Origin of the sequence: Marinomonas ushuaiensis DSM 15871 (assembly GCF_000521805.1) — a bacterium.
In the GTDB taxonomy this organism is placed as follows: Bacteria; Pseudomonadota; Gammaproteobacteria; order Pseudomonadales; family Marinomonadaceae; genus Marinomonas; species Marinomonas ushuaiensis.
Map to the genome: position 1 here is coordinate 1 of NZ_JAMB01000016.1, position 57,671 is coordinate 57,671.

General features: G+C 39.9%; 38 protein-coding genes, 3 tRNA genes and 3 pseudogenes (1 of these 44 running past the window's edge). 19 read left to right on the forward strand and 25 right to left on the reverse strand.

The genetic code is table 11. The features are described 5' to 3' along the window. Nucleotides 1–334 precede the first annotated feature (334 nt). The 4 genes from MUS1_RS13875 to MUS1_RS13890 form a co-directional block, all read right to left on the reverse strand. A tRNA-Met gene (locus MUS1_RS13875) sits at nucleotides 335–411 on the reverse strand. A gap of 81 nt (nucleotides 412–492) precedes the next feature. Then, a tRNA-Met gene (locus tag MUS1_RS13880) sits at nucleotides 493–569 on the reverse strand. A gap of 75 nt (nucleotides 570–644) precedes the next feature. Next, nucleotides 645–721, reverse strand: a tRNA-Met gene (locus MUS1_RS13885). A gap of 623 nt (nucleotides 722–1,344) precedes the next feature. Continuing rightward, nucleotides 1,345–2,361: a LacI family DNA-binding transcriptional regulator gene (locus MUS1_RS13890; RefSeq protein ID WP_051436298.1), complete on the reverse strand. Its 1,017-nt coding sequence runs from the start codon at nucleotides 2,359–2,361 to the stop codon at nucleotides 1,345–1,347. 143 nt (nucleotides 2,362–2,504) lie between these two features. Between MUS1_RS13890 and MUS1_RS13895 the strand changes: the two genes are divergently transcribed. The 10 genes and pseudogenes from MUS1_RS13895 to MUS1_RS16085 all read left to right on the forward strand — a co-directional run. Beyond that, a complete protein-coding gene (locus tag MUS1_RS13895) occupies nucleotides 2,505–3,584 on the forward strand; it encodes a sugar ABC transporter substrate-binding protein (protein ID WP_036163528.1) in 1,080 nt (359 codons plus the stop codon). Between the two features lie 68 nt (nucleotides 3,585–3,652). Continuing rightward, nucleotides 3,653–5,215 (forward strand): sugar ABC transporter ATP-binding protein, encoded by a 1,563-nt coding sequence (locus tag MUS1_RS13900; RefSeq protein WP_211236474.1) that lies wholly within the window; start codon nucleotides 3,653–3,655, stop codon nucleotides 5,213–5,215. Then, nucleotides 5,208–6,173, forward strand: coding sequence for an ABC transporter permease (locus tag MUS1_RS13905; protein WP_036163530.1), 966 nt, complete (start codon nucleotides 5,208–5,210; stop codon nucleotides 6,171–6,173). The genes MUS1_RS13900 and MUS1_RS13905 overlap by 8 nt, the downstream gene beginning before the upstream one ends. Then, nucleotides 6,170–7,123 carry an ABC transporter permease gene (locus MUS1_RS13910; RefSeq protein WP_051436301.1) on the forward strand — a complete coding sequence of 318 codons (954 nt, stop codon included), beginning with the start codon at nucleotides 6,170–6,172 and terminating at the stop codon, nucleotides 7,121–7,123. The genes MUS1_RS13905 and MUS1_RS13910 overlap by 4 nt, the downstream gene beginning before the upstream one ends. Nucleotide 7,124: 1 nt before the next feature. Then, nucleotides 7,125–8,066 (forward strand): SMP-30/gluconolactonase/LRE family protein, encoded by a 942-nt coding sequence (locus MUS1_RS13915; protein ID WP_036163532.1) that lies wholly within the window; start codon nucleotides 7,125–7,127, stop codon nucleotides 8,064–8,066. Nucleotides 8,067–8,077: 11 nt separating this feature from the next. Further along, on the forward strand, nucleotides 8,078–8,989 hold the full coding sequence (gene ltnD, locus MUS1_RS13920; RefSeq protein ID WP_036163533.1) for an L-threonate dehydrogenase: 912 nt from the start codon (nucleotides 8,078–8,080) through the stop codon (nucleotides 8,987–8,989). After that, nucleotides 8,983–10,233 (forward strand): 3-oxo-tetronate kinase, encoded by a 1,251-nt coding sequence (otnK, locus tag MUS1_RS13925; RefSeq protein WP_036163534.1) that lies wholly within the window; start codon nucleotides 8,983–8,985, stop codon nucleotides 10,231–10,233. Before ltnD ends, otnK begins: the two co-directional genes overlap by 7 nt. Next, a complete protein-coding gene (gene otnC / locus MUS1_RS13930; RefSeq protein WP_036163536.1) occupies nucleotides 10,230–10,877 on the forward strand; it encodes a 3-oxo-tetronate 4-phosphate decarboxylase in 648 nt (215 codons plus the stop codon). Before otnK ends, otnC begins: the two co-directional genes overlap by 4 nt. After that, nucleotides 10,874–11,638 (forward strand): hydroxypyruvate isomerase family protein, encoded by a 765-nt coding sequence (locus MUS1_RS13935; protein ID WP_036163537.1) that lies wholly within the window; start codon nucleotides 10,874–10,876, stop codon nucleotides 11,636–11,638. The genes otnC and MUS1_RS13935 overlap by 4 nt, the downstream gene beginning before the upstream one ends. Before the next feature lie 158 nt (nucleotides 11,639–11,796). Then, nucleotides 11,797–11,929: pseudogene (locus MUS1_RS16085) on the forward strand (transposase); the annotation flags it as partial. Here MUS1_RS16085 and MUS1_RS15970 read toward each other — a convergent pair. Continuing rightward, a pseudogene (locus MUS1_RS15970) lies at nucleotides 11,912–12,132 on the reverse strand (transposase); the annotation flags it as partial. The pseudogenes MUS1_RS16085 and MUS1_RS15970 sit on opposite strands and share 18 nt — an antisense overlap. A 462-nt stretch (nucleotides 12,133–12,594) precedes the next feature. Here MUS1_RS15970 and MUS1_RS13940 point away from each other — a divergent pair. From MUS1_RS13940 to MUS1_RS13960, 5 genes are all read left to right on the forward strand, one after another. After that, nucleotides 12,595–13,950 carry a lyase family protein gene (locus tag MUS1_RS13940; protein ID WP_051436303.1) on the forward strand — a complete coding sequence of 452 codons (1,356 nt, stop codon included), beginning with the start codon at nucleotides 12,595–12,597 and terminating at the stop codon, nucleotides 13,948–13,950. A 156-nt stretch (nucleotides 13,951–14,106) separates the two neighbouring features. Then, nucleotides 14,107–15,609, forward strand: a complete 1,503-nt coding sequence (locus MUS1_RS13945) for an aldehyde dehydrogenase family protein (protein ID WP_036163538.1) — start codon at nucleotides 14,107–14,109, stop codon at nucleotides 15,607–15,609. 292 nt (nucleotides 15,610–15,901) lie between these two features. Beyond that, entirely contained in the window at nucleotides 15,902–16,918 is a 1,017-nt protein-coding gene (locus tag MUS1_RS13950) for an aldo/keto reductase (protein WP_036163540.1), read from the forward strand. A 362-nt stretch (nucleotides 16,919–17,280) separates the two neighbouring features. After that, nucleotides 17,281–18,621, forward strand: a complete 1,341-nt coding sequence (gene dddP, locus MUS1_RS13955) for a dimethylsulfonioproprionate lyase DddP (RefSeq protein WP_036163542.1) — start codon at nucleotides 17,281–17,283, stop codon at nucleotides 18,619–18,621. An 80-nt stretch (nucleotides 18,622–18,701) separates the two neighbouring features. Continuing rightward, entirely contained in the window at nucleotides 18,702–20,270 is a 1,569-nt protein-coding gene (locus tag MUS1_RS13960; protein ID WP_051436306.1) for a BCCT family transporter, read from the forward strand. Between the two features lie 173 nt (nucleotides 20,271–20,443). Here MUS1_RS13960 and MUS1_RS13965 read toward each other — a convergent pair whose 3' ends face one another. Further along, nucleotides 20,444–21,313: a LysR family transcriptional regulator gene (locus tag MUS1_RS13965; protein WP_036163543.1), complete on the reverse strand. Its 870-nt coding sequence runs from the start codon at nucleotides 21,311–21,313 to the stop codon at nucleotides 20,444–20,446. Nucleotides 21,314–21,526: 213 nt separating this feature from the next. Here MUS1_RS13965 and MUS1_RS13970 point away from each other — a divergent pair. After that, nucleotides 21,527–22,423: pseudogene (locus tag MUS1_RS13970) on the forward strand (IS5 family transposase). A gap of 149 nt (nucleotides 22,424–22,572) precedes the next feature. Here MUS1_RS13970 and MUS1_RS13975 read toward each other — a convergent pair. The 17 genes from MUS1_RS13975 to MUS1_RS14055 form a co-directional block, all read right to left on the reverse strand. Beyond that, nucleotides 22,573–23,250: an HNH endonuclease family protein gene (locus tag MUS1_RS13975; protein ID WP_051436308.1), complete on the reverse strand. Its 678-nt coding sequence runs from the start codon at nucleotides 23,248–23,250 to the stop codon at nucleotides 22,573–22,575. A gap of 106 nt (nucleotides 23,251–23,356) precedes the next feature. After that, nucleotides 23,357–23,584 (reverse strand): YdaS family helix-turn-helix protein, encoded by a 228-nt coding sequence (locus MUS1_RS13980; protein WP_036163544.1) that lies wholly within the window; start codon nucleotides 23,582–23,584, stop codon nucleotides 23,357–23,359. 155 nt (nucleotides 23,585–23,739) lie between these two features. Further along, entirely contained in the window at nucleotides 23,740–29,112 is a 5,373-nt protein-coding gene (locus MUS1_RS13985) for a site-specific integrase (protein WP_036163545.1), read from the reverse strand. Next, a complete protein-coding gene (locus MUS1_RS13990; protein WP_036163546.1) occupies nucleotides 29,105–30,115 on the reverse strand; it encodes a hypothetical protein in 1,011 nt (336 codons plus the stop codon). The genes MUS1_RS13985 and MUS1_RS13990 overlap by 8 nt, the downstream gene beginning before the upstream one ends. Nucleotides 30,116–30,718: 603 nt before the next feature. Beyond that, nucleotides 30,719–32,782, reverse strand: coding sequence for a protease Lon-related BREX system protein BrxL (gene brxL, locus MUS1_RS13995; protein ID WP_036163547.1), 2,064 nt, complete (start codon nucleotides 32,780–32,782; stop codon nucleotides 30,719–30,721). Between the two features lie 20 nt (nucleotides 32,783–32,802). Beyond that, on the reverse strand, nucleotides 32,803–35,424 hold the full coding sequence (gene pglZ, locus MUS1_RS14000) for a BREX-1 system phosphatase PglZ type A (RefSeq protein ID WP_036163549.1): 2,622 nt from the start codon (nucleotides 35,422–35,424) through the stop codon (nucleotides 32,803–32,805). Nucleotides 35,425–35,439: 15 nt separating this feature from the next. After that, a complete protein-coding gene (locus tag MUS1_RS14005; protein WP_051436343.1) occupies nucleotides 35,440–37,062 on the reverse strand; it encodes a hypothetical protein in 1,623 nt (540 codons plus the stop codon). A 109-nt stretch (nucleotides 37,063–37,171) separates the two neighbouring features. Next, the gene (locus MUS1_RS14010; protein WP_036163551.1) at nucleotides 37,172–38,485 is read right to left on the reverse strand and encodes a 5-methylcytosine restriction system specificity protein McrC; all 1,314 of its coding nucleotides are present in this window, start codon (nucleotides 38,483–38,485) and stop codon (nucleotides 37,172–37,174) included. Between the two features lie 2 nt (nucleotides 38,486–38,487). Beyond that, complete coding sequence (locus tag MUS1_RS14015) at nucleotides 38,488–40,329, reverse strand: McrB family protein (RefSeq protein WP_036163552.1); 1,842 nt, start codon at nucleotides 40,327–40,329, stop codon at nucleotides 38,488–38,490. After that, entirely contained in the window at nucleotides 40,329–43,862 is a 3,534-nt protein-coding gene (pglX, locus tag MUS1_RS14020; protein WP_036163553.1) for a BREX-1 system adenine-specific DNA-methyltransferase PglX, read from the reverse strand. The genes MUS1_RS14015 and pglX overlap by 1 nt, the downstream gene beginning before the upstream one ends. 13 nt (nucleotides 43,863–43,875) lie before the next feature. Continuing rightward, nucleotides 43,876–45,330 carry a DNA-processing protein DprA gene (locus MUS1_RS14025; RefSeq protein WP_051436345.1) on the reverse strand — a complete coding sequence of 485 codons (1,455 nt, stop codon included), beginning with the start codon at nucleotides 45,328–45,330 and terminating at the stop codon, nucleotides 43,876–43,878. A 2-nt stretch (nucleotides 45,331–45,332) separates the two neighbouring features. Next, on the reverse strand, nucleotides 45,333–47,441 hold the full coding sequence (locus MUS1_RS14030) for a RecQ family ATP-dependent DNA helicase (RefSeq protein WP_245595820.1): 2,109 nt from the start codon (nucleotides 47,439–47,441) through the stop codon (nucleotides 45,333–45,335). A 39-nt stretch (nucleotides 47,442–47,480) separates the two neighbouring features. Continuing rightward, a complete protein-coding gene (gene brxC / locus MUS1_RS14035) occupies nucleotides 47,481–51,221 on the reverse strand; it encodes a BREX system P-loop protein BrxC (RefSeq protein WP_036163554.1) in 3,741 nt (1,246 codons plus the stop codon). A 10-nt stretch (nucleotides 51,222–51,231) separates the two neighbouring features. Continuing rightward, complete coding sequence (locus MUS1_RS14040; protein WP_036163555.1) at nucleotides 51,232–51,810, reverse strand: DUF1788 domain-containing protein; 579 nt, start codon at nucleotides 51,808–51,810, stop codon at nucleotides 51,232–51,234. After that, a complete protein-coding gene (locus MUS1_RS14045; RefSeq protein ID WP_036163556.1) occupies nucleotides 51,807–52,406 on the reverse strand; it encodes a DUF1819 family protein in 600 nt (199 codons plus the stop codon). Before MUS1_RS14045 ends, MUS1_RS14040 begins: the two co-directional genes overlap by 4 nt. Before the next feature lie 313 nt (nucleotides 52,407–52,719). After that, nucleotides 52,720–53,250 carry a YqiA/YcfP family alpha/beta fold hydrolase gene (locus MUS1_RS14050; protein ID WP_169731116.1) on the reverse strand — a complete coding sequence of 177 codons (531 nt, stop codon included), beginning with the start codon at nucleotides 53,248–53,250 and terminating at the stop codon, nucleotides 52,720–52,722. Nucleotides 53,251–53,293: 43 nt separating this feature from the next. Further along, nucleotides 53,294–53,530: a helix-turn-helix domain-containing protein gene (locus tag MUS1_RS14055; RefSeq protein ID WP_342665498.1), complete on the reverse strand. Its 237-nt coding sequence runs from the start codon at nucleotides 53,528–53,530 to the stop codon at nucleotides 53,294–53,296. A gap of 119 nt (nucleotides 53,531–53,649) precedes the next feature. Between MUS1_RS14055 and MUS1_RS14060 the strand changes: the two genes are divergently transcribed. From MUS1_RS14060 to MUS1_RS14070, 3 genes are read left to right on the forward strand one after another with little or no spacing between them, the layout of a single operon-like run. Next, nucleotides 53,650–53,871: a hypothetical protein gene (locus MUS1_RS14060; protein ID WP_036163558.1), complete on the forward strand. Its 222-nt coding sequence runs from the start codon at nucleotides 53,650–53,652 to the stop codon at nucleotides 53,869–53,871. 2 nt (nucleotides 53,872–53,873) lie between these two features. Beyond that, on the forward strand, nucleotides 53,874–55,085 hold the full coding sequence (locus MUS1_RS14065; RefSeq protein WP_036163560.1) for a site-specific integrase: 1,212 nt from the start codon (nucleotides 53,874–53,876) through the stop codon (nucleotides 55,083–55,085). Beyond that, nucleotides 55,072–55,713, forward strand: coding sequence for a hypothetical protein (locus MUS1_RS14070; RefSeq protein WP_036163562.1), 642 nt, complete (start codon nucleotides 55,072–55,074; stop codon nucleotides 55,711–55,713). Before MUS1_RS14065 ends, MUS1_RS14070 begins: the two co-directional genes overlap by 14 nt. A 272-nt stretch (nucleotides 55,714–55,985) precedes the next feature. Here the strand turns inward: MUS1_RS14070 and umuC are convergent, their stop codons facing one another. Together umuC and umuD are read right to left on the reverse strand one after the other, a co-directional pair. After that, complete coding sequence (gene umuC, locus MUS1_RS14075) at nucleotides 55,986–57,257, reverse strand: translesion error-prone DNA polymerase V subunit UmuC (RefSeq protein WP_036163564.1); 1,272 nt, start codon at nucleotides 57,255–57,257, stop codon at nucleotides 55,986–55,988. After that, nucleotides 57,254–57,671 carry the 3' portion of a translesion error-prone DNA polymerase V autoproteolytic subunit gene (umuD, locus tag MUS1_RS14080; RefSeq protein WP_036163566.1) on the reverse strand. 32 nt of this gene lie beyond the right edge of the window, so only the last 418 of its 450 coding nucleotides appear in the window; its start codon lies off the right edge, out of view — the gene reads right to left on this strand; the stop codon is at nucleotides 57,254–57,256. The genes umuC and umuD overlap by 4 nt, the downstream gene beginning before the upstream one ends.

Here is a 57,671-nt window from a genome sequence, read left to right on the forward strand (position 1 = left end):
TTGGTCACAGATTCGCCACATTGAATTTTATGACCGTTCTGCCTTTTTTTGCTGCGGATTTAGAAAAGGTTTAAAAATGATGACATTTATTATCAGAAGGAAGAATTAAATCAACCAGATAGTTGAATCAAGTGCGTACAAGTAAATAAATGAATATATGATTCGAATAATTTACGGCCAAAACACGACTAAATTCAATTGTAATAATGAAAGTAAAGTACTGATATAAAAGGATATTTTTTAAGATTTAATCTGAAATGGTTGCGGGAGCACTTTTCTTAACTAAAGAGTGAACCTACGACTTGTGGAATTGGTTTTTGAATTTTACTAGAAATGGTTGCGGGAGCAGGATTCGAACCTACGACCTTCGGGTTATGAGCCCGACGAGCTACCAGACTGCTCCATCCCGCGACATGATAAGTTATTGATATATATAACTTATTTTTAGAAATGTAAGATAAGACATTGTGACCAAACTAGACTTATTATAGTTGGTTGCGGGAGCAGGATTCGAACCTACGACCTTCGGGTTATGAGCCCGACGAGCTACCAGACTGCTCCATCCCGCGACATACTAAGCTATTGATATAGTTTAGATTTTTATCTTTTTTAACATTGAATTGTTGTGACCAAATTAACATGTATGGTTGCGGGAGCCGGATTCGAACCAACGACCTTCGGGTTATGAGCCCGACGAGCTACCAGACTGCTCCATCCCGCGACAAATTAATTTTCTATATATCACTAACAATTTCATTCGATTAGTTGGTTGCGGGAGCCGGATTCGAACCTTCGGGTTATGAGGATCATGTTGATAGCCAACTTTATTTTACCTTAAATCACAATTGGAATTTTTATTTTGATAATGCTTTTAAAACAATAACTTAAATTTTCAATGATTTCACAAAATTTCATTTCAAGCAGAAATCAAAACAGAAAAATGAAATTTTTAATTTTTTTATGGAGAGCAACGGTCACAAATATAGCTATATATCACCTACCCTCATTAAGCTATTGAGAGTGCTTCGGGTAGTAAAAAGAGGTTAGGCACCCCAGAAAATGTAACTACATCCACTGCGGCGTTTAAGATGACTTATCAACCGGGAGTTTACGAAGGGTACCTATTATTGGAGCAAGAACAGGACTAAAGAGTAATCTGACATAAAAGATGCTGTGACCCAAACAATGACTGTTGAAGTTCTACAATATAGAGCAATAGTGAATAAATCAGGCACATAACACTCACTAAAGTTGGCGACTGTGTTTTTCGTTACTTATTGAACAGTACAGTATTGCGGTAAGCCAAAACGCAGGCTTATTATGTGAATATTTTGATAAAGGGCCCTAGCATGTATCCCCCTTTATCAATTCAAAGCCTACATCGATACAAGACTCACCTTCAGGATAACTAGCCAGGCTTGGATCTACTAAATAATTACCAGCTTTCCAGCCCATCTCATACCTAGGAGTGCGTACTGTAGTTAACTGAATAGGAAATGCATCTAAGAAAGGAAGACCGTTAAACCCAGCCAAAGCTATATCCTCCGGAGTTCTAATTCCATTAGAGATACAATACATTAACCCCCCTGCAGCTAAATCATCATTAGCATAATAAATAGCATCTGGTTTATCGCTCGATTGAAGTATTTTCTCAGTAACACTTAACCCACCAGCTAATGAAGATGGCAATGTGCTAATTTCGGTCGAAATTAAAGTTGCTTCAGCTTCATTTAAAGCCTCTATGAACCCCTCAAAACGCTTAAGAGCTCTTAAGTCTCTCCCTCCTTGACTCCCTACATATATAAAGCGTCTGTGCCCTTTTGATAACATATATTCTGCTGTTTTTTTGCCAGCATCTTTATGAGACAAGCCGAAAGCAATTGAAATAGGCGTACTTTCAACATCCATAATTTCTGCGACACGGATTCCAGAAGAAATAATTGCTTTACGCGTCGCCTCAGAATGCTCTATACCTGCTAACACAATGCCATAGGGTCTCCAAGACAGTAGGTCTTGAACGAGTTTTTCTTCAGACTCTTGTGAGTATTCAGTCACACCAAAGACAGGTCTAAAACCATGAATAGTAACTGCGTCAGTAATTCCTGTTAAGACATCAGTAAATACAGAGTTAGCAAGAGATGGGAGCACTACAGCAATTAAGTGAGTATTTTCAGACCGTAAACCATAGGCCAATCGATTTTGTACATATCCAATTTCTTGAGCTGCAGCTTCCACTTTCAGCTTAACGTCCTCTGATACATAGCCTTTACCACTTATAGCGCGTGATACAGTCATCTGACTTACTCCCGCACGATGCGCCACATCAACCATTGTAGGGCGTGCATTTTTTTTTATTTTCACTCGAGTCTAGTCCTTTTCATTTGAAAATTTGACTAAAAAATAGTCTCACCTCTTGACTTATATTAACGTAAACATTAAAAATGTCTCTGTGTTAACGTAAACATAAGCATAAAAATAAACCATACGCACAGTGAGAATTCAAAATGAAAAAACTATTACTTGGTTTGTCTATAGCGACAATTGCCACCTCAAGCGCTTTCGCAGAAACATATCATCCTGAATGTTTTGTACCTGCTCCTGGAACAAGCATCATCGAAAAATCAGCCAAAGAAGGTCCCTACAAAATTGCCTTCGTAAACGGTTTTGCTGGAAATGATTGGCGTATTGCAGCTATCCAAGCTTCAAAAGCATGGGCTGCACGTCCAGAAAATGCCGCAAACATTGAAAAGTTCACCGTAGTTTCCGTAGGGAATGATAGCTCAGCTCAAATTGCTGCCATCGATAATTTCATTGCTGCAGGTTATGACGCTATTACATTTATAGCAGTCAATCCAACAGCATTTGAGCCTGTAATTCGAAGAGCAGAAAGAGCTGGAACGGTTTTAGTGCCATTCGATAACGTATTAGATTCAGATAAAATAGTTCAGATTAATGAAAGTCAGTTTGCTCTAGGTAAACTAAAAGCTCAGACAGTGATGGATGAGTTGGGTGGCACTGCGAAAAAAATATTAATGGTAAATGGCTTGCCTGGTAATGCAACAGACAGGGATCGCCGGCTTGGAATGATGAGCGTGCTTGAAAAAGTCGATGGCTTAGATATAGTTGAAGTTGTTGGTAATTGGGATACTGGTACAAGTCAAAAAGTAGTTGCCGACGCATTAGCAACTCATGGTCAGTTTGACGCGGTTGTATCACAGCACGGCTCAGCTGGAACAATTAATGCTTTGCAAGCAGCAAATCATCCGATTGTACCGATGGGGGTTGATGGTGAGAATGGTGTTCGTATGCTAATGGCTGACCTCAAGATTCCAGGCGTATCTGCGGCACAAGCACCTGCAATGTCTGCAGTTGCATTAGAAGCTGCTGTTTCTTTACTACAAGGACATTCACTCCCACAAACTGTTTACTTACCTATCCCTCAAGTAAAATCTAAAAACCTTCAGGCTGGCGTAAATTATTTCCCTGATCTACCTAAATCCTTCAATACTGGAACTGGTTTCCCTAGTTGCTTTAAACCCTTCTCACCTCAAGAACTACTTGGTCAAAGTATCGATAACACTTGAGATAAGTTAATGCGTAGCAGCGATATTAAAAAAGCTGCTACGCATTAAATGTGCCTGATACGTAATCAATGATTACTCAAATTCTGCTCTCGCATTTAAAAGAAGTAGGTTTCAATATGGTTTTATCCTCTACTCCAGTAGTACGCCTTTCTGGTGTAAGCAAAACTTATGGTTCAACAAAAGCTCTTACTGAGGTGGACTTTTCCTGTTTTAGTGGTGAAGTACATGCAATTCTGGGGGAAAACGGCGCAGGCAAATCAACACTAATCAAGTTGATTGCAGGCGTTGTTCAACCTACGGAAGGCAAGATAACTGTTAACGGTAAAGAGTTAGTATTAAAGAATCCATCTATAGCTACGTCTCACGGCTTAGTTTGTATGTTTCAAGAATTATCATTAGTTCCAGACCTGTCCGTTCGAGAAAATATAATGCTTGGGGCTCCAGGAACAGGATTTGGTTGGTTAAACTCAAAGGTTGTTCCTCAAGCAGAATCAATTCTAGAACAGATTGATGGTGCGCATATACGAATGAGTATGCGAGTCGCCGATTTAACTTTGGCTGAGCGTCAGCAGGTTGAAATTGCTAAAGCTTTAACACGAAACCCAAAGCTCCTTATTCTAGATGAATCAACTTCTGCTCTTAATTCTTCTGTCGTAGAAAAAGTATTTAAACTCATTAGAAAGCAGCGTGAACTTGGCGTTGGCGTTCTATTCATTTCACACCGGTTCCATGAAATAGAAGCTCTTGCGGACCGAATTTCAATTTTTCGTAATGGTCAATATGTCGAAACCTTTGATAATGGAGCTTTCGACTATGGCTATATTATTAGCAGAATGGTAGGTCAACGCATTGACGATATTTTCCCACCAAAGAAAGTTTTTAATACTGAAGCTGAAGAAGTATTAAAGCTAGATTCCTATAGCTGGAAAGGTGGATTCAACAATGTATCAATCACTCTGCGTCAGGGTCAAATAACAGGCTTTGGGGGATTAGATGGTCAAGGACAAAATGAAGTTTTATTGGGGCTGTTTGGTTTACTGAAAAACACCGCAGGTGAGATACAAATTGCTGGTCATTCCGTAAAGATCACACATCCGAAACAGGCTAAGGCACCTGACTTAGGTATTGCCCTAGTACCAGAAGATAGAAAGACTGAGGGCCTGGTACTGGAACAGAGCATTGCTCGTAATCTAGAGTTATCAGCCCTTGGAACTAAAGGAGTTAATGCATTAGATCCAACCATTTATCAAACTTTCTTAGAAGCACTTGAGCTTAAATGTAATAGCTTAGACCAACCAGTTTCTCAACTATCTGGTGGTAATCAACAAAAGGTCGCATTAGCAAAATGGCTAGCTCTTAACCCCCGTTGCCTTTTATTGGCAGACCCTACTAGGGGGATTGACGTAAAAACTAAGACTCAGATATACGCCCTATTACGGCGGCTCGCAGACAGTGGAATAGCAGTATTGTTGTTATCTACTGATTTTGAGGAATTGATTCACCTTTGTGATGACGCCCATATTTTTTATGACGGAGAAATTGTATCTCATCTAAAAGGGTCTGAACTGACAGCCGAAAATATTATAGCGGCATCATTAAACATTCAAACAGGGGGTGAAGTTCATGGGTGATATTTGGCGTTCAAATCAACGTGAGGTAATCGCAGTTATTGTACTAGCAATACTGCTAACACTCTATTTCTCAACTCATCCAAGCGGGCCAACAACTTATGTCATGACTATCTGGGCGAATCAGTGTTTGATTCTAGGTTTAGCTGCAATCGCTCAATTTTTTGCAGTAATTGTTCGCGGTATTGACCTGTCCGTTGGGGCAGTGATGGCTTTAACTAACTGCATAGCATCATATCTGATAATTGGCACTGGCCTAGAAGTAGCAGGTGGCATCTTAGTTGTTTTAGCGGTCGGGATCACCTGCGGCTTAATCAACGGTATGCTCGTTGTGTTTGGCCGGATTCAGCCTATCGTTGCAACACTTGCTACAGGTAGTTTATTCCTCGGTATAGCCTTACTACTTAGACCAACTCCAGGTGGTTCAATTGATTACGATATATCTGATGTTATGACATTAGATATATTCGGTATTCCAACTACTCTCATTTTTGCACTTGGAATAATTACTTTCTTTTGGCTGCCGTTAAGAAAAACTGGATTAGGTACTGGGCTATACGCTGTTGGCTCTTCTGAACAAGCAGCGTATCAGTCTGGTATTTCTGTTGAAAAAGTACGATTGGCATCATTCGCTTTAGGAGGATTCTTTGCTGCTTTAGCTGGACTATTCTTTAGCTTTGTAACCACTACTGGTGATGCAGGAATAGGACCTAATTTCACCCTAAATTCCATTGCAGCAGTTGTATTAGGTGGAGTTTTACTACGAGGAGGAATAGGCACTTTAACAGGGGCTCTTGCTGGTGCTTTCATCTTAAAAACTATCAGTTCGTTAATGTTCTTTTCAGGTTTACCTCCACTAGCCCAACCTCTTCTTGAAGGGCTTATTCTTGCTGGCGCTATAGCGATTGGTGGAGCTGACGTATTACGAGTTAAGAATCGATTGGAGGTTTTTGGAAAATGAATAATTTTAAACGATTAATTCCTGATATCGATGTACTTGTTCCATATATAGGGACACTACTACTTATTATTACTGGTAGTGTTATTTACCCTCAAATTTTAGGTGTTGATTATCTAGCTCAACAGTTACAAATCGCTGCTTTTTTAGGGCTTCTAGCCCTTGGTGCAACTATTGTAATTTTGTTAGGACACATAGATCTTTCTATAGCTTGGGTTCTTACTGGCTCTGCAATTATTTCAACAGCATTGGTTGGTACCGGTGATCCAATTCTATCAATGCTATCTATTCCTATTGCGCTTATATTTGGTGCAGGTATTGGCATAATAAACGGTCTAGGTGTAGCTGTTTTACGAATACCATCAATGGTTTGGACTCTATCGGTCAATTCTATGTTGTTGGGAATATCAGTTGTCTTAACTGGTGGGTTCAACCCCAAAGGTGAAGCCAGCGACATTATGGTGGCCCTAGCAACAAGCCAAATTTCAGGCTTACCTTTGGCCTTTATAATTTGGATGCTGGTCACTGCAGCATTAGTGTTACTACTCAAGAAAACAAGCTTTGGCCGCTACCTTTCTTCCGTTGGTTACAATGAAAAAGCCACATTATTATCTGGGGTTTCAACACCTTCTGTAATTATCGCAGCTTTTTCTATTGCAGGAATTTGCTCTGCTATGGGTGGTGTTCTACTAGCTGGCTATGCTAATCAAGCATATCAATCCATGGGAGATCCGTTCTTGCTACCAACCATTGCTGCTGTTGTTATTGGAGGCACTTCAATTCTTGGTGGACGTGGCAGCATTGCAGGAACAGTAGGTGGCGTACTCTTTATTACTCTTCTTAATTCCATTCTCTCAGTAATGCAAATTTCAGATGCATGGCGAAGCATCATCTTTGGCCTAATCATTATTACCATGTTGCTCTTTCAATCATTAAGAAAGAAGAGGACTTAAAATGAATCCTTATTATGAAACATTTGACCCTATTTTTAATGAATTAATTAATACCAAAATACAACCAGAGTTAATTGCTAAAGGCTTTACATGGACAGAGGGACCGGTTTGGCTAAACGGACAACTTTACTTCAATGACATCCCCGCAAAGAGAATGATGAAATGGAGTGATAGTAAAGGACTTTCAGTCGCTCTTAATAATAATGAATTTGCAAATGGAAACACTCTAGATCTAGAGGGACATATGATCTCCTGTGAACATGGAGGCAGACGAGTAATACGTAGGCTTAACCCTGAAAATACTTCGACGATTGAAGTTATAGCAGACAATTATAAAGGCAAAAAATTAAACTCACCTAATGATGTAATTGTAAGATCTGATGGTTCCATTTGGTTTACTGACCCGCCTTATGGAATCAATTCTAATGTCGAAGGGTACCCAGCTGAAAGTGAGATTGGTACTAACAATGTCTACTGTCTATTACCTGACGGCTCATTAGTCGTCGTTGCAACTGATTTCGACAAACCTAATGGTCTAGCATTTTCACCAGATGAATCACGCCTATATATAGCAGATTCCGGAGCAATTCGCGGTGCTAGCTTTCCTGATATCGATTACGAACGGCCACATCATATTCGAGTCTTCGACGTTACAGGAACAACCTTAAGTAATGGACGTGTATTTTCTGTTATAGAGCCAGGAATACCAGATGGTTTTCGCATTGATCAAGAAGGCCGAGTGTGGACAAGCGCATTAGATGGCATTCGCTGTTTAGATTCAACAGGTCGATGCTTAGGGAAAATTCATTTACCAAAACAAACATCTAACCTTTGTTTTGGAGGGGCTCAAGGTACAGAAATGTATATAACCTCATCAGATAGTGTCTGGAGAGTTCGTACTACTGTCAAAGACGCAGCTCATTTTCATTTAAAAAATAATTAAGAGAACTTACTATGCAAAATAAGAAAACAGTCGCTGTAATAGGTTTAGGATCAATGGGCTATGGTATTGCTCAATCTCTACTTCGTGCGGGTCACAATACTTATGGATACGATATAAACCCTGAAACAGTTTCCCGCTTTCAATTAGAAGGTGGCTCAAAAGGAAACCTTAAAGATGTGGCCTCTACATTTGATTCTGTAGTAGTCGTTGTTTTAAATTCTGAACAAACTGAAACTGTTCTATTTGATAATAAAATTGGAGTTGTTGACCAGCTAAAAGCTGGCTGTGTTATTTTATCCTGCGCTACAGTCGCACCTGAGTTTGCACAGAAAATGGAGCTTGAATGCCAGAAAAGAGATGTACACTATCTGGACTCTCCTATTTCAGGAGGATCTAAGAAAGCTGCGAATGGACAGCTAAGTATTATGGCTTCTGGCACACCTAAAGCATTTTCTGCAGCTCGCCCAGTACTAGACGCAACAGCTTCCACAGTCTTTGAGCTAGGAGATAAAGCCGGAGCAGGGTCAGCAATGAAAGCTGTAAACCAGTTACTAGCAGGCGTCCATATTGCCGCAATGGCAGAAGCTATTACCTTTGGTATTACTCAAGGCGTTTCACCAAATAAGTTTGTAGAAGTCATTAGTAAATGTGCAGGAACATCATGGATGCTAGAAAATCGTGCACCGCATATTGCTTCAGGTGACTATACCCCCCACTCTTCTGTAAATATTTGGCCTAAAGACTTAGGAATCGTGTTGGAAATTGCAAAGTCTGCAAAATTCTCCGCTCCATTAACAGCTGCGGCTATGCAACAATTTTTAGCTGCCTCAGGTTCAGGCTTAGGTGATGAAGATGATGCTGCAGTAGCAAAAGTGTATGCGCGCAATTCAGGATTAACTCTTCCAGGAGAAAAAAAATGCTAATTGGTTGCATAGGTGATGATTTTACAGGCTCATCTGATCTAGCTAACACGCTATCTAAACAAGGTATGAAAACCGTTCAATACACAGGTGTTCCTACTGATTCATCTTCAAAAGATATTGAAGCTGGAGTAATAGCATTAAAATCTAGATCAATTGATTCAGCTGAAGCAGTACAACAATCTCTAGAGGCTCTTTCTTGGTTAAAAGAACAAGGATGTGAACAGTTCTTTTTCAAATATTGCTCAACGTTCGATTCAACTGAGGAAGGGAATATAGGTCCAGTCATTGATGCCTTGGCCAAGGAGCTTAATGCTTATAAGGTAATTATTTGCCCCGCATTTCCAGGTACTGGTCGATCGATTTACCAAGGACATTTATTTGTTCACGATGCTTTATTAAATGAAAGTGGAATGCAATCACATCCACTTACACCTATGACGGACCCAGATATTCGTAGGTGGTTAAAGAAGCAAACCCAAAATAATGTAGGCCATATTGCCGCCAACATTGTCCTATCAGGCTCAGAAAAAATTAAAACAGCATTACAAGATCAGCATGAAAAAGGGAATCGTCTTATTGTAGTCGATGCACTTACAGATTCTGACCTTTACGAAATAGGTGCTGCTGCAGACAAGTTACCACTTATAACTGGAGGTTCAGGAGTTGCTATAGGCTTACCTGCCAACTTCTCTAGACAAGGAAAAATTGGTAAAGAAAGAACTCCTTGGAAGGGGGAATCAGGAAAATGCATTGCTTTATCTGGTTCATGTTCAAAAGCAACTCGAGAACAAGTCACTATTCACTGTAAACATAATCCTTCATATGAAATTGATGCAAGTGATGTTATTCAAGGTAAGCTGCTAGCAAAAAATATTGTTGAATGGGCTCTAAATAGCTCTGGAATTCCTATAATTTTTAGCTCAGCAGACCCAATTAAGGTCAAACAGATCCAAGATAGTTTTGGTCAGGAAAGATCTGCTTTTGCATTGGAAGAATTCTTTGCTGAACTAGCTCGGCAGTTTGTTGAAGCAGGAATCACTAAAATATTAACGGCAGGTGGTGAAACTTCAGGTGCAGTAGTTGAAGGCTTAAAGCTAAACACTCTAGAAATAGGACCTGAAATTGATCCTGGGGTTCCAGCATTGAGAGCTGGAGAGTCTCTCGTTGTAGCACTTAAATCAGGCAACTTCGGGGCGCCAGATTACTTTGAAAAAGCAGCTGCTATTCTTGGAGGAAAAATATGAAAGAGTCAGAACTAAGAGAGTTAATTTGCACTTTAGCAAAATCAATGTTTGATAGAGGTTTAACTTCTGGCTCTTCTGGAAATATCTCAGCTAGGACAGAAGATGGAGGTTTATTGGTCTCACCAACTGGCACTAGTTTTGGTCGTTTAGACCCTGGTCGCCTATCACGATTTGATAACAAAGGTAACTTGATAAATGGGGACAAGCCAACTAAAGAAATCTCATTGCACTCTGCTTTTTACGATACAAGAAGTACTGCGGGAGCAGTAGTTCATCTACATTCTTGTCACTCAGTTGCTTTATCAATGATGCCAGATGCCAATGAGGATGACTTTCTTCCTCCTCTCACTCCTTATGGAATTATGAAATTAGGAAAAGTTAAGTTACTCCCATATTTTCGACCGGGTGATCCTGCAATGGGTGAAGCTGTTAGAGGACTTGCCGGCAAACGAAGTGCAATTATGTTAGCCAATCACGGCCCAGTTGTTGCAGCTAAAGATGTGGAAGCAGCCTGTTTTGCGATTGAAGAACTTGAAGACACAGCTAGATTAGCAATGCTAATGCAAAGCTTTAATCCTCGTATGTTATCAAATGATCAAGTAAAAGACTTAATTACAACCTTTGATGTGGAGTGGGATGTATGACAAAGTTTTCAGCTAACCTTGGATTCTTGTGGAGTGAACTCCCATTACCCTCAGCTATATATGCTGCAAAGAGTGCGGGGTTTGATGCTGTAGAGTGTCATTGGCCTTATGACTATTCTCCTTTAGAAGTAAAAAACGCTTTAAATGCTACAGGCCTAAAAATGTTAGGTATTAACACTCGACGTGGAGTCCTTCAAAAGGGAGAAAATGGATTATCAGCGCTTCCCGAAAGGGAAACTGAAGCACGTGCAGCTATAGATGAAGCAATAAACTATGCAAGAGAAATTGGAGCTAGTTCTGTTCATGTTATGGCTGGATTCGCTAAAGGGGAAAAAGCACACAATATTTTCATTAGTAACTTGAAATACGCTTGTAAGCACGCGAAAAAAAGTAACATTACAATACTAATAGAACCATTAAATGAATATGATGCCCCACACTATTTCTTATCTAGTACTGATCAAGCTAGATCAATCATTGAAGAGGTTAATTCTGAGAATCTTAAGTTAATGTTTGACTGCTATCATGTACAACTTCTGGAAGGAGATCTAACTAATAAATTAAAAGAACTAATGCCAATCATAGGGCATATTCAATTTGCATCGGTACCAGATAGAGCCGAACCATTTATGGGAGAAATAAATTATAGGTATATATTTAGCTTAATATCTGAATTAGGTTTTTCAAGCCCTCTTGGAGCTGAATATAAACCTAGTACGGAAATGGAAGAAAGTTTGAAGTGGCTACGACTTCACACATAAAAGATAACTTATAAGCTACGAGGCCTCTAGCCTTCTAGAGGCCTCGTTATGTGGGTGACTAGCATGTGACTTTCTAACACCCCAACAACCTAATTGGACTTCCCAGACTTTACTAGACACTCATTAACGTTAAAATCTAGTTAATCAAGAGGTGTTTTATGAAGTCCAAACGGTACCCCGAAAAATTTAAAAGAGAAGCCGTTAAACAATGGTTATTCTGTTGCTGAAGTCGCTCAACGACTCGATAAGACCACTCACAGTCTATATGCCTGGATTACTCATGTTGTACCAATGTTGCATGCAGTGAATACGGAACATGGTTGAGAGTGGGTAAGGTCTTCTGCCATTGCCTGCTTTAGGATAAAAAGGCTCAATAACCGCTTCTAGTTGATCCCAAGGCATCAACTCATTCATGCGAGAAAGGAAAATTTATTTACGTTTTTACGGCGTTTGTTGTTGAACTCGCTGTCGGCAAAAGTGAGTTGGTGTGACATGGTTGAGGCTCGAAGACTTAAAAAGAGATTGTCTCATGAGAGGGGCTTATTCGCATGTTCCTTAGCTGTTTATCTGCATCTAAAGGGGAGTTATTTTGAGTAAACTCACCACGCTGCTCATCTAAATACTACTTTTCCATCGAGCAGAGGCTGTTGTTCCAGCTCCCGATATGTCCATAATCTGCTGGTTAAAATAGTGCTCTTCCACCATCAATCTAGCGTATTCACATTTTTGTTTGGCGTGTAATTTAGTCATGTTTTTCGGGGTGTAATAGTCATGGTCTACTTCCTATATTTTAGTGAGTTATAGGCTATAGGACCTTCTAGAATCATTAGGTCATTACAAAAAGTGTTAATTTTAGCATGAGTTTATGTAATGCATCTATACTATAAACTCGATTGCCCCTCATTCCACTATGCTTTTTGATAGCAGCAACTAAATGCTTCAAAGAGATGGATGAAATGACTTCCTTGACAATTGAATATCGCGTTGAAAACGACCTTATTGGCTCCCTTAAAGTACCGGCCAATGCCCTATATGGTATTCAAACTCAAAGGGCCATTGAACTTTACCCCGTTAATGGTGAAAAGCGTTTAAGCGATTATCCACAATTAATAAAGGGTATGCTTAGGGTTAAAAAGATTGCAGCACAAGTAAACCTTAATATTGGTGAATTAGAACCACTGCTTGCCCAAGGGATTTTAAAAGTCATAAATGAGTTGTTACTCGGATTACCCCTAGATCAGTTTCCTATTCATGCATGTCATGGGGGGGGAGGGATCTCCACTAATATGAATATCAATGAAGTAATAGCAAACAAGGTTAATCGCGATTTTTTTTCTAGTGCCTTAGGTCATTACACGCCTCTACATCCTAATGATCATATTAACCTCAACAACTCCACCAGCGATGCACAAACAACCGCCTGCCATTTTGCTGTGATTGAGCAATGGCAAACCTTAGAAGCTAGTATCGATGCGCTCACTAATGAATTCAAAACTCAAGGTAAAAAATGGCAATATGAGCAAAAAATTGCCCGCACTTGTCTACAAGATGCAGTTGAAATGAGTTTTTCAGATCTATTTAGTGGTTATCAAAGCTTGATAGAAAGAAATAAAAATCGTTTAGAGCAAGATATTTCAGAGCTGTATCAGATCAACCTTGGGGGCAATATCATAGGCCGCAAAGGAGATTGCTCCGATGCCTTTTTCGAACAGATTATCGATCAGGTTAATGATGAAATGTGCTCTCAGCTGTTTCGTCATAATGACAATTTATTTGATGCCTCACAAAACCATGATGATCTTATTTCTATTGCCAATCGTTTAGATCTATTTGCCCGTGGTCTTATGAAAATAGCCAAAGACTTTCGGCTCATGTCATCTGGCCCAGAAACAGGCTTCGGTGAACTCAGTATCCCTGCCGTGCAGCCTGGTTCATCCGCTATGCCGGGCAAAGTTAATCCGACTATTCCGGAATATCTAGTGCAATGTTGCATGCAAGTCTGCGGCCGTTGTTACTCCATTCAAATGACCCAAGACCATGGAGAACTCGACCTTAATGTTTGGCAATCCATCGTAATTCATAACCTACTAGATGTCATGACCTGTTTAGAAAATGGTATCAAGGCTTTCACCCAACACTGTCTTGCCAATGTTCGACCTAACAGCGAACGAAATGAGTACAACATTAACACCCTGATTCCCACATTAATTCGACTCAAAAAAGAAAAAGGTTATACCTATGCGTCAGACATTTTCAAACAAAGTCAAGGTGATATCGCATTCATCAGGAAACACTTAATAATCAAAACATAAACAATTTGGCACCCTGCATTCATCGAGCGTATGAGTTTTTGCGATAGCAGTATTCACAAATCTCAATTGTGCGTTTTAAACAAAGTTTCTAAGCTTGAAACATCAAGTTTGACTAACCACCTACAATCAAATTAAAAATAAAATCAGGATAATAAAATGACAACACAAACGATAATTCCACTTGCTTGGGCAAAAGATTGGTTAACACAACCTAAAAACCAATACATCAATGGTGAATGGGTTAAAGGTGAAAATTTGAATTGGGATCTGAAAAACCCAGCTAATGGCGAAAGCTTATGTCAAATTCCCCTTGCCAGCAGCCAGCAGGTGGAGGCGACAGCCGTTATTGCGAACCAACATCATGAAGCAGGCACTTGGAGCAAGGTTAGCCGGACCGAACGTGCAAACCTTTTAAGAGCGATTGCTACCTTGATCCGTAACAATGTGGAAAAACTTGCCCTATTGGAAACTCTGCCTAACGGGAAACTGTTCAGTGAATCCATGACAGATGATATTCCGACCTGTGCCGATATTTTTGATTATTATGCGGGGTGGACTGATAAGTACTATGGCGAAACATCCCCGGTAGATAAAGGCTTTCTAAACTACACCCTAAAAGAGCCAATTGGTGTTTGTGCTCTTATCGCTCCTTGGAACTTCCCCCTATATCAAGCCAGCTTAAAAATCGCACCTGCGTTGGCGATGGGTAACATTGTTATTATCAAACCGTCTGAGTACACGCCATTAACAACTGTCTTCTTGATGGAGTTAATTGATGAAGCACTTAATATTCCAGCAGGTGTGATCAACATGTTGCTGACAGATGGTGCTAGCGCGAATCAACTTACCCTAAGTCACAATGTACATAAGGTTTCATTTACAGGTAGTACTGATATTGGCCGTAGAATTGTCCAAAACTCGGGTCAATCTAATCTTAAATCAACCACTCTTGAGCTAGGCGGTAAATCCCCTTGTATCTTCTTTGAAGATGCACCTGATCTTGATGGTGCTATCGATCGAGCCTTTACGGTGATGTTTTCACACAAAGGCGAAAAATGTTCTGAGCCAACACGTTTTATTATTCACTCTAATATTTATGATTATGTGCTGGACAAACTGATTACCAAGGCTGAAGCGATAAAGTGCGGCAACCCATTGTCTGCTGATGTTGACCAAGGACCACAATGTAATGAAGTCCAATTCAATAAGATCATGGAATATATCAAAATAGGCAAAAGCGAAGCACGCTTAGTAACTGGCGGTTATGCGGACACAGAAGGTGAAAATGCTAAAGGCTACTTTATTAGACCGACTATTTTTGCAGACGTAGCGCCCGACGCCCGCATTGCTCAAGAAGAAATTTTTGGTCCAGTATTAAGCTGTATTCGTTTTGATACCACAGAAGAGGCCATCTCCATTGCCAATGGTACCGAATATGGCCTTGCAGCAGGACTTTACACCGCCAATGTTTCTCGCGCTCACAAAGTCGCAGAGCAGCTGGATTCCGGCATGCTCTTTATCAACCGTTATGGTTGTTACGGCTTAGCAGCACCTTTTGGCGGTTTCAAGCAAAGTGGTTGGGGTAAAGAAATGGCCATCCATTCTCTATCCTCTTACACCAAAACCAAGGGGGTCTGGGTCTATTACGGTGATGCATAAACTCGATTATCTCTAATTCCCAGTCAAGCGCTCTTCGGAGCGCTTTTTTTGTCCAAAAAACATAAATAAACCATATAGTTCTACATTTCAAAACCACATTACCTGAACTCATGCGGAAGTGAAATTTAGTGATTTTTCAAGACATTTAAGCTAGTTCATTCTTAGCTTGTGGATACAAATACTAAATCAGAATCTTAAATCCATCTTTTTCAAGTTCTATTAATTAAAACAAATTTACCCATTAGATCAGGAGCCTTAAAAAAATAAGAAGGCACCTTATTAGGAGTTAACTATGCAATACGTCCGTCTTGGCCAGTCTGGCCTAAAAGTCTCTCGTCTTTGTCTTGGCACCATGAATATGGGCTCAAAAGATTGGAAACCTTGGATCTTTAATGAAAAAGAAAGTGAGCCAATCATTCGCCATGCGCTTGATCAAGGCGTTAACTTTATTGATCTTGCTGACTTTTATTCCATCGGTGCTGGCGAAGAGGTTGTTTGTAACGTACTCAATCGCATTGGTCGTCGTGATAATTTAGTCATCACTACCAAGGTCGGTTATGCAATGAGTGATGATATCAATGCACAAGGTCATTCACGTAAAAATATTTTTAATGCCATCGATGCATCACTCGCACGTATGGGCATGGATTATGTGGACATTTATATGTTGCATTATTTTGATACTGATACACCAGTAGAAGAAACCATGGGTGCATTGAATGATATCGTTCTAGCGGGTAAAGCGCGCTATATCGGCATCTCTACCATGACAACTGGCCAATTAGCCAAGATCCTTATGGTCTGTGATCAGAACAGCTGGCAGCGTCCGATTAATATGCAGCTTCAACTTAACTGTGCTTACAGAGAAGAAGAACGTGAAATGTTACCTTTCTGCCAAGATCAAGGTATAGGCGTTTCCGTTTTTAGTCCACTAGCGCGCGGTATTTTAACCAGTGATTTACAGTCCACGCGTAACAAAACCGATTTTTTCACAGCTGAAATGTACAATGATGAGGCTTCTCGCAATATTGCTCACTCTGTCGCTAAAGTTGCAGATGCCCGTGGTTGTTTACCGGCGCAAGTGGCACAAGCTTGGGTACTAAATAAGCCAGAAGTCACTTCTATGTTAGTAGGTGCTGATACCACAGAGCAATTTGATAGCGCTGTAGCGGCTCTTGAAATGCAGCTTACTCCAGAAGAGACGTACGAACTGGAGCGTAACTATACCCCTTGTGACCTAATCAATGATTACACATCAGGAAAGCGAACATCGAGATTTTCTCGTCCGGCTAAAGAACCGTTTGCCTAAACGTTTTTAATCTGGTTAAGACAAAAAAAACATTCTCATTCTTTGCTTTCGATCCTTAAAGTAAAAGTCTTTTTACCCCGCTATGCGGGGTTTTTTTCGTTTTAAAAAATCTCGAATCATTCTCTCCACCCCCTTTTTTCAAATCTCGATATAACACCTATCTAGATAAATTATCTATATTTTTCTAGCTATTACATTAATTCATACCAGTATGTTTATAAGTGCCTTTTTAGACTCGCGCATAGCTGGGATATTAGTAAATCATATCATCATAAAAGCCACCCTCCCCCTAAAGGGTAAGTGATTTTAGACAGTGCTTGTGATGCTTTTTTTCACTCAATAATAAAAATGAAGGTAATGTAATGAACAGGTCACCTTACTCAATTGGAAGCTCAAATCGTAAAATTGACCCTAGTCGCCGTCGAGGTGAGTTTAAACCAGACGGTTCCCTTAATGATAACGATCGTGTTGAGATCGGCCCTACTGACCTAGCATTTAATGAATGGCAAACCTTGGGACTCACCGCACCTAATCTAACTCGTATGCGAGAATACCGACTAGAGCGCATTGTGAACGAACTCAATAAAAGAGAGTTAGCAGGCATATTATTATTTGACCCGCTAAATATTCGTTATGCCACTGACTCTACTAACATGCAGTTATGGATTACGCACAACCACGCCCGTGCTTGTTTCGTTTCTGCTGCTGGACATGTCATTCTTTGGGATTTCCATAACTGTGACCACCTTTCAGCTCACTTACCTTTAGTCAAAGAAGTTCGCGGTGGCGCTTCCTTTTTCTATTTCGAAACCGGCGATCGCACCACAGAGCATGCCAGACACTTTGCCAAAGAAATTGAATCCATCTTGCTTGAGCATGGTGGCAAAGACAAACGTTTAGCAGTTGATAAAATTGAAATTGCTGGGCTTCGAGAGCTGGATAAACTAGGCATAGAATTATTTGATGGCCAGGAAGTCATGGAACATGCCCGTGCAATCAAATGCGAAGATGAAATAAACGCTATGCGCTGCTCTATAGCATCGACTGAAATTGCCATGGCAAAGATGCAACAAGCTTGCACGCCAGGTGCCACCGAAAATGATATCTGGTCAGTTCTACATGCGGAAAACATTAAACGTGGCGGAGAATGGATCGAGTGTCGTATCCTAGCCTCTGGCCCTCGTACCAACCCTTGGTTTCAAGAATGTGGTCCTAGGGTTGTGCAAAATGGCGAATTACTCGCTTTCGATACAGACTTGATTGGCCCTTATGGTATTTGTGCTGATATTTCCCGGACTTGGTTAATTGGTGATGCCGACCCAACCCTAGAACAAAAACGCTTATATCGAGTCGCCTATGAGCACATCCAACACAATATGGACATCCTACGCCCAGGCATGAGCTTTGAAGAAGTCACTCAAGCAGGTATATTACTGCCCGAAGAATTTCGAGCCCAGCGCTATGGAGTAATGATGCATGGAGTAGGACTTTGTGATGAATACCCTTCAATACGTTATCCAGAAGACTTAAAAGGCCATGGTTATAGTGGTGTCTTAGAACCTGGCATGGCACTTTGTGTTGAGGCCTATGTCGGTGCAGTAGGTGGTAAAGAGGGTGTAAAACTAGAAGACCAAATCGTCATAACAGAGAATGGCGTTGAGAATTTAACCACCTACCCATTTGAAGAGAGGTTACTGTCATAAACAAGAAAATCATCAAGAGCGCTGGTATCTAAGCAGCGCGTTAAAATCACCTTATCAATCTATATGCAAGGTCACCCAAAATGAGACTTATTGATTCAAATAATAATAACAATGAAGCGGCGAGCACAGCGTCTAGTAATAAACTTCGTGTCGCCGCTATTTCTTCTACCATCCTAAGTTTACTTGTTTTTTTTGTACTTATCATGCCAGACAACACCGCAGCATTTGTGAAGGAATTGCAACACCTTATCGCAGTGAAATTCGGTTGGTTCTATATGCTAAGTGTGACGGGGTTTTTAGTGCTACTGATTTACTGCGGCCTAAGCAAAGTCGGCAGACTGCGTCTCGGTAAGGACGATGAACAACCAGAATTTAGTACCTTTTCGTGGGCAGCAATGCTGTTCTCCACGGGTATGGGTATCGGCCTTGTGTTTTTTGGTGTTGCAGAGCCTGTTATGCATTACCTTGCACCCCCTATTGTCGAGGCAAACTCAACACAAGCCATGGAAGGGGCAATGACGATTACCTTTTTCCATTGGGGTTTTAACGCTTGGGCTATTTATGCTACTGTTGCCTTGGTTATCTCTTATGCCGCTTATCGTAAAAACCTGCCTGTCGAGATGCGTTCTGCTCTTTATCCATTAATCGGTAAGAAAATCTATGGCCCCATTGGTGATTTTGTTGATGTTTTTGCCGTATTAGCGACCGTAATAGGTATCGTTACACCACTTGGCTTTGGTGTTATGCAAATCAACGCTGGCTTAAATTACTTGTTTGATGTGCCAAAAGGGATAACTACTCAAATCATATTGATTTTCGCCATTGGTATCGTTACATGTTTATCCTTACTACTTGGCTTGAAAAAAGGTATTAAAACCCTGTCGGTTATTAATATCAATATCGCTATTGGCTTGATGATATTTGTACTACTTGCAGGTAATACATCAACTGTATTGAATGCCACAGTAACCAGCGTTGGTGCCTACCTTAGTAATATCGTTCCCTTAACATTTGATACCTATTCACAAACTAATCCAGGCTGGTTTGAAGGCTGGACTCTATTTTACTGGGCTTGGTGGATCGCTTTTGCTGCGCCAACAGGTGTCTTCATAGCACGAATTTCACGTGGCCGTACCATTCGCGAATTTGTACTGGGTGTACTTATTATCCCCGTCGCCTTCTCGTTCGTATGGCTTTCTGTATTTGGCATCACGGCGCTAGATATGATTCATAATCAAGGTATCACTGAACTTGCTACTGCGGTATCGGCGGACTCCTCAACTGCTCTATTCAAGTTCTTTGAGTTATTTTCGGGCGGAAAAATCATCAGCTACCTGGCCTTGTTTTCCATCTTTGTCTTCTTTATTACAACAGCAGACTCAGGCACCCTCGTAATTAATATCTTAACGTCAGAGTACGGTGATCAAGCACCGGCATGGCAGCGCATCTTTTGGGTTGTCGCGGTATCTACTATCACAGCCCTATTATTGTTAGTCGGCGGTATGGGCGCGATACAAGCAGTCTTAATTATTCTTGGATTCCCATTCGCCATTATTATTTCAATAATGTGTATTGGCCTTATAAAAGCGCTATTAGCGGAATCTGCGTTAGGAAATACTGCGAAAGAGAAAGAAGTAACTGTACCTTGACCTTATTGAGAAACTCATAATAGGTATCCTATTCATACTAAAGAAAGATACACATTTACTCAGTTAAAGAAGATTTAAACGCCTTCTTTAACTGAGTAAATATCCATGTCAGGATTTTAAGATTTAAAGAGAGTGTGCACGCAAAAGGCAGATTAATTAGGGTTAACGCAATACTAAAATTCCTGCTGACGTAACCAATCAGTGAAGTAAATCACCTTAGAAATTCCTTGTTTTTCAGTCGGTATATCTAGCCAATAGCCATAAGGGCCGCTAATTTCAATCTCACTAAACCTTACAAGTTCCTTCTTCCTCAATTCATCTGTAATCATATGTTTTTCGATAACGGCAAATCCAGCCCCCCCTTTTAAAGCACTAATCACTTGATCTAAGGTACTAAAAGCCGTGCCACTCTCTGCATTCACTTGATCTGCAAGCCCAGCAGCCTTTAGCCAATTATGCCAAACAGGTAATCTTCGGCCATCATGAATAATATGCAGCAAATTACTACTTTCTTTTTCTAAGTGCGCAGCTCGTTTTAACATTTCGGGTAGACAAACAGGAACATGTTCTTCGAGAAACAGCAGCTCACTTAAGTGTCTTGGTTTTGCAGTATTACCAAATCGCACTTCGCAATCAAAAATAACCTGATCCGTAGGTCGTTCATATATAGTCAATTCTATTTGTTTATAATTCAGTCGAAAATCTGACAAACGCCTCGCTAACCATCTTGTAGCTAAGGTAGGTGGTACTAATATATTGAGTTTCTGACGCTGATTTGGATCACGAATTTCTGTAATAGCACTTTCCATGAGATTAAATGACAAATGCAAACTTTGTAATAACTGTTGGCCTGCATCAGTCAGTTTCAATTGATGATGAAGTCTTATAAAAAGTGGGACCCCAAGATAGTCTTCAAGCTGTTTTATTTGGCGACTAACTGCCCCTTGGGTGACATTTAAGTGCTTTGCTGTCAGGGTGAAACTAAGTTGTTTAGCGGCAGTGTCAAAAACACGAAGCGCGGTAAGAGAAGGCAATGATCGCATAAACTTAAACTCTAATTTGTTATTTTAATAAGCGACAAAAACACGCTCTAATAAGTAATATAGTATACGCATAATATTAGGGAAGATAGAAACAAGTCTGCCCCATGAAGCAATTTATTTTTAGTTTTCAAGCCTATCCATGCCACAACTAAGGAACATGCGAATAAGCCCCTCTCATGAGACAATCTCTTTTTTAGTCTTCGAGTCTCAACTATGTCACACCAACTCACTTTTGCCGACAGCGAGTTCAACAACAAACGCCGTAAAACACGTAAGGAAATTTTCCTTTCTCGCATGAATGAGTTGATGCCTTGGGATCAACTTGAAGCGGTTATTGAGCCGTTTCATCCTAAACCTGGGCGTGATAGAAGACCTTATCAGCTATCAACAATGTTCCGCATTCGCTGCATGCAACATTGGTACAACATGAGTGATCCAGCGATGGAGGATACCTTGTATGAGATCACGTCCATTCGCTTATTTGCTGACTTATCGTTAGATAACCCAATTCCTGATCACACCACATCATGAATTCCAGACACTTATTAGAGAAACACAAACTCTCGCGCTAGCTTTTTAAAGAAGTGAACAGATGGCTGTCTGATGCAGGCATTTACCTCAAAGAAGGCACCAAACTCAAAAAGGTAAGCAGTAGCTCTTTGGCTTAAAAGCCCATATTGGTGTTGACGCTAGAACGGGGTTAACTCACAGCGTGAGTACAACGGCGCCAACGTTCATGACATCACGGAAACAGCGAAACTTTTTCATGGCTAAGAATGCTTTATCTCGGCGGATTCAAGTTATCGAGGCGCTCAAAAACGAGAAGAGCTAAAAGACATCAAAGCGGATTGGTTGATTGCTGAAATGCCAAGCAAGGTGCGTCTTCTCAAGAAACATACAAGAATAAACAAGCAACCTATCCGAACGGAATACATAAAATCCAGTATCAGAGCAAAAGTAGAGCACCCGTTTCGGATCATTAAGCGTCAGTTTGGTTTTAGGAAAATCGTCTATCGCGACTTAGAGAAAAATGATAACAAACTGGCGATGCTGTTTGCTTTAGCCAATGTGTTTAGAATTGACCAGATGATACGAGCTACAAGGGGTTAATCCGTTTAAAAGCCCGTCAACAAGACTGAATGAGCTTGTTTAAGGGCTAAAAGTAATGAAATGGGTGACATTTTTTGTTTTTTAGCCGAGTTAGAAACACTGGCTACTGTTCAACTTCTTAATCGCAGTTTCTCTAGTTAAATATAAATTTAATCATTAAGATCGTATTTTAAAACAATCCTTTTGAAGCGTAATTTATACTGCTCAACATTTTTTGGTGGTAGCCATTCATTAGGGCCCTTTGCACCTTTAGATCGATTTAAAGACGCTTCTACCGCCACCAAGTTAATCGGATCATTTGCAAATTTTTGACGCGTTTGCTTATCCCAAAACCTTGCGCCGTGATCCCAAGCCCATTTGAGTGGCACGATGTGATCGATGTCTACTTTCGACGCATCAAAAAGTACTTTTCCTGAATACATTGAAATCCATCGACCTGAGATCACTCTACATTCTTTATCATCAGAGTATTGAACCCTATTAGTCGACATTGAGATCAATATTTCTTGACGTGTGTTCTGGCAATCTCTGTCTACATCATCCCATCCATGACCAAACTGGCCTCGGCTGTATTTTGAATTATTCTCTTTCATTGATTTTTGTGGTTTAACCGCTGATGATGCAGTTTGACTTTTTGGTAATCGGCCACCGCTGGATATACATTCTTGCAGTGTATCAAAGGCGGTAAAATTTTTTGTTCTTGAATAAAATTCTGTGTTTGGCTGATGGCAAATTAAGGATTTAGACTTCTTTATTGGCTCATCTGCCAGTACAAGCTGCGAGGCACAGAAAAAGAAGATTATAGGTAATAGTTTTAAAAACAGCATAATATAATGACTTTCTTGTATTCGTTATGAAGGTTTTGCGGTTAAAGGTATAGTATTATGCAACCAATCATATTGAATGATCCAATACGTAACTCGGAATCAACAACTATGGCGCATTCTTATTTGGCTTTGATGAATTAACTTCATGGTCCATTAGCAACTCACACACTGTGACGGCATTATTTGTTAAATGGGATATTCTTCGTATGTATTTTGCAGGTGCACGATTGTGAACGTTGATCCAGTTCCAGACATGTGCCTGTCTAATTCCGAGCGAGTTAGCAAGCTTGGTTTGAGTACCAATAATTTTTGCTGCTCTTAAAATAGCAGTCATAACAAACCCGCTTAAAAGATTAAAAACAGGATAATATTATATTTTTTTGTTATTGAAATACAGTATTAGTTGTAAATCTACCTAGAGCTCCACAAGCGCATCGTAAAGGCTTAACTGCTTAACATGGTCAGCTCGAAGGGTAAAAATCACATCATCTAACCTTGAAGCGATAAAAGCTTTCTTTGAACCGTAAGCAAAAATAATATATGGCTTAACTGCGGTAAAGAAACCTTTCCTGCTTTCATCATTGCAGATTTCACATCTCGACAGGACCATTGAATCGTCTTAAATGTTCTTACAGTAGCCTTATTAGAATAGATGACACTAATCCCCATATTTCCAAGGCACTTTTCTAATAATTCAGTTTGAGAAGCCTTGACTCTAAAGCTATGCGTACTTGCGTCCCAACCTGTCTCCCAAATATTAAGAAGGGCATCGATATCTTCAGAATGTTGCCTTTGATGTATAAGAAGCAGCTCCAGCAGTCTTATAAAACCCTCTGATTTGAAATATCTTTTAGTCTCTTTTGAGCGATAATCTACTGGCAAAACTTCAACAGTTTCTCGAGATAAAATATTGAAAGCTCGATAGATAATTAAGTCTTCCGTAATAACATCTTGATAAGCTCGAGAAATACAATTCACACGTTGACTATCAAGGTCAAAGCGTTCTAATTCAGAAAGTTGCTTAAGATCTAATACTTTTATGCCGGAAAGCTGTTGTCCTCGACTTAAAAACTCTAAATACCTAAGAGCCTTCTCGATATTTGAAAGTTCTTCGATTTGATTAAAAACATTTTCAAACCTCCAATCTGAAAGCTGCTGGACCGGCCTAGAAACACCATTGCACATTACTATTAATGAAAATTTCTCATTTAATAACGCTGAAACTGCTATCTGTGCGGCTGAGCAGGACTCTCTTGTCTTTCTAACTCTCAATTGTGTTATCGGGATTCCCGTTATATGAGCTATTGCCTTATCAAAAAAAGAAGTTGCCTTTGTCTGCTTTTCTAATGTAAGCCAAAGCCAGTAATGCGTTAAATGCATATAATGAGCTATTGTTGTAGATGCTTTACTATGACCCACCATTTGTGCAATAGCTGGAAGCAATGAGCTGTCAGGAGAAACAGACGCAACTAAAGCACTCCTTATTTTTTTCTTAAAATCTTTTATATCCCCATATGGCAAATAGCTTTTTACAGCTTCGGCTATAGGGTCCTGTTGAGCATCAGAAATTATTAAAGCAGTAAAAATGAAATTTATTGCTGAATGACGACAATCATGCAATCTTATTTTTGGATCCCCAGTCGTTATTCTCAATGCCTCAATAACACGACTAAATAACCTATCCATAGGCCGTATACGGTCTTTTCTATATTGAGAAAAGAATAGTGGCGTATTGCTTCCATTTTCAGCAGCCTTAGCAACCAAGCTTTTAATCAGGTTATATTCGTCACTGCAAAGTAAAACATCAACTGGAATTCGTCTATTTCCTGACACTGTTTTAACTGTACCTAAATGATTGCTTCTAACATGACAAAGACCATCTTCAAAACAGAAATCGAAAGCTCTCAGTCTACGTACCTCCCCTCTACGAAGACCCATTCTGTAGCATAGAATTAAAATTGATAAGCAGGTAATCTTGTCATCATCTGCCATATTTGGATCATTCTGAATTAGCTCTTGAGTCAAGTGAAATTCAATTGGTGTAATTAGATTTCCTGCATACTGGGAAGTTGGTAGCTCAATATCTAAATCGCGCCAATCAATATCCGCCATGTAAAAATGATCACTACAAACCTTATGAAAGCTTTGAAGTGCGGATAATCTCTGCTCTCTCGAATCGATATTTCCACTATCAATTACCTGCTGGTAAATATCGAGCAACTCATCCGAGTCCAACACCTGTAGTGAACTGGCCCCTAAAATATTTATCAGAGGCCTTCCAACTCTAGAAAAGTAAGATTTTATAGTACTTAGCTTTAAGCCCGATTTTCCTCCTGATCGTCCCCTACGCCTCGACCAGTGATACAACCAAGTCAATACAAACACACCAACTTCGGGAAGCGAACTAGACATCTCCACTAAATTTGTAAAACTCTTAACTTCATTTTCACACTTCAATAGTTTAAGCCAGTATGATTCAATTGCTTTAAATGAACCAGACTTAGAATCATTAAGAAAGCTGAGAAAATCATTTCCAAATGCACTTACAGTCACCCCTTTATTATCAGACACAAAATGAACTTTTGAGATGACTTTGGTTGTAAGCTTATTCATACTCTCTGCAGGCAAAGGAAAGTAAGAGTTTGGGTACATTAATCTAGCAAGCTTAGTTATGGTAAGAGGTTTAGATTTGATTTTTTCATGCCTAAGAGCATACTGAACTCCCATCTCACCACATCTCGGGGCATTTTTTACCACTTTAATAAGAGCTTTTATCGGATTTTTTGAAGATGCAGTTATTTTTGTAATAACTACCGCCAACTTACTCAAAAGGCTTAAGTGACTTGGTAAATGAGAATCTTTCTTTGAAAGACTTAACCAATAGTTTAAGCGGCTTCTAAAACCAAGAAAATTCAATCTGACATCAGTTTTATTAAACTTAGCTAAAAGTAAGGCTAAAAATATTGAACTTCTACCACCGATAAAAATAGTTTGATCGGCAACATTAGAAATCATTACACCTTTGTTATAGGCAATGTCTTTTAAAACAACTTCAACAGAACTAATATTGCATTCTTTAATAAATCCGATATCACTGTCTAATAATAAAGAACAAAAAAGAAGCATTTCAATATCTTCAATCGCAGTTTCTTCCATAGCATATAATGCAGCTACACTAGCCAAATTAAGAGCTTGCTCATATTGAGTATAACGACGCATGGACATAGGAGTATCAAACGGATAAACCATATTTTCTGCTTGAGGGGTTAGTATTTTATAGTCAAGCAGTTCTTTAATCTGGTCTTTTGTCAGAGGTTGCTTTACATCTAAATCATCAATATGCTTTGCTAAAAATTTCAGAGCGTAATTATATTTATCAGGTGTTTCTGAGAATTTTTCCTGTAACATCTCGTAGACACTCTGAGAGCTACCTTCAAGACATAACTGACAAGCTTCCTGAACTCTCTTTTCTATCGCCAAATTTTCTCTTAAAGTAGACTGTTTTCTAGCCTGAATTGTATTAGTTGGCCATCTGATATTCGATTCTGATCCTTCCCAATCAGAAAGAGCCAAAGACTTCCTAGCCTTACGCAAAACTTTGAAACCTAGTCCGTTCAGCAATTCTTCGAAGATATCTCTATGCTCACTATCCTCATCACCATCGAATACCATCAAAGAAGAAGCGCTAAAAGGGTGAGTGTCTGCTGTGCTATGACCCATTTGCCTCAGTAAATATTGAGCACCTTTTTTATGTGCTAGCAACATTTGGAAAGAGAATTGTCGCAAAGAATTTTGCGGCAATTTCCAATCTTCACCAAAAAATCTTGCAATTTGAGCCGTTGATGATGGCACTAACTCATTGTCATCGTTCCAAAAACCAAGAAACGGCTCTTTTCCATTCAAAGAGATAGAACTCAAAAGTTTATTCCGTATTAAAGGGCTTAATTTTGCGTTTTTGGCTATATTAGCTATATGGCTAATAGCGCTCCCTAGCTGGCTGCATAGCTTCGAAGGTAAAGGCAATAGTCGAGATGCAGACTCTCCCGAGTGTAATTTGTCAGCGACTAAAACATGTGAGAAGTTTTCTGTAAGCATTGACAGCTCAGCGAATGAACTAGAAAGCCGACGGTGTGAACTACAAAAAAAGAACATAATGAGCGTATAACCACACAGCTCATTATAAGCAGATCTAATAGACTCAATATCTACACAGTCTTTAACTCCATCAAGTAAACCTTCAAGCAAAGCTATTTTTATTTTAAGTCTTTCAGCGAATACGTTTGAATTAATGGCAAGCTGACTTCCTAAATAGCTGTTTGGAATTGAAGAGGAAAAGTCCATTAAACTAAAACCAACTCGCCCCACAACCTTAATGTAGATATCTGATATCACCCCAACATCTAGTGCCATATAATAGTGACAAATTGGGCCCATGAACTCTGTATTTGCAAACATCAAGGACGCGATGTGCTGACCGTACTCATCAGCAACCTCTCCATACAAAAAATACCTTAAAGACCTAAGAGTAATCTTTCGCGTTAATCCTCCATGTTCTCGTATTTTACGTCTTGCTATTAGCGTAATTGAGTTAAATTCTTCTTGATTTTTATAAGGTAAAATATCTAAAATTCGCCCGCTACCGTAGCAAGAAAAAGTCATTTTAAGTGGAATCAGAAGCTCATTTGGAATAACCAAAGGCAACCATTCCGAGTGTTCATGCAACCATTTCTTATCTTCTTCATTAGCTATATATGCGTCTTCTATCGGAGGCTCTTTTCTCCAGTAAACCCCTGTAAAAAGATCAAAAACACCGTATGCATCATCTTGCCTTTTATAAATATCAACTTCGTCTTTATTTAAAGCAATCTGAACTCCAAAGATCTCAAAAGGTCGCAAGGTGGTTAAGATCGTCAGTAACACTAAGGATTTTGAAATATCATTTTCACTATTTCTAATCCAATCTATCAGAGTCCGTTTCTCTAAAACTGATAGCCTTGACGGGCACAGTTGAACACCACTTTGCTCTTTTGACTCGATAGATGAACGACTATTTATCTCTCGTCGTCCAGAAAGGAGAGGTTCATCATCCAAGGGGTTCAAAGGTTGTTCTTCTACTAACAAATGATAAGGATTATCTTTATCGCCTCCTTTTAATGGAATAGAAACTAATATATGAACATCAGCAGGTGGCTCTACAGGTGACACTCTTGGACTATATTGTCGAGGCTTTGGGAGCGGTTGTGAAAAAACACACCCAATTAGATATCTCATGCCTTCTTTGACCAACTTATTCCAATAAATATCAGAAATTTTAACCATATCCGGATCATAATTTTTCAATTTGAAAAGGAGATCAAAAAAATCAGTAAAGCTACTCTTAGGTGCCTCTGTTATTAAATTCCGGCTTTCACGAAGAAATAAACCAATATCATAATTTGCATTTCTTATTGTAGTTTTTAATTCAGACTGTTCTTTATTAGATTTACTTTCAAACTCTTTAGGATCAACTGATAGTAAGGCAAATATCTGGGATACCTGTAAATAGAGCGCTCCTAAGTAAGATCTCTTGTAACTCCGCGAAGTAAGGTCAAAAATCGATAAGGCTAAACACGTATTTTTAGTAAGACTTCCTTCCAATTGCTTAAGACACTCATCCTTAGTTACAGAAACTTTTATCGATTCAATCGTTCTTTTGATGAAGTCTAAGAGCAACGGACTACTAGGAAGATTTGCGACGTCATTATCAAGTAATTCCAAAAGATTAGAGAGTTGATGTCTAATCGCAAATAAGCGATATTGATGTGGAATAGAGTCTCCCCACAATAACAACAACCTTTCAACAAAGGCTTCGTGACTAATCATCTGCAAGAAATTTTAAATATGGGTTATCAATCACTACCTTCTTGATACTTAAAATGATATTTTTTTTGTCGCTTCTTTTTAAGAAATGCACATCAAAAGAAAGGCAGTCTCTCTTTGGAGCTTCAGGATACTCATCAATAAAACTGTTGTAATCACTGGAGTCTTCGAACATAACTGTAACCGGACTCCCTCCAGCATTTTTCCGTAGCGTAATAGATAAACTATCAACATCTATTTTTTTAATATAAGCGTTAGTGATTTCAGCTTCTTCTGAGAGAGTTTCAGGAGTGTACACTGGCGGATTTTTAATTGTATCGAAAATAAAGTCCGTTTCAGAATCGCGGTCTTTTGTTCTTTCGGGGTTTTCTTCGGTTGAACCAGAATCATCATCTAGCTCTTTATCAACATCATCATTAGCAAGCTCGCTAACAACGCTCTCCTTTTCTTTATATGTTACTTTAGGAGGCTTATTGTGGCTTTCATTAAAAAATGAACTATCAAAAGTACCAAATGTAGAAATACGTAATTTCTCATTTTCAATAGCCATGCCTTTTATCGCTCTCAGCGATAGTCTGACAGATTTGATTTGCTTCTCATCCAAGTGATCATAATAACCTGCTGACTTAGAATGGATTTTCGAATTAGAATTTTCTAAAGCGCTTACAAAATAAAAAAACCAATCCGCTACAATACTAGAAGTATCATCTACTAGTAATGTATCGACAATTACATAGAGAATATCTACGGAGCCTCCGCCCCTTTCACTTTGATCGTATTCAAACTTAAAATTATTTAAATTTAGAGACATACCCTTTGAAAAGTGAATTCGGCCTGTTTTTAGCGCCAATTTGATAAACTCTTCAAAACCCTCTGCTAACTTCCTAACTTGTTGTTGAATAATTGAATCTGAAGGCCCAAGGTATCTTTCAACAACACGCCCACCTTCAATAACAGGCATAACAGATGGCTCTAAATTTGAAAGAACAGCAAGTTTAATGTCCAATAGTCAACTCTCCAAATATTAATACTGTATATAATCACAGTGTGTTTAATTGAATGGATTGTCAATAAAGAACCCTAAAAATTACACTTCTTTGACAAACTTTCTTTCTTAAAAAGTCATAGACTAATTCATAACTTTGAAGAAGAGTACTTTGTGTTTTAAATACAATGATCACAATGATATTGTAAAATTTTGGAGTAATACCGTAGAAGATTAGAAATATAATCATTAAAATTCAATAGGTTACTATTTATCTAAAAAAGAGATGACCACATGCATCAATATCTATTTACATACAAAAGGAACACTTAGAAATAATTAAGCGTTTAAGTTGAGGTGTTCAAGATATCAGGATTTACTAATATAAAAATCCTTATTTAATACACAAACATGCAGATTTTAAAAAATCATATTTCGTGTTATAGGAACAAGAATTTATCCTATCTGGATGCAAATCAGTCACAAGCCCCCTACAGACAAATTTTTCTAACTTTTATCGAGTTGGAAAAACAATTAATTTTCTGGAGGATTACCCGATCACTTCACTATGATTTATACCGTCACCTAGCAAACAGATTAACGGTATAATCTTGTGATATTATTTCAATCAACACCCAGCGCTTTATAAGCAGCATCAACAGGATCTGCGTAAAAACTTGTCTGAAATTTGGTAAATAGTTCAGCGGGGATGCTTGGAATATCCATTGCGCTGCTCATAGGCAAGGCTACTTTTTTGGCGCCTGCATCAAAGGCAACCTGTAGACACTCGGCAATGCTTTCTACAGGTGTAACGCTGCCACCTAGACTCATGTCACCCATGACGACCATTTGGTTTTGAACAGGTTTACCAAGCAAGCCTGATGCGAATACAACGAGGCTTGCCAATGATAAATTAGTCAAAGGACCAGTATTTTGCAATTCAACAACATGAAGATGAAAGTCGTGATCATTTACCTTATTTCCTGCGCTAATACGACTTGCATTGGCTTTAAAGAAGTCAAAAGCAATCTTTACTTTCTCTTTTGCCGCTGAAGAGCTCCATAGCCCCGATGTTGCGAGTCTCCCCGTACCTTTCGTTACCTGTAGCTCTAATCGATAAAGACCTGGCATTCCTTTGTTGCTTAAGCCAATTGTATAAAGGGTTCCCGGCTTAGAGGGCTCTTGTGGGATTAATGAGCCACCGCCCTGCTCTTTGACTGAAACAAAGCGTTCTTCAAGGGATTGATTATCAATGTAGCTAAAATGTACATCGTAAAATTCCATGCCACCAATTTTTTTAAGCTGCTCTTTGACACGACGGCGTACCTGTAAAGCGTATTCTAAGCATAAACGAACATCCTCTTTAGCAAACTCACCGTGCGGAAATAGGAGTTTTAATAAGCCTGATGTTGTTTTACGCACCGCAATTACATCACGTTGATTAAGGTTGTTGCCCAGTTTAAAGTACTTATCAATACTGTCAGCAAAGCTACGTTTACGCATTTCACGATAGAACTCAGCTAAGTAATCAACAATCAAACCATAGCGATCGGTGAAAAATTCAGGGCGCATTTTCGGTATTTCCCAACCTGGGATATACGCATGAAAGCGATCAAAAAAAGCTGCATCGATCATTGCCTCAGGAAATGGAGCAAGCAAATGACTTGTCTTAACCAAAGATTCGATGCTTTGATTAATATTACCCACAAACACCATACCTGCTGATGCTTCCATCTGCTCACGACCTCGGGCAAACGAACCTGAGGCCATATAATCTTTCATAATTTGTACGCCATCTTTATCCTTAAAGGATATGCCAGCAACTTCATCAAACGCTACCAGGTCCCACATGCCAACCAAGCCAATTTTACGAGTACTCATATTGTAAAAAAGATTCGCTACAGTTGTTTGTCCACCAGATACCAGAATGCTATTAGGAGAACACTCTTTATAGATATGAGATTTACCTGTTCCCCTTGGTCCCAACTCACAAACGTTATAGTTATTCTCAACAAACGGAATCATACGAGCCAATAAATGCCATTGCACTGTCTCATCTAAAGCCGCAGGTTCCATTCCGATGGAACGAATTAGTGTTTCCCGCCATTGAATAGTAGTCAGTTTTTTCCGACCTTCAAAAAGCTCTTCCATATTCATATTCGGCATCTGAATAGGCTTCACAATGGTCACCCCAAAAGGGGAGCTTTGTTGACCCTCTTCATGATAATAGCTCATAGTGGCAATACACCAAATCCCACCAACTAAAAGCTTTTCATACTCTTTCACTATGCCAGCAGAGATCTCAGCATCACGAATACCTAAGTTGCTAAAACTCGCTTCATACTTATCTTTCTTTTCGTTCAAACGTACAGAAATACGATCAATAACTTTGTAACTACCACGCTCACGAATGATCGACTTAACCTTCTCAGCTTCATCAGGTCTTACATAGTTGTCAGTTAAAATCTTTTTAACATTCTGCAAACCTTGATCGATTACTTCAGGGTCATCAGTCGCACAATACATACCGAGCAAATATTCGAGCACGTAAACAGGTACGTTGGCACCTTCTTTGATCAGTTTAGTTAAGTCTTTACGGACTACTCGCCCAGCAAAGTGTGTATTGAGTAATTGATCTAGCTCTTCATTTTCAGAAACACTAGCATCAGCATCATTAACAATATCCATAAATTATCTCTTCGCTAGAGTTAAAAAAAGTCATCAGTAAACGCCAAATCAATTGTGACTTTATAGCGCTCAATTTCCGTTTCTAAATCTTTGTCTTTAATAACTAAGAAGTAGTCATTATTTCTATTAAAATTACTTCCTTGCAATGAAAGACGTACTTTTTTCACACGTTCAGTCATGGAGTCTGACGTACTATCGAAAGTGATTACTTCTTCACTTGAGACCAAAGTCTGGCCATCGTATATACCAACAACGGCAGTCATAGCTAGCTTTCTATCATCGACTGAGTCTGTTTGTAAGAAATCAAAGCTCTGGATGTTATTTACCATTTTTAAGCCAGGCTTAGCAGATATTACGCCGACCTTACTCTTTGTTCTGGCAATGGCATTCTCACCTCGCAATGCCTTAACCGTCAGTACGGGCACTACGATCTCTTGAGGCATAATTCCACCATGAACAAACCGTGCGCCACCAACAAAATGAAAACGATTCGCTCCTTTCGGCACCCAAAACTTTGTATCACTTACCGTACCAGCAGTTATTTTAGTAGAACCATAAAGAGCGTCTTTTGGTTCAGGTAACATCTGGCCAATAACGTAACGTTTTTTACTTTTAATATAATTAGTTGGCTTTTCCGCCAGACTTGTTCTGTCAGCATCATCAAGTTTACTTTGCTGAAAAAGAAAACCATGGTCTGCCGTCACAATAACGCTGGAGGTATTAAAATGCATTTGAGCTTTACGAACGAGTTCAGCTAATTCGTTGATGGCGTCGCTTACAGCTTTAAACGTTCTATTTTCTGTTGCCCCAACATCTCCAATCGCATCTACCACATTGTGGTACACATAAATAAGATGTTGATCTTTCAAAGCCAAACGGCCTTCATCACGAGACCAGTCACGAAGGGTTTCAGCAGTAATCGCTATACCGCCATATGCTTGTAAAATCTTATTGCGCTGAGCGATACCTTGACTTGAAAGACCATCTACTAAAACATCGTCGGTATCACCCTTATAATCGAGGGTGTTATGTGGCAACAATGACGCCATTCCCAAAGTGGTATAGCTCGGTACAACACCTAGCTGACTCGACAATGTGGCTTTACTGTAACGCTTTTCATTAACCCGCTGCTCTAATTCCACTGCCGCTTCATAACGAAAGGCATCGGAGATAATCACCATCACTCGCTTTTTCTGAGTATGGTCGATTAAAGGTTTGACCGATTGCTTATAAAATTGATGCTGCAAGGCGATCCCAGAAAGGCACCAGTCTTCTAAACGATGCTCATTCGAGACACGATCTCCCCAGTTTTTAGCTAAATTATCAATAAACCAATGGCTATAGCATTGCTCAACTTCGCCATCCAGCTTTTTAAGTAGGTCAATATGAGCCACTTGGGAAGCAAGATGGTAATGCCGATAAGCCGTATCAAACTGATACAATTCACTCTCATACGCCATATATAGAGCATCACAACTTGGGTAATGAAAGCCTTCTTCATGTGTTTTACGCAATGTAAACAAACGAATAGAAGCATCAAGTGCATCGTAGATAATTCGATACTTTTTACGGGTGTCGTCATCCTTATGACGTGAAGCCCAATAGTTATCGAGGCGCTGCCCTACTATGTCAGCAAACCCTTTCAATTCATGCAAATGAGCAGTAGGAATGGTTTCCGCCATTGAAATAATGATTTGAGCTTCAACCGCTTCAAATGTCGCTACTGGCGCGAGAGAATCCAGAGAAAACGATGTTATCTTCTCTCGAATATTTAGACTGTCTGATACCCAGCCAGATATCTTGTCAAACGCTGTGTAATAACGAGAACTGTCACGCCATCTTGAATTTAACGCTCTTACTGATGCCTGGGCATGTATCGATGGCAACACCTGGCTCGCAGCCCAATCTGGAATGTCACCTAGATTTTCACAAAACCCGGTAACTAACAAACGAATCATAAAACGACCAAAATTAAACGCCGCATCACCGTTCAGCTCATCATCACTAGGCTGATAGCCAAAATGTAACTGTAACTGCTCAACAAAAGATCGCTGTAAATTAAACTTCAAGAAATCATCTATAATAGGAGGTATGGACTCTAAACCAAGATCATCCTCAGCGGCTTGAAAGGCAATCGCGAAAAGAATGTGATTGATGTCCGCCTCTTCAGCCTTTGCCAACACAGTCATCATCGCAAGATCGATTACCTGCTCATTGGCATCGGGAGATAACCACTTTTTAAGATGACTCAAACGACCCTTACTGCCTAAAAATTTGTCTCGGTCGGCTAAATGGGCTCGCATCGACTGCTGGTGTAAACCAAGATCGTTGAAAATAATGGAGATACGGTCTGCAAAAAAACACCTTGAATACAGCTTAATATCCAACAACCAGTCGTCTTCGACATCCGGCTCTTCTGAAGGAAAATACAGTAAATATTTACCTTCTTTGTCTTCAAGTTCCATCTTCAGCTTGATACCTAACTGAGACTTACCTTCCATATTTAAAACGGTAACATCTGATAAACTAAGGTTATCGATCTCAGTCTCGAAGTCTTTACTTGGGTCATACCAGAAGACCAAACGATGGCCTTCTGCAAAGAAAGCTTGTTTTAAACCTTCTGTTAATTGATCTATTTTCATTACATTCCAATTTTTCTAAGAGAATTTATTCTCAATTTTCTTACAAATTTTTAGCAAAGATCTACCAATAAACCTACTAGGTCGAGATGCTAGTATCTTGTAACTCATCTCAGCAGTGCCAACCACAGCTTTAGCGGTTCCTTCTATAGCAACGCCTGTACCCTCAAAAATTGCCTCTTCTGCATCACCATTTTTTTCATACTTTTTAACTGCATGATTAATTCCTTCCAGCGAGGCAAAAAAACCTAAGCCTCCCAAGCCAGATATGATGGCATCTACCGTTGTATCACCAACGTCTATTACTGTTCCACCTAAAGCATTTTCTACAGCGTATGAAATGTCATTATTACTAATACCGCTATCTATCGCTCCAGTTGTGGAGGCCACTTCTGACGTAGCAATAACAGGAATATTTTCATCGACATTGAGAATATAAGACTCACTATTAGTCGCTTTTAATTGATACGCCACTCCGTCAATAATAATATCTGTGTCAGGGTTATTAAAATGTTCAAAAAGCTCTCCTCCTGTATCGTTAGCAACTAACTGTTCAAAATAAGCACCTTTTGTTAGTGATACTAACCCTACTAGGCTTTCACTTGATAAAAACAAAGACTCCCACCAAACCTCTGCATCAGTCATCCCCTCAAAATGACTGTTCACACCTCTAAGTGCATCGTAAATGTCACCGGCCACTTGGACATCAGTCCAGGCAGACACAGGTACAGATAAAGCGGAAAACCAGAGAGCTTTTCTTAAAATGCTATTACCTATCAAATCCTCATAAACACAATGCTGTATATAAGAATCTGCATCTTTTTTTGCAGTAAGAATACGACTAAGTGCTCGTTGTTTTATACCATAGAAATGTTTCTCTAAAGTCTTAAAATCATTTTCATAATCAGACTTCAAAGTTTCTAGTAGAGCAGACAATTTACGTATTTCACTTTCTATTTCGTAAAAATCAGGTCCATCACTATATTTAATTTTATTCCACCAAGAAAATTCTTCATAAGCAGCAAGCCATTGAGCGTTCATTTCCTCATAGCGATTTATCAAATATTTTAAAGATGACTCAATCTGAGTTTTAACTTTGAGTAATGGAACATTATTGATATGTGATTGGAGTTGAAGCGTACAATCAGCCATAGCCTCTTCGAACTCATTGTTAAGTGACTCAGTTAATACCTCTCGATATAATTCTAATTTACGTGCAGCTAAGAGAAGGTGATACTGTTCGAATGTGTCTTTGATAAGATGATTTCTATTCATCAAAGAATAAGCTTCTGATATTACTCCATCAATACTTTCTATTGATGTGCTCAACGTAGACTTATTAAGTTTTTCAATTAGTTTTTGATATGCAATAAGATCACTTTTATCTTTCAAAAATTTATTTAATCTGTACAAAGAATAGATAAAAAATGGTAAGATAATAACCATAAAAGCATGAAGAAAAGGATAGGTAAAAGGGTATATTTCAGCCCACCAAATTTGGCTATCTAGATAGAAAGCAGAAAAAACGATCAAGATAAGAGTTAAACACAGTAATAAATCTTTTCTAAGCTGCTCTTGGCAAGATAAAGCGCGTTCATCGATAGAAACTTGTATTGTTTTAGGTAAAGTTATAGCTCCCAATTCACACCTCTTGATTCATAAAAAATTCCATATTTACTTTACTTCGTCCCTCGAACCCAGCATTCAATTAAACGTTTAACAAACTACGTCAACTATATATTAAGCACCTTTAAAAAAAACCTAATTCCTTTACTCTCTGTACCGCTTCACTTTTCACCAGAGGCAAAGAGATAAAATTAATATTCTGCCCTGAATCCAAGATCCAAGGATTATCCCTTTCAACGTCACTTTCAGGCTCGCCTTCATTCCAGTTAGGGTATAGAAGGCTGCCGTTCAGTACCGATGAGAACTTAGATAAATAAGCCGTCATTTGGTAAAGGTCATCTCTTTTTGGACTCATCCAAGGCGCATCACCCAAGCGCTTATATTTAGCATCGGCCACGCCTATAATTTCACTATCCTGTTTTACTAAATAATCGGGTAATAACTTACCCAGCTGTCGCCCGCTATTTAGGCTTTTTAATAAATAACCTTCACTTTCATAGGTACCGTGCGATACGTCTAATGTTGCCGGTGACGCTTCACGTAAAACATTTAATACATAAATTTCCCATAACTCAGCCACATCAAGCAATAAGCTTTGATTGTTACCTCCATCAGGTGACTCTGAAATGCCTTTGCTTTTAAGAATATCCATACTTAAAGCCACTAACGGCTTGTAAGCCTTAGTCACAGAATTAAGGCGAATACGCTTTATGTCATGTGGCTTGGGAATGTCACTATGCCTAGGCGTTACATTAATCATCTTCTGCAAACGCAGGGCTATTGAATCAGGCAACCAGTGCATCAAATTAGTATTTGGAAACCAGCGTTCAATCTCTTGAAATGCCAAAACTACCGCGGTAGTAACCGAATTATGCACCTGCTTAGATTGAGTTAAAGAAGCTACTTGCGGCTGGCCCTTTATGCGATGACCAATGGTGCCTCTAACATCAACTCGTCCTCTCACTATCAAGGATGAATGCTGATCCACCTGCTTTACCGTGGGTAACGCATGTCTCGCCGCTTTCGTTAAATAATTCAACCACAACAAAGCCTGCAGGTAATGAATAAATTTATGGCCTGCAACAAAGCTTGCGTCAATATTCACCGGTATAAAGTTACTCAGCGGAATATTATTCGCCACAAACTCCATGCCAAAGCGCGGATGTATCTCTATTGATACTCCTTCAAAAGTCAGCGAGCCAATATACCGCCCCGTCCACCATCGCCCATGACTATCTGTATATACAATCGGTTCAGAAGCACTCTTCTGCTCTAGCTCTGATAGAGCAAACAACTGCGTATGCGACACTTCATGATGCGATAGTTCACGCAGCCAGCGATCAGCGTTTAAGGACGCAGCCTTACTTCGGCCAAAATATTTAGCGGTAAACGCATTAAACTCAATCACGGAGCAATCTTTGAAAAGAGAATCAATCATGATTAAGGTTTAAAAGACTCACTTAGTTTCGTCATAATGTCACTCTGGGCTTCGCTATCTAAACCCGATAAATACTCACGTAATAAAGGATGTAACGATAAGCGCCATAGCTTTTCTATTGGATCTCTCCATTGTCCTGTTTTCGTAAACAAATAACTAGAAGTGCCATTGGATCGTGGCTGTAAAAACTGCTCTAAAAATTTAACGGCATCTAAAAAGAACACATGACCTAACACAAAATCACGCCCTAGCTCACTTTCATTACTGATGGCTCTATTTAAATTATCAGCAGCACTCACTAATTTATTAAAATCATCTTCAACTCGTTCCCAAGCAAAGCTAGTATTCGGCCATTTAATCGCTTGCCAACGCTCTTTACAGATAGTTGCTAACGCAACACTGTTATAAGTCGCTTCTACCCATAGAAAACGCCTGCGTAACGCAAAATCTAATTGTTCAACAGAGTGATCAATTAAGTTCATTGTTCCGATGATGTACAAATTATCAGGTATATTTAGGCTGACTTCTTGCTCATCATCTGACCCCAATAGCTCGATTGACTCACCTCTATTTTCTAGGGCACTAAAACATTCACCAAATAAGCGACTAAGATCCACACGATTAATCTCATCTAAGATCAATACATGAGGTAAATCAGGTGCCTGCTTCATCTTTTCCAACAGCCTCAATAGATAACCATTGGCATAAACAGTATCGCCACCCTTAATCTGTAAACCGCGAATAAAGTCCTCATAGCTATACGCTGGATGTAACTGAAGCCTATGTATATTTTCACCCAGTGATTTTTTAAGCTTAATCTGACCATCTTGATTCAAAACAGATGCGCCTAAGTCTTTCGCCAAGCGATAGCGTATAGCCTCTCCTGCTAAAAGCTTTGCCGTATAGGTTTTACTGGTACCAGGCGGCCCGTATAAGACGATCTGTTTTTTGTATTCTAATAATTCAGTATCTAAATCAGGAAATAAACCTTCCGATGTAGAGTCCCAAAAAGGCCGCAATTCATCGCTATAAAAATCGGTGGGTATATTATTTCGGATAGTGGCAAGCTTGAGACTAATAACTCGAATTTTTTGATCAAGATTGTTCTCAGCTTGAATAGGCGTATTTTCAGCTTCTAGCAACTCAGGCTCGATAAAATCGTTAAATACCTGACAAATTTTCCACTTCTGTGCAGCACTTATTATTGGCTCGTAGTATGAGGAATAAAACAGGTGCAATAGCACATGACGACACTGAGGTGTTCGGTTTGGCTCCACACCATCAATAAAATTCTGAATTTTCACCAACCCTTCAGGACAAAGAAGTTCTTTTCTATCTTCTTCCGACTTAGAGAACCAATCACAGAAGACAGAAATCAAAAAGAAGATTTCTTTCTGTTTGTTTGTATTAAACCCCATGCCGCCACTACCAATCCCACAATCCTTAAACGCATTGATACTTACTGGAAAATGATCAAGCGTCAGGTTTAACGATCTTGCTAGATTGTTATCAGCAGTAACCAAGGTCTCTAATGCCGATTTTTTTGTTTCCTCTGAAATATTTGATGGAAACACATAATATAAACTCAGAAGATCAGCCATTAAAGGCAGCAGTTTTTGGTGTTGCTCATCTGTTAAATTAGGAATCGTGTTTTGAGCTTCTTGAAGCTGAGCTGAAATTTTATTTAAAAAATTATCATCACCCTTGATTAAGTTATCATTAGTGGCTGTTTTCAAGTTACTAAAGTTTTCTCTATTCCATAAATCACCCACATCGTTTATAGATCCGCCGTTTAGCATTACATCTTTTAATTTATTACTGAAGGTATCTATATTTTCGCGCATTACACTTTCTTCCCATGAATGTCTTTTACGTCAGCCAATAAATCACCAAACTTGCCGTAGTTCACTTTTACGCCGTCGTCTAGGTCTAACGAGATACGCATGTCGGCGAAGTGTTTGAGTTTTTCGTCAAATTCTGTGAGTTCGGTTTGTTGTTTTTGCAGGCGTTTGATTTCTTTTTCCAGCTTTTTAATTTCCGCTGCCGAGCCGCTGGCGAGTTTATCGTCGTCTAGTTTGTTGATGTGGGCGCTGAGTTTGGCGGTGAGTGGTATGACGTATTCGGTTCGCATACGCGCTAGGGTGCTTTCGTTGTAGCGGTGTAAATACACTAAACACTGGAAGGCTTTTTGTTTACCACTGCTAAACAACCAATAGATTGGGCGTTTTTTGTAAGTTTGCATGTGGTCTTTGTAGAATTTATCGCAGAGGTAGCGGCGGATGGTATCGCGGCTGTTTTCAGATTTTTTAGGCGATAAGTTGGCGGCTAAGAAGTCGAGGTTTTCCTCTAAGTGATTGCCTGTTTCTGAACTGGCAGGCCAAGCCACTGAAACAAATTCTTCTACTCGGTTGGCGGCGTCGTCGGCAAACCATTCGGCATCGGTGAGGGGGATAATGCCATCGTCGTCTGCGGGGAAGGTGGTGTATTGGCTAGCATCAAAGCCTTCGTTGCCGCTGTTGGCGTAAATTAAACCCGGTGCATCTAAGCTGTAACGCCCCATCATGCAGCCGATGGCGTAGGAGACCAGATGCTTACAATCTTTTTCGCTGTCAACACGACCAATGGTAATTTGAGAATTGGTGACTTTGTGATCAAGCTCACCTTGCATACCTAATAATTCTATAAAAGCAGAATTATTTTTTTCTTCGAGAGTGCGCATTAACTCAACGGTCTTTTCACCATCACGCTGCCTATCGATCAACGTATCCTTAATTAAGGCATACCGCTTCTCTCCTGAAAGAAGCGGTGACCCCCTGAACTCCCATGAAGTTTCAAAGGAATCCCAGTATTCTTTCGACAATTTAACGCAGTTTCGAACAATTTCTGTAATCCATGCTATTTGATGATGACTTGAATCTAAAGGGAACGGTAAAGTAGAAATATTACCTACTTGGAAATTTAGAGTTGGGTTGAGTTTCTTCACTAAAAATGACACAACGTTTGAAGACAAGAAACCAAGAATAGGGAGTGTCAGCTCTTGATTTTCAGGGAACACAGCGGGACTACCTGAATCGAAAAGCACACCATTTGGCAACAGCCGCACTCCAAAATAGCTACTTGAAAGCTTTGACCAAGTTACTCCTTCTGAAAAGTAATTGGTGCGGCCCTGCAAACCTGAGCTTGAACTCTCTTTTATTTCTTCACCGTCATTTTCCCAATTAATTACATGCTCCAAATTACCATACCAACGGCGATATTCTCCGCCTTTATGGTGAGGCCTCCATTTTTTAGCCTTTATAGAAAAGAAAGAGTTTTTCTCAGCTGAAATTTCAGGCCAAAACCTCAAGAATCTTTGGTTATCCCCTGTTTTAATTCCCTCAGAAATATTGGCTAACTCACCAATTCTTTTACTATTCGAAAGTAGACTAATAGCATCTCTACTTAGACCGAATAAAATTGCTTTTCCTGGTAAATATCTAAAGACGCTAGTTTCTTTTTCGTATCTCTGTGGATGATTTCTATCTTTTATCACTTCCAAAAATTTTTCAGATTGAATATTGGCACCATAAAAAGGAGATAAGTCCACAAAAATGCCTGGGATATTGGTACTAGAATTGCGAAGTACAAATGTACAGATAGGAACATAGGCAGACTCAAAAAAGGCATGATATTCAGGCTGTACCAATGACACAACATCCTTACTTTCACAAATAAGATTTCTGATTCCTTCGAACGATTTTATTGAAAGCCATGTAAATGGTGTCATTAATGAGACCAATGAATATGATCTACCAAATAACATACACCGATGCATGAACATTGAGAAAATATCAGCTTTTGTTTCCGGATAGCTATGGCCGGAAAAAACTTTTATTAAATCATTAAGGTAACCTGCACCAATATACGGAGGGTTGGCTACCACCGCATCATATTGCTCAGCCAGTATTTTAGTTTGCTGCACTAATGGAGATAAATGTTCCAATATCTCCTTGACAAACATATCTTGGCTGTTTGTTTCACTTAGCAGTTTTAGTGCCGGTAGTTTTTCTGCCAATGTTTGCGGCATTTGAATTAACGAGCCAAACGTTGTGGCGTGTTCGAATAAGTCTTTTAGCGCTATCAGGTCTTTTTCATTCAAACCGTATTGTGACAACTCAATGCCATGTACTAAAGTATCAACATCTAAGCTGGTGCTATCGACCATTGCCATCACATTCAGCTTTACACCACGCTCAAATAATCGGCGGTCGTCTTCTCGGCCTTTCATCATTAGGGCAAAGCCTGTTAGTTGGGCGGCACGTTGGTCGATGTCTAAACCAAATAGATTTTTCTCTAATATCAATTGGGCAATATCACGCTGGCGGTAACCGCGCTCTAAGTAGATGGCTTTAAATAAATCGTAGGCTTCTACCAAAATATGGCCCGAACCGCTAGCGGGGTCAATTAAGGTCAGTGCTTCTGGGTTTAACTCGGTGGGTGTGATTTCTTTGAGCTGGGCGTTTACGGCATCGGTTTGCTCGGCAGGCTCGATGTAGTATTCCATTTGCGCTTTTAATGGCGAATCTGGGTAGGTGGCTAACCATTGTGCGCCAAGGGAGTTTTGCACCATGTATTTTACAATCCAGTTGGGGGTAAACAACTGGGTTGCGGCGGGTATGTCTTCGGTTTTGACGACTTTGCCGATGACTTGGTCTTTTTTCTCGGAGATATAAAACTGGTACAGCCAGCCCACTACTTCAATGCTTTCCCAATCGCTTTCGGCGAGATCGGTGATTAAGTCATGAATTAACGAGTCGGTTTTGGTGAGGTTTTCAGGCAGTAGCAGTTCGGTTTCGTCGTCTACACGTTCAAACAAAAACGGCATGGCATTGTGCAGTGCGTGGCACTGAGCGAGTAATAATTCGCGGTACAGTTCTTCGTCTTTGGTGCCGTCGAGTTTTAGCTCTACCACTTTTTCATGGCTTAGGTGGGGCAACTGCCCTGCATCGCCGTCGTTACCGTAAGACAGGTCGGTACATTCTTCTAATATCTGAAAGCCGGTAGGATGTTCTGGGTGCGACAATACACGGCGGCCATGGCCTAGGTAATCGTGCAGTTCCATGTAACGAATGGCGATTAGGCGGTTAAACCAAGAGTACGCGACTTGCTCTATGGTTTGTTCAAAACCTAAACGCTCTACCCGCTCGGCTAAACGCTGAATTCTGGGGGCCATGTTGGCAGGAAACGGTTTGCCATTCACTACACAGACATTACCGTTGATCTGTACAGGATGAATAGTGTCTTTAGTAACGCCGTACTTTTGCGATTGCTTGGTGATGGCGGCAATAAAATCGCGGCGAGCTTTGGGGGCGTATGCTTTTAAGTTTGCTGTGTTCATGTCATCTACCTGATTAAATTTGGCTGTCTTTCTTTATTCGTTTGTAGGCAAGTTTTCTGCCCTGTCGCTTTACTAGTCCTTGCTCATCTAAGGTATTCAGCCATTGTTTGATGATGCTTTCTGTTAATTCTGGATGCGCTGTCGCCAACATTTTTGGTGTGAAAGTAGTATCTGATGGTGATGCTAAAAGCTGCTGATAAAAGGCATCTAGGAAGAGTCCTAATTCGGCCGTCTGTACTGTTGTTTCTTCGGTCAGTTGAACTTGTTCGATATGAGATTCACTGTCTTTCTCGATAGGCTGCTGCTGTTGTGGTGCTGGCTTAACCGCTTCTTTTTGCGCTTCTTTTTTCACAGCTTGCTCTACTAGCGGTAAAGCCACTTCTTTACGCGTCTCTGGCTTCTGTTGAGACTCAGACTCTTCAGAGCTTGAGAATAAGTCCGTAGTAAACATATCTTGAATCATCGGCTCTGCTTGTTTTGAGTCCGACTCTGAAATCGTTGGAGTTTTCAGTAATGAGTTATGAATGATCTCTTCAACATTTATATCGTTGGGTGAGATCGCGATGCCACCTTTTTGAATCAACTGTTGATTGCCTTCTTCGTCAATGTCTCTTACGAGCAGAGGAACCCACTGTTTTTTTAAGTTCTCATTAGCACCAGTCCAAGTTCCACCATCAGTGCCTGACTTAATCACGATGACGCCTTCAGACAGAACATAGATATATTTATTTCTCCCCATAGCAAGCCCAGCTGAAAAACGCGCTTCAGGGTAAGTCGTTGATATAAGCAGTAGGCGCCCTTCTTGTATCGCCTGCCGGTAGTGTTTATTCGTTGCTATTTTTAACAAGGATTCCGCGACTATGCCTATTGCAGTGCCGCCATTTTCTAATGCAGTAATCATTGCTGTTTCATCAACACCTTTTGCTGCACCAGATACAATCATATAGCCTTGGGATACGGCATCACTTACATAGCCCTTTGTCGCTTCTTCGTCATCTTTATCGATTTTTCTTGATCCGACAAAGCCCACACCTTTGTTGTTTAGTAGCTCTTTATTGCCAATGCAATACAAAATAGGCGGCCGCGTATCTTCAAACTGATCTTTGATTACTTTAGGGTACTGGCGGCTTGCTCGGCTGATGATATGCACATTTTGTTGCTGCCACTTTTCTAACGCAAACCCCATACTTGCCGCTCTTCCTAGTAAATCGTTTAAACGCTCAGCTGAAATTGGATTTTTAAAGTCTGATCTTGGATCAACCCATTCACTTAATATTTCTTCTTTTTTGGTCAAAAAATCAGCTGGGGTGTACTTATTACGATGTAACCATAATGCTAAACGTGAGTACTCTGTAGGTGATAATGGCTTAACATTCTTTACCTCATTAGAGTTGAAGTAACTGCAAAGCAAGAGTATTGCTTGTAATACCTTTCCCTCGTTCGGATTATGGTCTGTAAACGTATTCATAATTAACCTTGATTACTGGTTGAGGTGAGCGCGATTGGATATACCTTACCTGACTGTGTTTTTCTTAGTAATGCTGAGACAACAGTGAATGTCCAGCCAGAATCAACAGCGTCATCTAGTAAAAGTACAGGGTCGCTATAAACGATGGAAGGATTAACAGTAAAAGCACCATCTAAATTTTCGCTTCTTCTAAAACTGTTTTCCATCGTTTTTTGAGGTGGCTTTGTATTCGCTATAGTGACGGCATCTGAACAATAAATATCTAATGCCGCGGCTATTTTATAGGCAAAATTTCTCACTAAATTTGGATGTCTTGGTGAAGGTACATAGGTCAGCCAACGAGGCTGCTCATCTGTAGGCATACTTTTGATCATTTGGACCATAGGAGCGATTAATTCATCGCTAAAATGATCCTTTTTCTTTCCATCGGCGACTAAGTCACCCCATACACCATCTTTCCATCGTGATAGTGCTAAACCTTCTTCGTGAATCCAATTAGGATTTTTATAAGGTAACTTATAAATAGGAAAGGCTCCCTGAGCAAGCGCTCCAGATTTAGCAAATGTCTTACGAGGCTTTATTTTTACGTATCGATATTTTAGAAACTCTAGCGCATTTTCAACATCCTCGTTGATTACATCAATCCTTAAAACAGAAGACGGGTCGCAATTAGCACATTTTCCACAATCTTTGGCGAGAGGATCATCTAAAGCTTGAGCTAAGAACTGCATTAGACATCCAGTATGATTGGAATAATTTTGCAGCTGCTCCCATTCACCCGTTTTGATTGCATTGAGTCTTGCTATTCTCTCTTCAGGTAACCGATAGTCAATCGCTGTTCTATAATAGGTGGATTGATCTTTGAAAATCGGTGAAGGTTCTTCTGTCGACAAAAACTTTAAAACTTTTGCAATATTTCCAGATGATAAATTAGTATATCGCTCTATTTCAGACACTTTTAGCCCTTCATGAACGGCTATAGCATCCAGTAAATCATCAATCTCTTCTTGTGTTGGAAACGCCCTCTCAATGAAAAAGCTTTGAATGCGTTCATCTTCTTCGCCTTGCATCATAATGCCATAAGCATTGTCGATACCACGTCCAGCTCGACCAACTTGTTGATAATACTCCACAACATTGCCAGGTGCTTGAAAGTGTATGACAAAACTAAGATCGGGCTTATCAAACCCCATCCCAAGCGCAGATGTCGATACAAGCGCTTTTAGTTCATTTTTGATCAATGCTTTTTCATAATAAATTCTGTCGGTGACATGACTGTCGCCTGAATAAGCGTGGGCGTTAATAGAATGCTTTTGAAGCCAGTCAGCCACAAGCTCACAATCTCTGATGGTTTTACAATAAATGATGCCCGTACCGTGAATTTTTCTTACTGCTTCCAACAACCAAACTAGACGCTGAGGCTTAGGCATAAGCGCCACGTTTTGTAATCGCAAGGCCTCACGTGTTAAGCCACCTCGGCTAATTATAATGCTGTCACCAAGCTGACTCTGAATATCGCTCACAACTCTATTGTTTGCCGTTGCGGTTGTAGCTAAAACTGGCAGGTTTTTGGGCATCGCATTTAAGATACGAACAATTCGACGATAGTCCGGCCTAAAGTCATGTCCCCAGTCTGAAATACAATGAGCTTCATCCACAACAAATAATGAGATTCTCGAAAGCACTTTACTTAACGTGTTTTGCACAAAGTCGTCATTGGCTAACTGCTCAGGTGCAATAATAATAGCATCCGCTTGACCAGTAGTTATCTTTCGCTCATTCGCTTCGCGCTCATACTGATTTAGTGATGAGTTCACTGTGGCGACTTGCAAGCCCAATCGAGAGGCGCTTTCAATTTGGTTTCGCATTAATGCAATGAGTGGGGAAATAATGATGCTAGAACCTTTTCCTTGATCACGCATTATTTTAGTGGCTATAAAATACACTGCGGACTTACCCCAACCAGTCTTTCGAACAACAAGCATCTGCCTATTATTCACTACTAATTCCACGATGGCTTCTAGTTGTCCATCGTGAAACATTGCTGATTGGGCTCCTGTCATTTCTCGGAGATATTTAAGGGCTTGTTGCTCTATATTGATTACATCCATTCCTAAACTCCTTTTTATAACTTCCTAAGTACCTGCCGTTTATTTAATACGAACCCTTGCACCTTCTCTAATAGCTACATCCAGCTGTTTTTTAAGTTCGTTAATAAATTGTTCGGCCTGCTCTGGTGTTTCAATATAGGCGCTACTAAGAACAGCGTCATAGACTTGTGTAATAGAGACTTCAGTGACCTTTTTAGGTTTCACTAAGGGCGCTGGGGCCGCCATAGCCGGTGCCGACGTCGGCTCTTGTCGATTCAGTACCGCTGGCTTTTCATTGATGCCTTGCACTGACGAAGAGGCTGCCGCTGCTTGTTCTATTTTAGATTGCTCTACTTTAGATTGTTCGCTTAATGCTAGCGCTTGCTCTGACGCGAGCCGTCTTTGTTGTTCTTTGATGATTTCATTATGAAGCAGCTCAAGACCGTCGTCTAAATGCTCATCGGCCGTTTGTGTTTGCAGCATGAAAATTTGAGGAATGCTGCTTTGAGTCTGTAAGTCATCTTTTACTTGTTGCAAGGGACGCAATAACCGATTACTGAGATCTGGCGTCTCAATACCAGAGTGTTTTAGCTCTTGCTGGAGTTGCATTATTTTGTGATCAATACGCTCCAGTGCATGAGTACGCTTTGCTTCTACTTCGGCATCGTTCACTTTTCTGACGGTATCAATTAACCCTGTCACTTTACTAAGCAGATTATAAGGTGCGTCACTGTCTCGAATGCGCTTTAGTTCTGACAGAGCGGCAGCGGCTTTGCCGTCTTTATCAAGAATTTGTTTATTTCTATCGAAGTGGCTTATCGCTGTCTTGAGTTGCTGCCAGATGGTTAATTGATTCGAGAAGAACTCGTGGACATCACGGTAGTCTTCTTCCAAATCAAGATAGTCATTTTTGTTGGTAACAATCTGCTTGAAAAAGTCGAAACTGTCGTCGTGATCAAGCAGTCTTTGCAGCGTCATTAACGATTGTTCAATGGTTTTACGGCCTGGAAAGCCACCAAGGTCGGTTTTGCTTTGGTAGCTGCTTAGGTGTTGTACCCATTCGTTGATCTCTTGAGTGTAAAATTCAAAAAGCTCTTTTTCACCCGCTGGCCCCATGGATGAAAACAGGTCCTTGGTTAAATTTCTGGCCTGTTTTAAAACGTTTTCATCTGTCTGACGTTTCTTGATAATGGTTAATTCACGGCGTTTACGTGAATTAGAAAGAGGCTCAAATGCGTCTTTGTTGGCGAGTGTGCCACCACTTAACTGAAAGGTAATGTGATTAGACGCAGCTAAACGAGCCAGAATAAGCAGGATTTCGTTGTCCGACCAACCAAATGGGCGTTTACTGAATCGCTCAACTATATCGGACACCAGAATTCGATCATTGCCGCTGGCTTTTAAGTTAATGTATTGCTGCATTTCAGTGACGGCTTGAGGATTGCCCTCCGCGCCATCTAATGACAAGCCCATTTGAGCGATATCATCTACCGTCAGTACGGCATTTAATTCTCTTAGGGGGTCTGTCTGCAACACTTTCAAGTAAGATAATTTGTTAAAGGTGTTTTCTAATAGATATAGGAAGCTCTCGTCTAACCGTGTCGCCACGCTGCCTTTACTAACAGCAAGATGCTGACCAAGGCAATAGACCTCTGCCCTAAGTATTAAGTCTTCTATGTTCACTTTAAGACGTGTTCTACGGTCTTGGTTCTCGCGCCCTCGCTCGGCTAAAATTCGAGTCGCATCTTGTTGGCTACTGTCGTTATTTAAGCGAATGAATTTATTGGTTCTGAGCCAAGTGCCAATTTCAGTGAAAAAGGCACGATCGTCAGGAAGCTTAACAATAATAGAACCCGTTCCATCCGCACTACGATTGATACAGGCGGCTTCAGTATACAAACTATAATCTGGATCTAACGGTGACAACACTTCAATTTTTAAATCTGCTTCGTAGCGACCATCAAGCGTATGACCATCTAAAAAACGACCGATGCCATAATCTTGTTTGTTTATTGGGTAACGAAATTTGTTTTTATCGACCAATAGCTCTTTGTAAATAAGGTCTGTAAGCGCTTTGGTTTCTTCCGACGTTGAAATGTCGGTTGCTCTTATTTTTCGTGTGATATCACGCTCTTCATTGGTTAAGAACAAATACTCATTACCATTGAGCGTAATAAGGCATTGTTTTTCCAACCGTTGAAGGCTTTCTTCTACTTGTTTACGAAGAATGACTTTATCTTCGTCTATGGTGCTTAAGGACAGCGTGATCACGTTGTCTATCGTGCCCTTCACCAAGTCGACATACCGAATCATAAAGAGCGTTTTTAACAGACATATATCAAACTTGTCATAAATAGAGTTTGTAGCGGCGTTATCAATGGCTTGCTTTACCGCTGGCTCTAAAAACGACTCAACTGATCGATAAAAATAATGCATGGGCACCAATGCCCCCACTTCCAAGTCTTTAAGCTGTAAAGCGGCGACCTGAAAGGAGTCAAGCATTGAACGAGATGCGTTGGATAACGCCGCACCCGTCGCCCCGACTTTTCGAATTTCAGTAAAAACGTTTTGAAGTAACCGAAATTGATAAGGAGGATACGGATAGCACTGGGCAAAATCGCTTTCACTTTCAAACGATCGCAACGTTGGTCCGGTACTATCAAAGATAATTTGATTCTTTAAAATACTGCCGTCTTTGGCAAAAATGGCTTTTAGCTCGGCTTCCGCTTCGGGGGTTTTACGCAGCAAACGCTGTTCTATAACTTCGTCAACGTTGGCACCGGACAAGGAAAGACGAGTACTAAAACGTGCGGCAATTTTAGAAAACGTATCGGATTCAGCACTCGATAACTCACCTAATGTCACGTCCATATCCGCTTGGGCAGTAACAATAATCCAAGCACGACCTTTACAGATAGTTCCCAAGTTTTCGGCAAGGGTTTGTAGCTTAAGCATTCTGTCCGTGTTTTTACCGATAAACTGGCCAATCTCATCAACTAAAAACAAAATACGCTTGTTTGGGTCTGGGTGTTTGTCTAAATACTCTTTTACCCATTGGCAAAAGCGCTCGGCGTTAACATCAAATGTTTCTTCGGATTCTTCAAACCACTTTTCGGCATCGCTCTCAGATATGTTTAAGGCGGTGGCCAATGACTTTTGAATGTCTTCTTGGAAAAAATGATAAGCATCTCGCTCGTCTTCCCAATTGGAACCACTGTGTTCAGCAAACGCTTGTGTAAATGCACCCAAAACACCTTTGTTTTTTAAGTAGCGCTCTAGATGTGCAATATGCGGATGGTCACTACTAAACCCTTCAAATTCATTAAACACACGAAGAAATACATCAAGAATAGGGTTTGAATCATCACGAGAACCGGATTTGCTGTCTATGTTAAACAAGATAACATCAGAGCTATTTTGAGCCGCTTTTATAATGTTTGCACTGATCGTGGCGTCATGAATTTTGCTTTCATCAAAAAAATCAGCAGCGCGCTTTGTTTCACCTGTTGGTGACGTTGTTTCAACATTGGCTAACAGATATGAAAGTATTTTCAAAAAATGCGACTTACCCGACCCAAAGAATCCAGATATCCAGACACCTATTTTGTCTTCAAGGGATTTATCATTAAGAGAAGTAGAAAATACCTCAAAAAAATCTCTGAAATGCGTATCTAGCTCTTTGGTAACAACATACTCGTCTAGCTCTACATAGACGGTACTGTTGTCATTTTGATCGGCTTTTACGACACCATTAATGGATCGTTCAATGTCTTTATAAAAAATATCTTTTACAGCTGTCATAGTGATGTCCTTATTCGCTCAGTAATTTGAACGCACGGTAATAGTTATTCGACTGAATTCGATTGAAAAGAGTAAGATCTTTGCCGGTGTACTGACCAGGGTAAAATAGTACGAGAGGAACATGTCCTAAATCAGCGTGTAAGCTGTTCAGTAAGTTATGGGCTCTAAGCAAGGGCCAAACAGAACCGACTCCTGAAAAGAGCACAAGATCTTGGCTCTGGATATTGTGATGCTCTAGCAGAAAAGGAACGAATTTATCCATGTGTAATGGGCCCTTTAACGCCTTAAGTAAAGCAGCATCCCCTTTCTTTTTTTGCAGGTCAAATGCTCGCTCTAATAGATCCCTGTCTTTTAAGTAAGCAATCATATCTTCCAAAAGATTGATGTGTACCACCTTAAGCTGGCTATGCTTACTTGATAACATACCATCTAGAAAAGCTAAGTAGTCTCTCACTTGAAGTTCGTACTCAGGAGCATAATCAAAGATCCAAAAGCACAAATCACCACCTAACCCTTTCTTATTTAAAAAGTCGTCAGACAATATAATGTCAGGTATTTTGTTCAACCGTCGTTGTAATGTTTCGTTCATAACCGAATATCCATACTCGCCAATAAGCGTTTTCTAAATGTATTTTCAAGCATGTCTTTGAGTTCAGGTCGAATCAGGACATTCTGTAATTTCTTTGAACGTGCGCACTCAAGGTAGTCTGCTTCAGATAAGATACGAAAAACAACAGTCCCCATTTTTTGCTTAGTAGAGGCTTTCCAACTCATTATATTTGGATCTTTGTTACCACACTCGTCCAAAAAATCTAGCCACTGGTATGGCTTAAGAGCATTCAAATGCGCGTTATACGCATCTTTAACGACGCGCTCCATGAATTCTAATAACAGTAAATTACGCTCAAGTACGGAGACAAAGCAGACTTGAGTTGCTAATTCCTCATCACCATCTCTGAGTGCCTGCCAAAATTCTGGTTCTAACCGCTCCAGCCTTGAACGTATTGCCTTCGAATATCGTTTAGCCGTAGACGTTGTCCGTTTCTGTAATTCGTTATTGTCTTGAATTCTTTGCTTCCATTCATTTTCGGTTGCCTTTTTTAACAACAAATCGGCAACAATGCGACTTTCACGGACCATGAGTGAACCGCCATTAAGGTCGCTTTTATAGGAAAATGTGTTCATTGTTCTCCACCAAAAAGGTACGGGCTTAATTTTTTACGATCTGCTTCTTTGAGCTGTACAAGGTGTTTGCTTACATCATTTTTTCATCGTCTATAATCGCCGCTTGAAAGCAAGACAGAAAGTCGGACAGAAAGTCGGACAGCATGAGTAATCAGAGATCGCTATGATTGTTACTGTACTTTTTTCCTAAAATTAGTTACTTCGTTATTATATAACCATTACAACATCGATATTTATATACCTTTAAGGTTCTTTTGGTCAGGACGTTGGCGACTTAATAATCTCAGTGCTCTCCAAAACCCAACACTACAGACTATATATTGGCGTACTGCTGAATGGCGACTAAAGACTCATTGATGTGATCAAATCGGTGCGATCCACCCTCGAATATCAATGTCTGTGTATCAGGTAATAATCGCACGGTTTCTCTGTAATCAATAAGCTCATCCCCCTTATCCAGTAAAAGAAGTCCATGCTGATTTTTCAACGCCATTTGGTCATATTCTTCCACTGTAGTTTTTTCTAAGTGGTATGACCTACCATAGTAATCAACACCATCGCCAATGTACTTACTCAGAGTAGTTCTGGGGTTCATCGCTGGGTTGATCATGACATAAGGAAGGCCAACCATCAGACCTACTTCGGCGGAGAAATACCCACCCATTGACGTACCGACTAATAATTCAATGTGCTTTTGGATGATAACATCTCTTAATTGCTGAGTAATAACCGACCTACGATCGGTGTAGTCAATGTCTATTCCATGCACAAACCCAAGAGACGACAGACTTTCTACCTTATCCGATTGAGGCTTAAACTTTGAACCAAATCCGTGGATGTACAAAATATTCATTTGCGGCTCCTTCGCTTTTTAAACAATCAGATGATTATTCATCAGGTATGAATTCCACTAAGTCATCAACCTCACATGAAAAGTATTGGCATAGATTATTAACGTTATCAGTCACTGTGTTGTAACCCTTCTGATTAGCCATTTTAGATATCGTGACTCGACTAACACCTGTCTTTTCAGCTACCTCTCCAATGGTAATCCTTCTGTTTTCATCAAACGACTTCTTTGAAAGTAGCTCTTTAATCTTGAATCTAAGCAAACCCAGCACCACTCTTTTGTTAAATATATTTTACAAAAAGACATTGACATACATTAATCGGTATTTTAGTATTCAAATATTGTTAAATTTATTTAACAAATAAACCTAACAGATACCAAAAGGATAATGATATGAGCACATACCTTACCACAGAACAACTTTCAGATAGAATTCATTATAACTCAAGAACCATACGAAACGAATTAGTTGACTCCTGTCTATTTGAAGGACGCCACTACGTACGACCTTTTAACCGTCGCAAAATTCTCTTCATTTGGGAAACCATTGAGACAGATATGCTTGCACAGTCAGAAGACACCATCGCCCTAGCATACAACACAGAGGAGGTATAACCATGGCCAGTGTCAGCGTTCGAAAAGAAACAAATACCTTGTATTTAGATTTCCGTTATATGGGGAAACGTTGTCGTGAACAAACCAGTTTCAAAGCAACAATTGCTAATAAGCGTAAAATGGAAAAGCTACTCACTACGATTGAAGCAGAAATTATGGCAGGTACATTTCGCTACGTTAAACATTTTCCAGAGAGCCGTTTAGCTAAGAATTTTAGCGATAATGAATTAGAGCTTCACCAGCCAGAAGAATGGTCAGAGCGTCAAAACCAAGTCTATGTCCCAACATTTAAAGAATTTATCCATTCTTGGTTTGAGTACCAAAAAATAGCATGGCGTAAGTCCCACATAGCAAATATTGAAAGCATGATCAATAAACACTTCTTGCCATACTTCGGTGAAATGGAGATCAACAACATCACTCGTAATGACATTCTAAAATTTCGTTCAGTCCTCGCCAAAGTACCGGGACGAAATGGTAGAACCAGTATCACTAATAATCGCATTAATAAGATCATGGATCCGTTAAAGCGCATATTTGAGGATGCTGCTGAAGAATTTAACTTTATCACACCCTATATTCGCATCAAACCATTGAAAATAATCAAATCTGATGTTCAGCCGTTCACTATTAAAGAAGTAAATAGGCTACTAGAGTCCGTTCGTGATGACTATAAAGATTACTTCTTGATACGCTTTTTTACTGGCATGAGAACTGGAGAAGTAGACGGATTAAAGTGGCGATATGTGGACTTCAACAAAAGAATTATCAAAGTCAGAGAAACAATCGTCGGTGGTGAAGAAGACATTACGAAAACAGATTCTTCCATTCGAGACATTCAAATGAGTCAGCCAGTTTACGACGCATTTCTAAGACAAAAAGCACACACAGCTCGTTTCGGAAAATTCGTTTTTTGCAATCGCGAGGGCAAAGCACTAAACCACAACAATGTAACAAAGCGTGTTTGGTATCCTCTCCTAGCTAAATTAAGACTAGAGAAAAGGCGTCCGTACCAAACGAGACACACAGCCGCAACATTATGGCTTGCTGCTGGCGAATCCCCTGAATGGATAGCACATCAGATGGGACATTCAAATACTGAGATGCTATTTCGTGTTTACTCTCGATATGTGCCAAATCTTACCCGAATGGATGGCAGTGCAATGGATAAACTACTTGATCATAACCTGGAGATTCGATATGCAGCATACTAACCCAAAATCAGCAATCCAACCTAAACTCGAAGCTGTTGAAAATTTTGTACGCTTCAAAGGGTGTTATTTTTTAACTCAAGTTAAAAACGTGCTATCCAATAACACTACAATGGAAAGAGTTGCCGTCTTTCAGGAAATTGATGGTACTGACCAGTTAAACGTTAGACTTTTAGGTAACCACTTTCTTTGTTTAGAAAAGTATATAAACGATTATGTCGACATTGAGGTAGCAATAAAACGCTATAAACGAGGTCACTTCTTTTATCTAGCTTGGTATGAACCAGTTATAAGAAAGCCGAATATGCAACCATTAGCATATATATTAGAGGAAATAGCGAAAGAGGACATAAAAAATATCACGCTAAAGATAGAGAATCAGGTATCTCATATAAATACAGGCAAGCTAAGAAAGCTTTGTATGGCAATGATAAAATCATATGAATACTCACTAGCTGAACTAAAAAAAATCATCAGAGTACAACCTGAATTGAGCGACTTAGATTTCTTTTTGACACTCGTTGAAATTAGGTTCTCTAAAGATGATATCGGAGTTATGGGGAAATTTATAATTTCTTTAAAAGATAAAACAATATACAACGCTTGGGAGAATAAAAATCTAGGTATTTGAGACTAAAACATCAATAAGTATTCTCAAAACAAGTGTACCTATTGAACATTATCAACCTTAAACAGTGACACTTCAAACAAGAAGCGTCACTGTTTTTTTAGGGTCTTTTCTCTTAAAGCCATCATTATCACCTTAAGCTATTGTAGACTTTTTCATTAATGACCTGATGTAATGATATTTAGGAGATTTATCACTCATTGAGTATTTATCAATAAATAATTGCCGTTTGATGCTTCTAACTCATACTTCATTTCTATTTTCTACACTTTGAATCAGAAAATCTTTGGAATTTCCTCCCACCTAGTCGTGTACGCTGGTGAGAGATGTTCACGTTTCATTGACCATTGCGGTGACACACCTTGAGATGCAAAAAAGACGTTTCCAAGTCCACTGTGGTTGATTTGATCCACAACTGCCATTAATGCTTTTGAGTTAACTTTATTAGCTGAAGGCCTAAATAAATCTTCTTGAAAAGTGCCGTACTCATAGAAGTCGGCCAGCATCACGCCAGCCTTGGCGTAACGGTATCCTGCTTTATAAATCCGATTGAACATTACGTTAATAACTTCTAATAAGTCGCGGGTGTCATCAGTTGGATTGGGAAGCTCTACAGAAAGGCTTTGTGAGTAATGTGGTTCATTTGGAATAAAAGGACTGGTGCGAATAAATACGCTCACCACACGACAAAGACGTTTTTCTCTTCTTAACTTTTCAGCTGCACGAGTGGTGTATTTAGCGATAGCTTCTCGTAATTGCTGCTTATCTGTCACTTTATAGCCAAATGATCTGCTGCAAATAATCTGTTGTTTGGTTGGCGTTACTAGTTCCAAGTCCAAACACGACACACCGTTCAATTCACGCACTGTTCGCTCAAGTACAACTGAGAATTCACTTCGTATATCTTTCGGGCTTGTATTCGCTAAGTCAAGCGCAGTATGAACCCCCCTCGCCTTTAGTTTTTCTGTAGTTCGACGGCCAACACCCCAAACATCACCGACATCAACTAAGGCCATCAAACGTTTTTGTCTATCTGGCGCCATCAAATCAACCACACCACCTGTCGCGGGGTACTTCTTCGCGGCATGATTCGCTAACTTTGCCAGTGTCTTCGTTGGCGCGATGCCAACACCTACCGTAATGCCCGTCCATTGATCGACCTTAGCTTTTACTCGTTTACCAAACGCAAGCAGATCCATCACATGATCAACACCGGTTAAATCCATAAAAGCCTCATCGATAGAATATACCTCTAGTTGCGGTGCTTCTTCTTCCAAAATCGTCATAACACGATTAGATAAATCTGCGTATAGCGCATAGTTCGATGAAAAACACACAATACCATGTTGCTTTATCTCGTCCTGAATTTGAAATAACGGCACGCCCATCTTAATACCTAGGGCTTTTACTTCTTTGGAACGTGCGACAATACAGCCATCATTATTCGACAAAACTGCAACAGGCGTGTTTTTTAAATCTGGTCGGAATAACTTCTCGCAACTCGCGTAGAAATTATTGCAATCGACCAAAGCAAAAACAGCTCTCATCCACCGCGCTCGTACTTACGAACTACACCAGTGACCACCCCGAAAATATCCAACTCGGACTCTTCAGTAATATGAATAGCCTTGTAGGCTTTATTCTTCGGACGAAGCAGTACGTTGGGAGTTAGCTCCAGCATTTTCACCGTCATTTCTCCATGGATACAGGCAATCACAATATCCCCATGACGCGCGGTTAACGAACGATCTACGACCAACACATCATTTGAATAAATACCCACACCAATCATAGAATCACCCAGAGCGCGCACATAAAAGGTCGCGCTTGGATGAGCCACACAGAACTCATTTAAGTCTAAGGACTTTTCAACAAAGTCTTGAGCAGGCGAAGGAAAACCCGCCGATACCGAATCCACATACAAAGGGATTCGCACACTATTGGCCGCGATAAACATCGCT

Bases quoted from the DNA above. Each gene is read 5' to 3' on its own strand.
- MUS1_RS13895 (WP_036163528.1), top strand. From the start codon at position 2,505: ATGAAAAAACTATTACTTGGTTTGTCTATAGCGACAATTGCCACCTCA.
- MUS1_RS13900 (WP_211236474.1), top strand. From the start codon at position 3,653: ATGATTACTCAAATTCTGCTCTCGCATTTAAAAGAAGTAGGTTTCAAT.
- MUS1_RS13905 (WP_036163530.1), top strand. From the start codon at position 5,208: ATGGGTGATATTTGGCGTTCAAATCAACGTGAGGTAATCGCAGTTATT.
- MUS1_RS13910 (WP_051436301.1), top strand. From the start codon at position 6,170: ATGAATAATTTTAAACGATTAATTCCTGATATCGATGTACTTGTTCCA.
- MUS1_RS13915 (WP_036163532.1), top strand. From the start codon at position 7,125: ATGAATCCTTATTATGAAACATTTGACCCTATTTTTAATGAATTAATT.
- ltnD (WP_036163533.1), top strand. From the start codon at position 8,078: ATGCAAAATAAGAAAACAGTCGCTGTAATAGGTTTAGGATCAATGGGC.
- otnK (WP_036163534.1), top strand. From the start codon at position 8,983: ATGCTAATTGGTTGCATAGGTGATGATTTTACAGGCTCATCTGATCTA.
- otnC (WP_036163536.1), top strand. From the start codon at position 10,230: ATGAAAGAGTCAGAACTAAGAGAGTTAATTTGCACTTTAGCAAAATCA.
- MUS1_RS13935 (WP_036163537.1), top strand. From the start codon at position 10,874: ATGACAAAGTTTTCAGCTAACCTTGGATTCTTGTGGAGTGAACTCCCA.
- MUS1_RS13940 (WP_051436303.1), top strand. From the start codon at position 12,595: ATGACTTCCTTGACAATTGAATATCGCGTTGAAAACGACCTTATTGGC.
- MUS1_RS13945 (WP_036163538.1), top strand. From the start codon at position 14,107: ATGACAACACAAACGATAATTCCACTTGCTTGGGCAAAAGATTGGTTA.
- MUS1_RS13950 (WP_036163540.1), top strand. From the start codon at position 15,902: ATGCAATACGTCCGTCTTGGCCAGTCTGGCCTAAAAGTCTCTCGTCTT.
- dddP (WP_036163542.1), top strand. From the start codon at position 17,281: ATGAACAGGTCACCTTACTCAATTGGAAGCTCAAATCGTAAAATTGAC.
- MUS1_RS13960 (WP_051436306.1), top strand. From the start codon at position 18,702: ATGAGACTTATTGATTCAAATAATAATAACAATGAAGCGGCGAGCACA.
- MUS1_RS13965 (WP_036163543.1), bottom strand. From the start codon at position 21,313: ATGCGATCATTGCCTTCTCTTACCGCGCTTCGTGTTTTTGACACTGCC.
- MUS1_RS13975 (WP_051436308.1), bottom strand. From the start codon at position 23,250: ATGCTGTTTTTAAAACTATTACCTATAATCTTCTTTTTCTGTGCCTCG.
- MUS1_RS13980 (WP_036163544.1), bottom strand. From the start codon at position 23,584: ATGACTGCTATTTTAAGAGCAGCAAAAATTATTGGTACTCAAACCAAG.
- MUS1_RS13985 (WP_036163545.1), bottom strand. From the start codon at position 29,112: ATGATTAGTCACGAAGCCTTTGTTGAAAGGTTGTTGTTATTGTGGGGA.
- brxL (WP_036163547.1), bottom strand. From the start codon at position 32,782: ATGGATATTGTTAATGATGCTGATGCTAGTGTTTCTGAAAATGAAGAG.
- pglZ (WP_036163549.1), bottom strand. From the start codon at position 35,424: ATGAAAATAGATCAATTAACAGAAGGTTTAAAACAAGCTTTCTTTGCA.
- MUS1_RS14010 (WP_036163551.1), bottom strand. From the start codon at position 38,485: ATGATTGATTCTCTTTTCAAAGATTGCTCCGTGATTGAGTTTAATGCG.
- MUS1_RS14015 (WP_036163552.1), bottom strand. From the start codon at position 40,329: ATGCGCGAAAATATAGATACCTTCAGTAATAAATTAAAAGATGTAATG.
- pglX (WP_036163553.1), bottom strand. From the start codon at position 43,862: ATGAACACAGCAAACTTAAAAGCATACGCCCCCAAAGCTCGCCGCGAT.
- MUS1_RS14025 (WP_051436345.1), bottom strand. From the start codon at position 45,330: ATGAATACGTTTACAGACCATAATCCGAACGAGGGAAAGGTATTACAA.
- MUS1_RS14030 (WP_245595820.1), bottom strand. From the start codon at position 47,441: ATGGATGTAATCAATATAGAGCAACAAGCCCTTAAATATCTCCGAGAA.
- brxC (WP_036163554.1), bottom strand. From the start codon at position 51,221: ATGACAGCTGTAAAAGATATTTTTTATAAAGACATTGAACGATCCATT.
- MUS1_RS14040 (WP_036163555.1), bottom strand. From the start codon at position 51,810: ATGAACGAAACATTACAACGACGGTTGAACAAAATACCTGACATTATA.
- MUS1_RS14045 (WP_036163556.1), bottom strand. From the start codon at position 52,406: ATGAACACATTTTCCTATAAAAGCGACCTTAATGGCGGTTCACTCATG.
- MUS1_RS14060 (WP_036163558.1), top strand. From the start codon at position 53,650: ATGAGCACATACCTTACCACAGAACAACTTTCAGATAGAATTCATTAT.
- MUS1_RS14065 (WP_036163560.1), top strand. From the start codon at position 53,874: ATGGCCAGTGTCAGCGTTCGAAAAGAAACAAATACCTTGTATTTAGAT.
- MUS1_RS14070 (WP_036163562.1), top strand. From the start codon at position 55,072: ATGCAGCATACTAACCCAAAATCAGCAATCCAACCTAAACTCGAAGCT.
- umuC (WP_036163564.1), bottom strand. From the start codon at position 57,257: ATGAGAGCTGTTTTTGCTTTGGTCGATTGCAATAATTTCTACGCGAGT.